The sequence below is a fragment of the Streptomyces sp. NPDC000941 genome, assembly GCF_053599555.1.
Map to the genome: position 1 here is coordinate 1 of NZ_JBSFMM010000012.1, position 57,671 is coordinate 57,671.

The following is a 57,671-nucleotide window of genomic DNA, read 5'->3' on the forward strand; positions in this document are numbered from 1 at the left end:
TAGGCCAGATATGGAAGCCGGGTGACCGGTGGAGTTGACTGGTACTAATAGGCCGAGGGCTTGTCCTCAGTTGCTCGCGTCCACTGTGTTGGTTCTGAAGTAATGACCAGCCGATCCACACCATCATGATGGTGGTGTGTGGTGTTGGTTTGTTTTCTTCATAGTGTTTCGGTGGTTATTGCGTTAGGGAAACGCCCGGTTACATTCCGAACCCGGAAGCTAAGCCTTTCAGCGCCGATGGTACTGCAGGGGGGACCCTGTGGGAGAGTAGGACACCGCCGAACAATTCTTAGAGAGAGCTCTGTTGGGAACATTGGTTCCTGACAGAGCTCTCTTTTGTTGTGCTGCGGGCCACTCGGTGTTCATGTTGCCTGGGCACGATGCCAGCCATGGGGACTCCTGCGGACGAGCTGTTGCAAGAGCTCACCCGGTCGGGCGTACGGCCGGGTGACGAGGTGGTGGTGCCGTCGTACGGCACCCCCGAGGCCGCGGAAGCGGTTCTGCTGGCCGGGGCCCGGCCGGTTTTCGTGGATATCGACGCCAATACCTACTGCATAGACCCGGTCGCGGTGGCGGATGCGCTGACGCCCCAGACCGCCGCCGTCATCGTGGTACACACCTTCGGGTACCCGGCCGACATGGTCCGCCTGGGTGAACTCGGTAAGCGGCACGGCCTGCTCGTCATCGAGTACGGGGCGCGGCCCGTGCCGGATGCCGAGATGCTGCGGCGGCAGGCTAACGCGGCGTATCTGAACGGCAAGCTGCGCGGTGTGATCACCCCCTGCGTGGCGACCGGGGTTCAGCACACCTATCAGCAGTACGTGGTGCGCGTTCCGGGGAATGGCAGGCCGGACCGTGACGCCTTCGCCCGTACGCTGCGTTCCCGCGGTGTTATGTGCCACGTTCCCGTACAGACGCCGGCTCACCGAACCGCGCGATTCCGGCGGGATTTGTGGCTCGCGGAGACCGAGCGGGCCGCCGATGAATGTCTGGCTTTGCCGATCGACGCGGCGATGACACGGCGGGAGCTGCAGCGTGTGGTGTCCGCGTGCAATGCCCTCGGCGGGGTACTTCAGGCGGCAGCTTAACGGCGGCTTGCCGACCGCCGTTGGGACAGTGTCACGGAGCACCCTGATCTTCGGGGTATGATTTATTCCGTCGACGCGCCCCAATAGCTCAGTCGGCAGAGCGTCTCCATGGTAAGGAGAAGGTCTACGGTTCGATTCCGTATTGGGGCTCTCATTTCGCGATACAAGGCCCTCGCCAATTGGCGGGGGCCTTCGTCATGTTCGCCGAATTTCCCGAGGTGTCTCAGACGTCATGCGGCTCGGGGACGCGCATGGCCAGGATGGCCATGTCGTCGGACGGCGGCTGGGCCGCGAACCGCTCCACCGCGCGCAGTACCCGGGAGGCCACCGCGCCGGCCGTCAGACCGGTGCAGGCCGTCAGTACGTCGACGAGGCCGTCGTCGCCGAGCATCCGCGTGCCCTCGCGGCGCTCGGTCACGCCGTCGGTGACGCACAGCAGGACGTCGCCCGGGTCGAGGGTGACGGTCTGCTCGTACAGTTCGAGGTCTTCCATCACGCCGAGCAGCGGCTGGGGTTCGGCCGCGGGCTCCACGGAGCCGTCCTGGCGCAGCCGCAGGGGCAGCGGGTGGCCCGCGCAGACGACCTTCAGCTCGGCGCTGCCGTCCTCCTGCGGCCACAGCTCCCCGTAAAGGAGCGTCAGAAAGCGGCTGCGGGCGCCCTCGTCGAGGATGGCGGTGTTGAGACGTTCGAGCACGGCCGGGCCGCCGAAGCCCTCGCGGGCGAGCAGCCGTAGCGCATGGCGTGCCAGGCCGGTGACCGCGGCGGCCTCGGGGCCGGTGCCGCAGACGTCGCCGATGGCGAAGCCGTACGCGCCGTCGCGGATCGGGAAGAGGTCGTAGAAGTCGCCGCCGACCTCGTTGCCCTCGCCCGCCGCGCGGTAGATGACTTCGACCTCCACGCCGGTGACGTCGGGCAGTTCGGGCGGCAGCAGGCTGCGCTGGAGGGACTGGCTGATGGCCGTGCGCTCCGAGTACAGCCGGGCGTTGTCGAGGGCGAGGGCCGCCCTGCGGGAGAGGTCTTCGGCGAGTTCCAGGTTCTCCTGGCGGAAGTGCCCGTCGGTGGACTTGCCGAGGGTGAGCATACCGATGACGCGATTGCGGGCGACCAGTGGCAGCACCACGGTCTCGCCGCCGACGGCCGAGGCGGTGGCGAGCGAGGCGCTGGGGCCGGAGGAGGGGCGGGCGGCGTCGCCGAGGCTCAGACCGCGCAGCGAGGTGCGCAGCGCCGCGGCGTGGGCGGCCTGGGAGGGGGCGGTCCACAGGCGGGCGCCGCCGGTACGCACCTGCTCGGGCGGCTCGATCTTCGTCAGCAGGGCCTTGAGGCCGTCGATGCGCTCCTCGTCCTCGTGCAGCACATAGGACAGCTCGGGGTCGGAGGCGGGGTCGGCCACGGTGTAGACGGCGCACCAGTTGGCCAGCGTGGGCACGGTCATCTGGGCCATGAGGGCGAGCGTCTGGTCGCGGTCGAGCGTTCCGGCGAGCAGATCGGAGGCCTCGACGAGGAAGGAGAGGGAGTTTCGGCGCAGCCGCTCGAGTTCGGTGAGCCGTGCGCGTTCGACAGCGAGGGCGATGCGGTCCGCGGCGAACTGCAGCCGTAGCGCTTCCTCGTTGCTGTACCGGCCGGCGGACTCGGAGGCGACGCCGAGGGAGCCGGTGAGCCGGCCCTCGACCTTCAGCGGGACGGTGACGACCGAGCGCAGACCGGTGTTGGCGAGGAGTGGGACGGCGCCCGGCACGATGGAGAGGTCTTCGTGGACGGCGGGCATCCGGGCCGAGCCGTAGCGGCCGGTGCCGGCCTCGACGGGGACGCGGGCGAAGCGCTGGCGGGCGGAGGTGAGCCCGGTGGAGGCGCGGACCTCCAGTTCCGTCTCGTCGTCGGTGGCGAGCAGCAGGTAGGCGGCGTCGCCGTCGAGCATGTCGCGGGCGCGCTCGACGGTGCGCTGGAGCAGCCCGTCGAGGTCGTCGGGGGCGGGGGAGCCGATGGAGACCTCGAAGGCGTCGGCTGTCGGCCCGCGCTCGGCGCTGTCCACGGAGTCGGCCCCGGGGGCGCGCTGCGGGCTCTGGAGCACCGCGCGCTCGCGCTCGCGCACCAGCAGGCAGACGGTGGACGGATCGCCGTCGGCGTCGCGGACGCGGAGGTGGGAGGCGTATACGGGGATGACGCGGCCGTCGGCGCCCCGGATGCCGTACGAGCCCTCCCAGCGGGAGAGCTGCAGGGCCTCGGCGACTCCGGTGCCGGTGCCGGGGGTGTGCGGCCAGGCCGCGAGGTCGGTGAGGGGTTTGCCGACGATCTGGTCCGCCGCGTAGCCGAACAGTTCCTGTGCGTCGTCGTTCCAGGCGCTGATGAGGCCGGTGCGGTCGATCTGGGTGACCGCGACGCGGACCCGGGCGTCGGTGACGGGCAGGGCTTCGACGGGCAGGGCGGGTCCGGCCGAGCGGGTGCCGGCCAGGCGGTCCGGGAATTCGAGATGGAACCAGACCTGCTTGTGGGTGGCGGTGTACTCGACGCCCCAGCGGGAGGCGAGCGCGGCGCACAGCAGCAGACCGCGGCCGCCCTCACGGTCGGGGTTGCTGATGGGGCGGCTGGTGGTCTGCAGCGGGAGCTCGCGCTCCGGGTAGCGGTCGGTGACCTCGATGCGCGCGCCGGTCTCGGCGCGGACGCAGACCACGTCGGCGGCCGTCCCGGAGTGCACGACGGCGTTGGTGACCAGTTCGCTGGTCAGGACGACCGCGTCGTCGACGATGTCGGTGAGGCCCCACCCCTGGAGGGTGTCGCGGACGAAGGTGCGGGCGGAGGCGACCGAGCGTCCCACCGGTTCGAAGGTGGCGGCAGCCCGCGCGGTGATCACAGGTCTCCTCATACGTGTCTCGGCGATCTGCTCACCCATGTCGCAGCGCCCCTCCGATGCCTGGCCGGATGCCAGGTTACTTACCTCCGCCGCTTCCGCGAATGCCGGTGGGGGCTGATTCCACCCCAGAGTGTGCTGTCGGAGCCGGAGTGTGCTTCCGGGGGTGTGCGATGCTGCCGAACTGTTATGGCCTGGTTGGGCCATGGTGAAACACTGGGCAGGCTGGAAGAAGAACCCGAGGACGACGGTCAACCCTGCGGGAGGGACACGGTGGAGTCTGGCGCTGCGACGCGAGGCACGAGCACGCGCGCGAAAGGCGGACGGTCCCGGAGCAATGGGACGACAGAAGTGGACACGGCAGCCCTGAACCGGCTGCTGACGGCGATGACGGCCATGCGGGACGGGAACTTCCGCAAGCGCCTGACGGTCTCGGGCGAGGGCGTGATGTCCGAGATCGCGGCGGTCTTCAACGAGGTCGCCGACCGTAATCTGCAGCTCACAGGCGAGCTGGCGCGGGTGCGGCGGGTGGTCGGACGTGAGGGAAAACTCACGGAGCGCCTGGAGATGGGGGCGTGCGAGGGCTCGTGGGCAGCCGCCATCGATGCCTCCAATGCGCTGGTGGATGATCTCGTGCGCCCCGTCTCCGAGGTCGGCCGGGTGCTGTCGGCGGTCGCCGAGGGCGACCTGGAGCAGCGGATGGATCTGCGCTCGCAGGGGGCGGACGGCTCGGCGCATCCGCTGCGCGGGGAGTTCCTCAAGGTCGGCCGTACGGTCAACGGCCTGGTGGATCAGCTGTCGGCGTTCACCGACGAGGTGACTCGGGTGGCCAGCGAGGTGGGCACCGAGGGCAAGCTCGGCGGCCAGGCCCGGGTGCGCGGAATGGCGGGTTCTTGGAAGGACCTCACGGAGTCCGTCAACACGATGGCGTCGCGGCTCACCGCTCAGGTACGGGATATCGCCCTGGTGACCACGGCGGTGGCCAAGGGTGATCTGTCCCGTAAGGTCACGGTTCACGTCGACGGCGAAATGCTCGAACTGAAAAACACCGTCAACACGATGGTGGACCAGCTGTCGTCCTTCGCCTCGGAGGTGACGCGGGTCGCCCGCGAGGTGGGCACCGAGGGCGAGCTGGGCGGTCAGGCGAAGGTCCCCGGCGTGGCGGGGGTGTGGAAGGACCTCACGGACTCCGTCAACCTGATGGCCGGGAACCTCACCGCCCAGGTGCGCGGGATCGCCCAGGTCACCACGGCGGTCGCCAATGGCGATCTGTCGCAGAAGGTGACGGTGAGCGCGCGCGGCGAAGTCGCCCAGCTCGCCGAGACGATCAACACGATGACCGAGACGCTGCGCACCTTCGCGGACGAGGTGACGCGGGTGGCCAGCGAGGTCGGGGCCGAGGGCCTGCTGGGCGGTCAGGCGCAGGTGCCGGGTGCGGCGGGAACGTGGAAGGATCTCACCGATTCGGTGAACACCGCGTTCCGTAACCTCACCGCGCAGGTGCGGGACATCGCGCAGGTGACGACGGCGGTCGCCAACGGCGATCTGTCGCAGAAGGTCACGGTCGATGTGGCCGGCGAGATGCTGGAGCTGAAGAACACCGTCAACACGATGGTCGACCAACTGCAGTCCTTCGGCGCCGAGGTGACGCGGGTGGCGCGGGAGATCGGCGTCGAGGGCGAGCTCGGCGGCCAGGCGCAGGTGCCGGGTGCGGCGGGAACGTGGAAGGACCTCACCGATTCGGTGAACACCGCGTTCCGTAACCTCACCGGACAGGTCCGCAATATCGCGCAGGTGACGACGGCGGTCGCCAACGGTGATCTGTCGCAGAAGGTCACCGTGGACGTCTCCGGCGAGATGCTCCAGCTGAAGAACACCGTGAACACCATGGTGGACCAGCTGTCGTCCTTCGCCGACCAGGTCACGCGGATGGCCCGGGACGTGGGCACCGAGGGCCGTCTTGGCGGTCAGGCCCGGGTCGACGGCGTCAGCGGCACCTGGAAGGACCTGACCGACTCCGTCAACTCCATGGCGGGGAACCTGACATCGCAGGTGCGCGGAATCGCGCAGGTGACCACGGCGGTGGCGCGCGGCGATCTGTCGCAGAAGATCGAGGTGGACGCCCGCGGCGAGATCCTGGAGCTGAAGAACACCATCAACACGATGGTCGATCAGCTCTCCGACTTCGCCGAGCAGGTGACCCGGGTCGCCCGCGAGGTGGGCACGGAGGGCCGTCTTGGCGGGCAGGCGCGGGTGCCCGGCGTGGCGGGTGTCTGGCGCGATCTGACCGATTCGGTGAACAGCATGGCGGGCAATCTGACCGCCCAGGTCCGCAGCATCGCGCAGGTCGCCACGGCGGTGGCGCGCGGTGACCTGTCGCAGAAGATCGAGGTGGACGCCCGCGGCGAGATCCTGGAGCTCAAGAACACCCTGAACACCATGGTCGACCAGCTGTCCTCGTTCGCCGAGGAGGTCACCAGGGTGGCCCGCGAGGTGGGTACGGAGGGCCAACTGGGCGGGCAGGCCGAGGTGCAGGGGGTCTCCGGCACCTGGAAGGACCTCACCCAGTCGGTGAACGGCATGGCCGACAACCTGACTTCCCAGGTGCGCTCCATCGCCGAGGTGACCACGGCGGTCGCCAAGGGCAATCTGTCGAAGAAGATCACGGTCGACGCCAAGGGCGAGATCCTGGAGCTCGTCACGACCGTGAACACGATGGTGGACCAGCTGTCGTCGTTCGCGGAGCAGGTCACGCGGGTGGCCCGTGAGGTGGGTACGGAGGGCCAGCTGGGTGGTCAGGCGCGGGTGCCGGGTGTGACCGGCATCTGGAAGGACCTGAGCAACAACGTCAACCTGATGGCCAACAACCTCACCATTCAGGTGCGCAACATCTCCCAGGTCTCGGCCGCGGTCGCCAACGGGGATCTGACGAAGAAGGTGACGGTCGAGGCGCGGGGCGAGGTCGCACAGCTCGCCGACACCGTCAACACGATGGTGACGACGCTGTCGTCGTTCGCGGACGAGGTCACCCGGGTGGCGCGCGAGGTGGGCACCGACGGCATCCTCGGCGGCCAGGCGCGGGTGCCCGGTGTCTCGGGGACCTGGAAGGACCTCACCGAGTCCGTGAACTCGATGGCGTCCAACCTGACCGGGCAGGTCCGCAACATCGCGATGGTCACCACGGCGATCGCCCAGGGTGACCTGACGAAGAAGATCGACATCGAGGCCCGGGGCGAGATCCTGGAGCTCAAGACGACGATCAACACGATGGTCGACCAGCTGTCCTTGTTCGGCGACCAGGTCACCCGGGTGGCCCGTGAGGTGGGCACCGAGGGGCAGCTGGGCGGGCAGGCGCGGGTGCGGGACGTGGCCGGCACCTGGAAGGACCTGACCGAGTCGGTGAACGAGATGGCGGGCAATCTGACCCGTCAGGTGCGCGCCATCGCCGAGGTCGCCACCGCGGTGACCCGCGGCGACCTCAACCTCAAGATCGATGTGGATGCCGCGGGCGAGATCCAGGTCCTCCAGGACAACATCAACACCATGATCGCCAACCTCCGGGAGACGACGCTCGCCAACGAGGAGCAGGACTGGCTCAAGGGCAACCTGGCCCGTATCTCCGGTCTGATGCAGGGGCGGCGCGATCTGGCGGACGTCGCCCGGCTGATCATGAGTGAGCTGACCCCGGTGGTCTCCGCGCAGCATGGCGCGTTCTTCCTGGCGATGCCGACCGACGAGGCCGGCGCCGAGAGTGAGGAGGACGCGTACGAGCTGCGCCTGATCGGCAGTTACGGCTACTCCAAGGGCACCATGCCGACCACCTTCCGGCCGGGCGACTCGCTCATCGGCACGGTCGCGGTGGAGAAGCGCAGCATCCTGATCGAGCGGGTGCCGCCGAACTACCTGAAGATCTCCTCGGGCCTAGGCGAGGCCGCCCCCGCCAATGTGATCGTGCTGCCGGTGCTGTTCGAGAGCCAGCTCCTCGGCGTGGTCGAGCTGGCCTCCTTCCAGCCCTTCACCCAGATCCAGCGGGACTTCCTCAACCAGATCGCCGAGATGATCGGCACCAGCGTCAACACCATCAGCGTCAACACCAAGACGGAGGTGCTGCTCAAGCAGTCGCAGGAGCTCACCGAGCAGCTGCGCGAGCGGTCCGCCGAGCTGGAGAACCGGCAGAAGGCGCTGCAGGCCTCCAACGCGGAGCTGGAGGAGAAGGCGGCGCTGCTGGCGCGGCAGAACCGCGATATCGAGGTCAAGAACACCGAGATCGAAGAGGCCCGGCAGGTGCTGGAGGAGCGCGCCGAGCAACTCGCCGTCTCGATGCGCTACAAGAGCGAGTTCCTGGCGAACATGTCGCATGAGCTGCGCACCCCGCTCAACTCCCTGCTGATCCTCGCCAAGCTGCTGGCCGACAACGCCGACGGCAATCTCTCGCCCAAGCAGGTGGAGTTCGCCGAGACCATCCACGGCGCGGGCTCGGACCTGCTCCAGCTGATCAACGACATCCTGGACCTGTCGAAGGTCGAGGCGGGCAAGATGGACGTCAGCCCGACCCGTATCGCCCTGATCCAGCTCGTCGACTACGTGGAGGCGACGTTCAGGCCGCTGACCGCGGAGAAGGGCCTGGACTTCTCCGTACGGGTCTCCACGGAGCTCCCGGCGACGCTGCACACCGACGAGCAGCGGCTGCTGCAGGTGCTGCGCAACCTGCTCTCCAACGCGGTGAAGTTCACCGACACCGGCGCCGTGGAGCTGGTCATCAGGCCCGCGGGCGCGGATGTGCCTAACGGGATCCGGGAGCAGCTGCTGGAGCACGGCGCGCTGCGCGACCCGGACGCCGAGATGATCGCGTTCTCGGTCACCGACACCGGCATCGGCATCGCGAGCAGCAAGATGCGGGTGATCTTCGAGGCGTTCAAGCAGGCCGACGGCACCACCAGCCGCAAGTACGGCGGCACCGGCCTCGGCCTGTCCATCAGCCGGGAGATCGCCCGGCTGCTCGGCGGTGAGATCCACGCCGCCAGTGAGCCGGGCCGCGGCTCGACCTTCACGCTGTACCTGCCGCTCCACCCCAGCCAGCTGCCGCCCCAGGGCTACCCGCAGCTCGGCCCCGTCGGAGAGCCCGCGCTGGCCCTGGAGGCCGTGCTGGACAGTGGCGCCGAGGCCGCGGGCGAGGAGGGCGTCGCGGAGCCGCAGGAGGCCGTGCGGGAGCCTTCGGTGCCCGTGGCGGTGCGCCATCAGCGGGCGCGCGGTGGCGCGGGGGGGTACCGGAGCGGTCGGCGGGTCGCGCCGCAGGAGGAGATCGGCGGGGCGGCCCTGGCCCGGTCGGGCCGCCGCCCGGCCCCGCGGCGTACGGAGGCGCCCGAGCCCTGGCTGTTGGGTGGTCAGGACCTGGTCGCGCCGGAGCCGGTGGGTGGGTTCCACGGTGAGAAGGTGCTGATCGTCGACGACGACATCCGCAATGTGTTCGCGCTCACCAGCGTGCTGGAACAGTACGGGCTGCAGGTGCTCTACGCCGAGAACGGCCGGGAGGGCATCGAGGTGCTGGAGCAGCATGACGACGTCGTACTCGTCCTGATGGACATCATGATGCCGGAGATGGACGGTTACGCCACGACGGCGGCGATCCGCCGGATGCCGCAGTTCGCCGGGCTGCCGATCATCGCCCTCACCGCGAAGGCGATGAAGGGCGACCGGGAGAAGAGCATCCAGGCCGGTGCGTCGGATTATGTGACCAAGCCCGTGGACACGGATCATCTCCTCGCGGTCATGGAACAGTGGATGGGCGCGGAGTGACCGGCGGGAACGCGGTGGCCGCAAGGCTGTTGACTGAGTGTCGCCGAACACGTGTGGGAACACCGTGTTCGGGGAACCTTCTGGTCTCTTACCGCGTTTCTGCTACGTGCACAGTGACATCGCGGTGACAGGGTGTGGCGAACAGCGGGGTGCGGCTACCATGACCGGCACAAGGACGGGCGGCGCAAGGGAGTCGTCCCCCGGGGCGGCGCCCGGCGCTTCCCCGAGCTCTTCGAGCAGGGGAGGCCCCATGCCGGGGCGAGGAGGACGGGCCATGGTTCAGAAGGCCAAGATCCTCCTGGTCGATGACCGGCCGGAGAATCTGCTGGCGCTGGAGGCCATTCTCTCCGCGCTCGATCAGACACTGGTACGGGCATCGTCAGGGGAGGAAGCGCTCAAGGCGCTGCTGACGGACGACTTCGCGGTCATCCTGCTGGACGTCCAGATGCCGGGGATGGACGGTTTCGAGACCGCCGCGCATATCAAGCGGCGGGAGCGGACCCGTGACATTCCGATCATCTTTCTCACCGCGATCAACCATGGTCCGCATCACACCTTCCGCGGGTATGCGGCGGGCGCGGTCGACTACATCTCCAAGCCGTTCGACCCATGGGTGCTGCGCGCGAAGGTCTCGGTGTTCGTCGATCTGTATATGAAGAACTGCCAGCTGAGGGAGCAGGCCTCGCTGCTGCGGCTGCAGTTGGAGGGCGGCCAGTCCGCCGGGGAGGACGCCAGGGAGGCGGCGGGGCTGCTGGCCGAGCTGTCCGCGCGGCTGGCCGCGGTGGAGGAGCAGGCCGAGGCGCTGTCGAAGCAGCTGGACGAGTCCGCGGACGCGGCCGCCGTGGCGACCGCCGCCCATCTGGAGCGGAAACTGACCGGACTGCGGCGGGCGCTGGACGCGTTGGAGCCCGGCGCCGGCGGTGGAGCGAGCCCGATGCCCTCGCAGACCTGAGTGGCGCGCGGTCACGCTCCTTGCGGCACCCTGGCCGTGACGTCCCGTCGCCTTGATGTCCTGTCACCCCGCGCCCTTCCGTCCGCCAGGGCTGCCGGGACCGTCACGGGTGTGACGTGAGTGGCGTGACGTGAGTGTCGCCTGCCACCGCCGTATGCGTGCTCCGTACGGCGGACGCGGGTAATCTCGCCCTCATGGCCTCTCGTACGTCCGGCAAGGGTTCCCAGAGCACGGCGGGCACCTCGAAGAAGCGCGCCGGGCAGTCCGGGGGCGCCGCCAAGAAGGCACCCGCGAAGAAAGCGGCTGTCAAGAAGGCGCCTGCCAAGAAATCCGCCGCGCCCGCGAAGAAGGCCGCGCCGAAGAAGGCCGCCGCCAAGGCCGCGCCGCCCAAGCCCGCGCCCAACCCCACCAGCGGGGTGTTGCGCGTGGCGCGCGCCGTATGGATGGGCCTGGCCCGCGGCGTCGCGGCGCTGTTCCGCGGCATAGGGCGCGGCGCGAAGGGACTGGACCCGGCCCACCGCAAGGACGGCAGCGCGCTGCTGCTGCTCGCCCTGGCCCTGATCGTCGCGGTCGGCACCTGGTCCAACCTCCAGGGTCCGGTCGGCGATCTGGTCGAGGTGCTGGTCACCGGCGCCTTCGGCCGGCTCGACCTGGTCGTGCCGATACTGCTGGGCGCCATCGCGGTCCGGCTGATCCTCCACCCCGAGAAGCCGGAGGCGAACGGACGGATCGTCATCGGCCTGTCCGCCCTGGTGATCGGCGTGCTCGGGCAGGTCCACATCGCCTGCGGGGCACCGGGGCGCGGCCAGGGCAGCCAGGCGATCCAGGACGCGGGCGGCCTCGTCGGCTGGGCGGCGTCCCGGCCGCTGATCCTCGCGATGGGCGAGGTGCTGGCCGTACCGCTGCTGGTGCTGCTCACCGTCTTCGGGCTGCTGGTCGTCACCGCGACGCCGGTCGCCGCCATCCCGCAGCGGCTGCGCCGGCTCGGCGTCAGGCTCGGCCTCGTACGGGAGCGCCCCGCCGAGTACCAGGCCGACGACGAGGGCTACGGGGCCTACGACGACTACGACCCCTACGGTGCCGGGGAGTACGCCGAGGAATGGCGCGAGACGCCCGCCAGACGGCCTCGACGGGGCTCGGCGGACCAGGGGGGCCCGCAGGGCGCCGGCGACCCGGAGCGGGCCGAGGAGGATGCGCTGCGCAAGCGCCGGCGGACGCGCCGCGCGCCGTCCGCGCAGCCGCCGCTCGACCGCCCGATGGACGCCGTGGACGTGGCGGCCGCCGCTGCCGCGGCCCTGGACGGGGCGGTGCTGCACGGCGTCCAGCCCTCACCGCTGGTCGCCGGGCTCAGCAGCGGGATCTCCACAGACCGGGGCACCGGGTCCGACACGGGCGCGGTGCCGGGTGCGCGCGACGCCGAGCAGAGCGGCAAGACGGGCGCCACGGCGGGCAAGCGGAAGCGGCCCGATCTGCCAGAGGGGGCCGGCGAGGGGGAGCAGGCGGCCGTCGTCCCCGACCTGACCCGGCCCGCGCCCGAGCCCTCCGAGCCGCTGCCGCCGCGCGCCGAGCAGCTGCAGCTCTCCGGCGACATCACCTATGCCCTGCCCTCGCTCGAGCTGCTGGAGCGCGGCGGGCCCGGCAAGAGCCGCAGCCCGGCCAACGACGCCGTCGTCGCCTCGCTGTCGAACGTCTTCACCGAGTTCAAGGTGGACGCGTCCGTCACCGGCTTCACCCGCGGGCCGACGGTCACCCGTTACGAGGTGGAGCTGGGCCCCGCGGTGAAGGTCGAGCGGATCACGGCGCTGACCAAGAACATCGCCTACGCCGTCGCCAGCCCCGATGTGCGCATCATCAGCCCGATCCCCGGCAAGTCCGCCGTGGGCATCGAGATCCCCAACAGCGACCGCGAGATGGTCCGGCTGGGGGACGTGCTGCGCTCGGCCGACTCCGTCGGCGACAACCACCCGATGATCGTCGCGCTCGGCAAGGACGTCGAGGGCGGCTATGTCGCGCACAACCTGGCGGCCATGCCCCATGTGCTGGTGGCCGGCGCCACCGGCTCCGGAAAGTCGTCGTGCATCAACTGCCTGATCACCTCCGTCATGGTGCGCGCCACCCCGGACGATGTGCGGATGGTGCTGGTCGACCCCAAGCGCGTGGAGCTGACCGCGTACGAGGGCATCCCGCATCTGGTCACGCCGATCATCACCAACCCCAAGCGCGCCGCCGAGGCCCTGCAGTGGGTCGTACGGGAGATGGACCTGCGCTACGACGACCTCGCGGCGTTCGGCTTCCGGCATGTGGACGACTTCAACGCGGCGGTCCGCGCCGGCAAGGTGAAACAGCCGGACGGCAGCGAGCGTGAGCTCAAGCCCTATCCGTATCTGCTGGTGATCGTCGACGAGCTCGCCGACCTGATGATGGTCGCGCCCCGGGACGTCGAGGACTCGATCGTCCGCATCACCCAGCTGGCCCGCGCGGCGGGCATCCATCTGGTGCTGGCCACCCAGCGGCCGTCCGTGGACGTCGTCACCGGCCTGATCAAGGCGAACGTGCCCTCACGGCTCGCCTTCGCCACCTCCTCGCTGGCCGACAGCCGGGTGATCCTGGACCAGGCAGGCGCCGAGAAGCTGATCGGCAAGGGCGACAGCCTGTTCCTGCCGATGGGCGCGAGCAAGCCGGTCCGGATGCAGGGTGCCTTCGTCACGGAGCAGGAGGTCGCCGCCATTGTCGAGCACTGCAAGGCACAGATGGCGCCCGTCTTCCGCGACGACGTCACCGTCGGGTCGGCGAAGAAGAAGGAGATCGACGAGGACATCGGCGACGATCTGGATCTGCTGTGCCAGGCCGCTGAGCTGGTCGTTTCCACACAGTTCGGGTCGACATCGATGCTCCAGCGGAAGCTGCGGGTCGGCTTCGCCAAGGCGGGCCGGCTGATGGACCTCATGGAGTCGCGGGGGATCGTCGGCCCGAGCGAGGGCTCCAAGGCGCGCGATGTAATGGTCAAACCGGATGAATTGGATGGAGTGCTCGCGGTGATCCGCGGGGAGGCTCACCCATAAGGAATCGGCGGGCAACCGTTTCCCCTGCCGATACGTCAAGTTGAGGGAGGTGGCGAAGGGATGTCCCACGATGGTGGTCATACGGCAATCCTGATGGCGGACAAACTCCGTCCTCCCGCTTGCCCGACCCTTTCGCCCCACCCCTAAACTGAACCTCCAGCAGGTGGCTACACGCTCGAAAGGCGCCCCCGTGTCCATCGGCAACTCCCCCGGCAACTCGCCAGAAGACGACCGGCCTTCGGTCGGTCGCGCCCTCCAGCAGGCCCGCATCGCCGCGGGGCTGACCGTCGACGAGGTCAGTACGACCACCCGGGTGCGCGTTCCCCTGCTGCAAGGCATCGAGCAGGACGACTACGCGCGGTGCGGCGGCGACGTGTACGCCAGAGGGCATATCCGCGTGCTCGCCCGTGCCGTCGGCCTCGATCCGGACGCCGTGGTCGCCCAGTACGACGCCGAGCACGGAGGCCGCCCGGAGCCGACCCTGGCGGCGCCGGTGTTCGAGGCCGAGCGGATCCGCCCCGAGCCCCGCCGCCCCAATTGGACGGCCGCCATGGTCGCGGCGATCGTCGCGGTGGTCGGATTCGTCGGCTTCACGCTCTTCAGCGGCGAGAACGGCGGAAAGGGGGACGGCCGCTCCACGGTCGCCGAGGAGAGCACGACGGCCAAGCCGCCGACGACCAAGCCCACCGCCAAGCCGACCCCCACCAAGCCGGCCGACCAGAAGCCCGAGCCTTCCGACAGCGCCATCGCGGGTGTTCCGGCGGACAAGGTCACGGTCAGGCTGACCGCGGAGAACGGACAGAGCTGGATCTCCGCCCAGGACCACAACGGACGGCTGATCCACGAGGGCCTGCTGCGCCAGGGCGACTCCAAGACCTTCAGCGACAGCAAGCGAATCGATCTGGTGCTCGGCAACGCCCAGGCCATCAAGCTGTTCGTGAACGGCAAGGAGGTCAAGGATCTGGCGGCCAACGGGCAGGTCCAGCGGCTGAGCTACACCAAGGGAGATCCCGAGGCGGGCTGAGCCGAAAGCCGGACGGGAGCCCTGGCAGCGGGAGGTGTCGGCGCGACGAAGTAGTCTGAGCGCATGTCCGAACGCCGCACCGTCGCCCTTGTCACTCTTGGCTGCGCCCGTAACGAGGTGGACTCGGAGGAGCTCGCAGGCCGCTTGGCGGCGGACGGCTGGGAGCTCGTCGAGGAAGCCGCCGATGCTGATGTCGCCGTCGTCAACACGTGTGGATTCGTAGAAGCGGCCAAGAAGGACTCGGTCGACGCCCTGCTGGAGGCCAACGACCTGAAGGACCACGGCCGCACCCAGGCCGTGGTCGCCGTCGGCTGCATGGCCGAGCGGTACGGAAAAGAGCTGGCGGAGGCGCTGCCCGAGGCCGACGGCGTGCTCGGCTTCGACGACTACGCCCATATCTCGGACCGGCTGCAGACCATCCTGTCGGGTGGGATCCACGCCTCGCACACGCCGCGCGACCGGCGCAAGCTGCTGCCCGTCAGCCCGGCCGAGCGGCAGGGGGCCGCCGAGGTCGCCCTGCCGGGCCATGCGCAGGCCGAGGCCGCCCCCTCGCCCGAGGACCTGCCCGCGCCCGAGGATCTGCCCGCGGGCGTGGCCCCGGCTTCCGGGCCCCGGGCCCCGCTGCGCCGCAGACTGGGCAGCAGCCCGGTGGCCTCGGTCAAGCTGGCCTCCGGCTGCGACCGGCGGTGCTCCTTCTGCGCCATCCCGTCCTTCCGCGGGTCCTTCATCTCCCGCAGACCCTCCGATGTACTGGGCGAGACACGCTGGCTGGCCGAGCAGGGCGTGAAGGAGATCATGCTGGTCTCCGAGAACAACACCTCATACGGCAAGGACCTCGGCGACATCCGGCTGCTGGAGACGCTGCTGCCCGAGCTGGCCGCGGTGGACGGCATCGAGCGGATCCGGGTCAGCTATCTCCAGCCCGCCGAGATGCGGCCCGGGCTGATCGACGTGCTCACCTCGACCGAGAAGGTCGCGCCGTACTTCGATCTGTCCTTCCAGCACTCCGCCCCCTCGGTGCTGCGGGCGATGCGCCGCTTCGGGGACACCGACCGCTTCCTGGAGCTGCTGGACCGGATCCGGGCCAAGGCGCCGCAGGCGGGTGTCCGGTCCAACTTCATCGTCGGCTTCCCCGGCGAGACCGAGGACGACCTGGCCGAGCTGGAGCGGTTCCTCGGCGCGGCCCGGCTGGACGCCATCGGCGTCTTCGGGTATTCGGACGAGGAAGGCACCGAGGCCGCGACATACGAGGACAAGGTCGATCCGGACGAGGTCGCCGAGCGGCTGGCGCATATCTCGCGGCTGGCCGAGGAGCTCACCGCGCAGCGGGCGGAGGAGCGTCTTGGCGATGTGGTCGAGGTGCTGGTCGAGGAGTCCGGTGACGCGTACGCCGCCGAGGACACCGACGGCGCCGAGGGCACTTATGAGGGGGTGGGATCCCTGGTGGGCCGCGCCGCCCACCAGGCGCCCGAGACCGACGGCCAGACCCTGCTGACCATGTCCGGGAGCGGTCCGGTGCCGGCCGTGGGGCAGCTGGTCACGGCGAAGGTGGTGGCGACGGAAGGCGTGGACCTGGTCGCCGAGGTGCTGGAGCAGGGGGAGCTGCCGACGGGCGGCGCGTGTTCCGAGGAGGCCGGCAGATGAGCGGAGTCCCGGCCTCCGCCGCGGGGGGCCACCACCGGCCGGCCGCGGCCGCCCGGCCCGTCGGGCTGTGGAACATCGCCAACATCCTCACCATGGTCCGGCTGCTGCTGGTGCCCGGATTCGTGTTGTTGATGCTGCACAACGGCGGATACGACCCGGCCTGGCGCTCCTTCGCCTGGGCCGCGTTCGCCATCGCCATGATCACCGACCTCTTCGACGGGCATCTGGCCCGCCGGTACAACCTGGTCACCAACTTCGGCAAGATCGCCGACCCGATCGCCGACAAGGCGATCATGGGCGCCGCGCTGATCTGTCTCTCGGCGCTGTCCGACCTTCCGTGGTGGGTCACCGGAGTGATCCTCTTCCGTGAGATCGGGATCACACTGATGCGCTTCTGGGTGATCAAGCACGGGGTGATTCCGGCCAGCCGCGGCGGGAAGATGAAGACGCTCGCGCAGGGCATCGCGGTCGGCATGTACATTCTGGCGCTCACCGGACCGCTGGCCACCCTGCGCTTCTGGGTGATGGCCGTGGCCGTGGCGCTCACCGTGCTCACCGGCCTCGACTACGTCCGGCAGGCGATCGTGCTGCGCAGGGCCGGCCTGGCCGCAGAGCGGGAGTCCGTGGGATGACCGGGGAACACGGGGACCACGGGGGCAATGGGGGAATCGGGGGAGTGGCGGCCGAGGCGCTGGGGCTGCTTGAGGGGCGCGGGGAGACCGTCGCCGTGGCCGAGTCGCTGACCGGCGGGCTGCTGGCCGCCGAGCTGACCGCCGTACCGGGCGCGTCCCGCTCCTTCCGCGGCTCGGTGACCGCGTACGCCACCGGACTCAAGCGGGATCTGCTGGGCGTGGACGGTGCCCTGCTCGACGCCCGGGGGGCCGTGGACGCGGAGGTCGCCCGGCAGATGGCGCAGGGTGTGCGGCGGGTGCTGGGCGCGGACTGGGGTGTGGCGACCACGGGTGTGGCCGGGCCCACACCGCAGGACGGACAGCCTGTGGGCACGGTCCATGTGGCCGTGGCGGGGCCGTCGGGGGCGGCCACCGGGGTGGCGCTGAGGCTGGCCGGAGACCGTGCCGGAATCCGTGGACAGACCGTGGAGGCGGCGGTCAAGCTGCTGTTGAGGGAATTGATCGCGACTGCGAGGGCACAGGATACGGAACAACACGGGGGGATTTGATGTTTGCAGCCCTGAGTGAACACGACATCGCTCCCCGCACGGGCGCAGCAAGAGGCGGTACGGTGGGGCGTGAAGGATCCGGATCCGAGGTCCGAGGAGGGAGCCAGCGATGATTCTGCTCCGTCGCCTGCTGGGTGACGTGCTGCGTCGGCAGCGCCAGCGCCAGGGCCGTACCCTGCGCGAGGTGTCCTCCTCCGCCCGGGTGTCCCTCGGCTATCTCTCAGAGGTGGAGCGCGGCCAGAAGGAGGCGTCCTCCGAGCTGCTGTCCGCGATCTGCGACGCACTGGACGTCAGGATGTCCCAGGTCATGCGAGAGGTGAGCGACGAGTTGTCGCTCGCGGAGCTGGCGGAGTCGGCGGCGGCGAGCGAGAAGGTGCCCGCACCGATGCGGCCCATGCTCAATTCGGTTTCCGTGACGTCCGTGACGGGTGTCCCGGAGGAGCGGGTGACCATCAAGGCGCCTGCGGAGGCTGTGGACGTGGTCGCGGCCTGATCGCCGTGGCGCCCTGGCGCGCCGCACCCTGACAGCGAAGAGCTTTTGAGCCCCGGTCGGTAGTACACCGACCGGGGCTCGACGTTTGCCCGGTCGCGCGCGGGTGACTCTGTGGGAAGGTGGAGAGGGCCCAAAAGCCCTCAAATCACTCAAAAGGTATTCAAAAAACAGTCAACAGGTCGAAAAGGAGGAGATGGATGTCTGTGGTGAAGAGCCCGCTCTCGGAAGAGAACCTCAAGGTCGTCGGCGACGCGCTGCAGGGTGCCCTCGTTGACCTCGTCGATCTGGCGCTCGTGAGCAAGCAGGTCCATTGGACCATCGTCGGCCCGCGTTTCCGTTCGGTGCATCTGCAACTGGACGACGTTGTCAGCACCGCCAGGACGCACGCCGACACCGTCGCGGAGCGGGCCTCGGCGCTCGGGGTGCCCCCGGACGGCCGTGCCGCCACCGTGGCAGCGACCAGTGGCATCGAGACGGCCAGGACCGGCTGGACCGAGGACGGGGCTGCGGTGCGGGCCCTGGTGGCCGGCCTGGGATCCGTGATCACCCGTATGCGGGACCGCATCGAGGCCACGGCCGAACCCGATCCCGTGACGCAGGACATCCTCATCGGGCTCACGCGTGATCTGGAGAAGCACCACTGGATGTTCCAGGCGGAGAACGTCAACGGCCGCTAGCCCGGTCGCCCGGGGCGGCGGTGGTCCCCCGGTGCTGGGTACGGGGTCGGAGAGGCTGGGCAGACTTCAGGGGCGCGGGACGTCTGACACGCGCCCATGAGCCTTCCATGCGCCCTCCCGTCGTCCGTGAGCGGGCGTCTAGCGTCGGCCGAAGGAGGCAGTCGATGGCAGCCGTGGGAGGGGCCGACAACCAGCGCCGCGGACCGGTCCGGTGGGCGGTCGCGCTCGCTCTCGGCGGGGTGTGGTGGTGGGCGGTGCTGCGGCTGGCCGCGGCGCCGCAGCAGACCGGGCCGGTCGAGGGGGCGTTCACGGCGGGCGGCTGGGGGCTGAGTCTGCTGCCGGTGCACTGCGGTCCCTCCCGGGGGCGGTCGGTGCGCCGGATCGTGTCGGGGTCGCGGTCGCGGCCGGGGTCACCAGGGTCGGGGTCACCAGGGCATGGCGACGCCGCCGTTCGGGCGCAGGATCTGGCCGGTCATGAAGGATGAGGCGTCGGACGCCAGATGGAGCACGGCGTGTGCGACGTCCGTCGGTTCGCCCACCCGCCCCAGCGGAGTGCGCCGCACCATCGGCTCCTCCGCGAGACGCTGCTCCTCGTCGCTGTGGCGGTCGGTCATGGGTGTGCGAATCCACCCGGGGGCGACGGCGTTGACGCGGATGCCATGGCGGCCCACCTCGGTGGCGAGGGTCTTGGTGAGCTGGACGACGGCGGCCTTCGTGACGCCGTAGCAGAGCAGGCCGGGCGCGCCGGTGTCGATGGCGCCGGAGGCCATCGTGACGATGGTGCCGCCGGTACCCTGCTCGATCATGGCGCGGGCGGCCTCCTGGCAGCCGTACAGCACCCCCTTGAAGTTGACGGCCAGGACGCGGTCGAGGTCGGCGTCGTCCGTCTCCAGAACGGTGCTGCTGTGCATGATCCCGGCGATGTTGGCCATGATGTCGAGGGCTGTGCCGGTGCGTATGGCGGCCACCGTGGCGGCGATCTGCGCGCGGTCGGCGACATCGAGGGTGTGGGCGTGGGCGCTGCCCCCGGATGCGGTGATGTCGTCGGTTGTCCGTTGCGCGCCCTTGCCGTCCAGGTCGGCGCAGTGGACGGTCGCGCCGGCCTCGGCTAGCAGGGCGGCGCTGGCCCGGCCGATTCCGCTGGCCGCGCCGGTGACCAGTGCGGTGCGGCCGGTGAGGTCGTACGCGGTGAGGGTCATGGCGTGACCGTACGACTGGATCTGACGGGTCGTCAATTAGGTGGTCGGTCGGGCAGTTGGTCCGTCGGCCGGGACGGTCAGCCGTCGACGGTCGGGCCTGGCTGGCAGGCCGGGCACCAGTACGTGCTGCGCTCCTTGTCGGCGCGGGCCTGCTCCATGCGTACGGGCGTCCCGCAGCGCAGACAGGGCTTGCCCGCCCGGCCGTAGACCCACAGCCGGCGGTCGGCGCGCGACTCGGCCGTGGTGATGCGGGCCGGCCGGGCCTTGTTGGCCTCCAGGAGCCTTTTGGCGAGGGCCACCAGGCGCTCCGGGGACGGCACTTGGCCGATGGGCAGCCACGGGGAGACGCGCACCAGGAAACACAGCTCCGACTTGTACACATTGCCGATCCCCGCGAGGTTGCGCTGGTCGAGCAGCGCCTCGCCGAGGGGGCGGGCGGGGTCGGCGAGGAGCCGGCGCAGGGCCTCGTGCGGGTCCCAGTCGGGGCCGAGGAGATCGGGGCCGAGGTGTCCGACGGCCCGGTCCTCGTCCGTGGTGCGGAGCAGTTCGAGGACGGGGAGGCGGTAGCCGACGGCCGTGCGCTCGGTGGTGCTGAGGATGGCGCGGACCTGGTGGAGCGGGCCGCCGCGCCACCGCTCGCCGGGGTCGTAGAGATGCCAGGCGCCGTCCATCCGCAGATGGGAGTGGAGCGTCAGGCCGCCCTCCAGGCGGGTGAGCAGATGCTTTCCGCGCGCGGTGACGTCCATCACCTGGCGCCCGGCGAGGTCGACCGTGGCCAGCCGGGGGACGCGCAGGTCGCAGCCGGTGAGCGGCCGGCCCGCCAGGGCCTGGTTCAGGCGCTTGGCCGTCCGCCAGACGGTGTCTCCTTCAGGCATGGGTGCCTCCTTTCTGGCTCGGTTTTCCTCCGGGGCGCCTGAGCCCCTGTCGACGGTCGACCACGCGGCGGTAGCCGGCTGTATCGCCACGCGGCCTGCGCGCTCTCCCTTTCACGGTGTACATCAGCGCCCTCCGGCGCGGGCGGCGCGCCCCTTCGAGAGGTGCCTCCAGCATGCCGGGGTGCGGCCTGCTGGTCAGGGGCGCAGGCGCAGGCCGCGGGGGGTGGGGTGGAAGCCCGCGGCCTCCAGGGCGCGCCCCGTCGGGGAGGACAGCGCGGCCGCACCGTTGACCCGCTCCACGGTCACCGTGCCCAGGGAGCCCGCCCGCGCGGCCTGGGCCAGCGCCTCGACCGCCGCGTCGAGCCGGGTGTCGTCATACCAGGCGAGCAGCGTCTTGCCGCCTCGCTCCATGTACAGGCTCAGCTCTCCGTCGACGAGGACCACCAGGGAGCCCGCCTTCCGGCCCGGCCGGTGGGTCGCGTCCGCGGGCGGATCGGGCCAGGGGAGGGCTGCCCCGTACGCGTTGGCGGGGTCGGCCGCGGCGAGGAGGACGGCGCGGCGGGCGGGGTCGGCGGTGTCACGGGCCGTACTGACCGCGCGGAGCCGGTCGACCGCTCCGTCCATGGCGAACTGGGCGGCGCCGAGCCCTTCGACCACATAGCCGCGGCGGGCCTGGCCGCTGTCCTCGAAGGCGGACAGCACGCGATAGGCGGCGGAGAACCCGCCCTCGACACCCTCGGCGGCGACCGCGCCGCGGGTCACCACGCCGTGGCGGTCGAGGAGCGTGCGGGCCAGGGCGTGGGCGCGGTGGGTGGGCTCGGGCTCGCGCTCGGGCAGCAGCGACCAGCGGCCGGCCACGGTGGGCGGTCCGTTCCGGGAGGCGGCGGGGCGGGCGGTGAGGCTTCCGTAGCGGCCTCTGGGGACCGCGCGCCTGGCCCGGTGGGCGGTGGAGCCGGCCGTGCGGCCCGAGCCCATCAGGGCGCGCAGCGGGGCGAGGGTGTCGCCGGTGAGCCGGCCCGACCAGGCCAGGTCCCAGACGGCCTCGGCGAGCTGGGGGTCCTGGACGTCGTGTCCGGCGGCCCGGACCTGCTCGGCGATCTGCCGGAAGAACAGGCCGTAGCCCCCGGCCAGCGCGTCGAGCACGGTCTGGTGGAGGGGGCCGATCTCCAGGGGGTGCGGAGCGTGCAGCAGCAGCGGGGCGGCCTCGGCGAGGTGGAGGGTGACCCAACCGTCCTTGCCGGGCAGCGCGCCCGCCCCGGCCCATACGACCTCGCCGCTCGCGGTGAGCTCGTCCAGCATGGTGGGGGTGTAGTCGCTGACCCGGGACGGCAGGACCAGCTTCTCCAGGGCGGAGGCGGGCACCGGGGCGCCCTGCAGCTGCTCGATGGCGCGCACCAGCCCGTCGATCCCGCGCAGGCTGTGGGTGCCCAGGTGCTGCCACCGGGGGAGGAACGCGGCGAGCGCGGCCGGCGGGACGGGCTCCAGCTCATGGCGCAGCGCGGCCAGCGAGCGGCGCCGCAGCCGGCGCAGCACGGCGGCGTCGCACCACTCCTGGCTGACGCCGGCCGGGGCGAACTCGCCCTGGACGATGCGGCCGCCCGCCGCGAGGCCGTGCAGCGCCCCGTCGGTGACGGCGGTGCCCAGGCCGAAGCGGGCCGCCGCCTGGGCGGAGGTGAACGGGCCGTGGGTGCGGGCGAAACGCGCCAGGAGATCCCCGAGCGGGTCCTTGACCGGCTCGGTGAACGCCTCGGGGACCCCGACGGGCAGCGCCGTGCCCAGCGCGTCCCGCAGCCGTCCCGCGTCCTCGACGGCCGCCCAGTGGTCCTGCCCGGCGACCCGGACGCGGATGGCCCGGCGGGCGCCCGACAGATCGCGCGCCCACTGGGGATCGGCGCCGCGCTCGGCCAGCTCGGTGTCGGTCAGCGGTCCGAGGAGGCGCAGCAGGTCGGCCACGCCCTCGGCGTCCTTGACCCGGCGGTCGTCCGTGAGCCACTGCAGCTCGCGCTCCAGCTCGGCCAGGACGTCGGCGTCCAGCAGCTCGCGCAGCTCCGCCTGGCCCAGGAGCTCGGCCAGCAGCCGGGAGTCGAGGGAGAGCGCGGCGGCCCGGCGCTCGGCCAGCGGGGAGTCGCCCTCGTACAGGAACTGCGCCACATAGCCGAAGAGCAGCGAGCGGGCGAATGGGGACGGCTCCGGGGTGGTCACCTCCACCAGCCGGACCCGGCGGGACTCGAGGTCGCCCATGAGCTCGGTGAGACCGGGGACGTCGAACACGTCCTGGAGGCATTCGCGGACGGCCTCGAGCACGATCGGGAACGACCCGAACTCGCTCGCCACCTGGAGCAGATGGGCGGCCCGCTGGCGCTGCTGCCACAGCGGGGTGCGCTTGCCGGGGTTGCGGCGGGGCAGCAGCAGGGCGCGGGCGGCACATTCGCGGAACCGGGACGCGAACAGCGCCGAGCCGCCCACCTGATCCGTGACGATCTGGCCGACCTCGTCCTTGTCGAAGGCGACATCGGCCGCTCCGACGGGGGACTGCTCGAAGTCGTACTCCCTGCCCTGGGCCAGCGGATCGCCGTCCAGCAGGTCCAGGCCCATCAGGTCCGCGTCGGGCAGCCGCAGCACGATGCCGTCGTCCGCGTGCATCGCCTGCGCGTCCAGCCCGAACCGCTCGGCCAGCCGCGCGCCCAGCGCCAGCGCCCAGGGGGCGTGGACCTGCGCGCCGAAGGGGGAGTGGATGACGACGCGCCAGTCGCCCAGCTCGTCCCGGAAGCGCTCCACGACGATCGTGCGGTCGTCCGGCACATGGCCGCAGGCGCGGCGCTGCTCGTCCAGATACGCCAGGACGTTGTCCGCGGCCCAGGTGTCGAGCCCGGCGGCCAGCAGCCGCTCCCGGGCCGCCTCGGGGGTCATGCCGCCGATCTCCCGGAGGAAGGCGCCCAGCGCGCGGCCCAGCTCCAGCGGGCGGCCCAGCTGGTCGCCCTTCCAGAACGGGAGGCGGCCGGGGACCCCGGGGGCGGGGGTGACCACGACCCGGTCGCGGGTGATGTCCTCGATCCGCCACGAGGTGGTGCCGAGGGTGAACACATCGCCCACCCGCGACTCGTAGACCATCTCCTCGTCGAGCTCGCCGACCCTGCCCCCGCCCTTCTTCGGGTCCGAGCCCGCCAGGAAGACCCCGAACAGCCCGCGGTCGGGGATCGTGCCGCCCGAGGTGACGGCCAGCCGCTGCGCCCCCGGGCGGCCGGTGACCGTGCCCGCCACGCGGTCCCACACCAGACGCGGCCGCAACTCCGCGAAGGCGTCGGACGGATAGCGGCCCGCCAGCATGTCCAGGACCGAGATGTAGGCGGACTCGGGGAGCGCGGCGAACGGGGCGGCGCGGCGGACCAGGGCCAGCAGCTCGTCCACGTCCCAGGTGTCCACGGCCGTCATGGCGACGAGCTGCTGGGCCAGCACGTCCAGCGGGTTGGCGGGCACGCGCAGCGACTCGATGGCCCCCTCGCGCATCCGCTCGGTGACCACCGCCGCCTGCACCAGGTCGCCGCGGTACTTGGGGAAGACCACGCCGGTGGAGACCGCGCCCACTTGGTGGCCGGCGCGGCCCACGCGCTGCAGCCCGGAGGCCACCGAGGGCGGCGACTCGACCTGGACGACGAGGTCCACCGCGCCCATGTCGATGCCCAGCTCCAGGCTGGAGGTGGCCACCACGGCGGGCAGCCGGCCTGCTTTCAGGTCCTCCTCCACCAGCGCCCGCTGCTCCTTGGACACCGAGCCGTGGTGCGCGCGGGCCAGCAGCGCGGGTGCTCCCCTGGCCGCCCCCGACTCGGCCATCAGCTCGGCCGGTGAGTGGTCCTCGGGAAGTGCCTCGCCCGTGGCCCGCTCGTACGCGATCTCGTTGAGCCGGTTGCACAGCCGCTCGGCGAGGCGGCGGGAGTTGGCGAAGACGATCGTCGAGCGGTGGGCCTGCACCAGATCGGCGATCCGCTCCTCCACATGGGGCCAGATCGACGGCTTCTCGCCCGTACTTCCGTCACTCCCGTCCTGTACGGGGGAGCCGCCCAGCTCGCCCAGGTCCTCGACCGGGACCACCACCGACAGGTCGAACTCCTTGCCCGAGGGCGGCTGGACGATCTCCACCCTGCGCCGCGGCGACAGAAAGCGCGCCACCTCGTCCACCGGCCGCACGGTCGCCGAGAGGCCGATCCTCCGGGCCGGGCGGTTCAGCAGCTCGTCGAGCCGCTCCAGGGAGAGCGCGAGATGCGCGCCCCGCTTGGTCCCGGCGACGGCGTGCACCTCGTCCAGGATCACCGTCTCCACACCGCGCAGCGCCTCCCGCGCGGAGGAGGTGAGCATCAGGAACAGCGACTCGGGGGTGGTGATGAGGATGTCCGGCGGGCGGCTGACCAGGGCGCGGCGCTCGGCGGCCGGGGTGTCGCCGGAGCGGACGCCCACCCGGATCTCCGGCTCGGGCAGCCCGAGCCGCACGGACTCCTGGCGGATGCCGGTGAGCGGGCTGCGGAGGTTGCGCTCGACGTCCACCGCCAGGGCCTTGAGCGGCGAGATGTACAGCACCCGGCAGCGCCGCCGGGCCTCGGCCGGCGGGGGCGCGCTGGCCAGCCGGTCGAGCGCGGCGAGAAACGCGGCCAGGGTCTTGCCCGAGCCGGTGGGGGCCACGACCAGCACGTCCGATCCCTCACCGATCGCCCGCCAGGCGCCCTCCTGCGCGGGCGTGGGCGCGATGAAGGCACCCGCGAACCAACCGCGGGTGGCGGGGGAGAAACCGTCGAGTGCTGGGCCTGCCATGTCCTCCATCGTGCACCGGGCCACTGACAACGGGCGGACCCGCAGGTCATGGCCCTGGGCGGCGTCGCACAATGGCTCCATGGACACCAGTCGGGCGGGGGAGCGGACAGGGGAGTGGGCACGGCACTGGCGCTGGACCGCGCTGCCGGGGCTCGACCTGCTGCGGGCCCGCTATGTGCGCCACACCTTTCCCCTGCACTCCCACGACGGGTATGTGTTCGGGGCGGTCACCCGCGGGGTAGAGGAGGTCGGGCTGCCGGGCGGCACCGAGCGGGCCGGCCCCGGAACGGTCGTCATGATCAACCCGGAGGTGCCGCACACCGCGCGCGCCGGGGTGCCGGAGGGCTGGGCCTACGCCACGCTCTATCCGTCCGCGTCGGTGATCGCCGAGATCGCGGCCGAGACCACCACGGTCCGCGGCACCGTCGGGTTCGCCGAGCCCATGGTCGAGACCCCGCACGCCGCGCACCTCATCAGCGAGGTGCACCGGGCGGCCGAGGAGGGCGACGCGCTCGCCGCCGACAGCCTGCTGCGCGTCGTCGTCGCCCACCTGCTGCGCCACCACGGCGGCCCGCTCCCCGCGTGTACGGCGCGCAGCGCGGGAGCGCGAACGGCGGCGCGCGCCCGCGAGCTCCTCGAGGAGCGGATGGCGGATCCGCCGACCCTAGAGCAACTGGCGGCCGAGCTCGGCACGGGCCCCTTCGCCCTGCTGCGCGCCTTTCGCGCCGCCTACGGCATGCCGCCGCACACCTGGCTGACCGACACCCGGGTGCGCCGGGCCCGCCGCCTCCTGGAGGGCGGTGCCGCGCCCGCCGAGGCCGCCGCGGCCGTCGGCTTCACCGACCAGCCCCATTTGAACCGTCACTTCACCCGGATCGTCGGAGTGCCGCCCGGCGCCTACCGGCGCGAGCGCGCCGCCGACCGGCTGAGGAGCGCGGCCGGGCCGTAGGCGAAGCGCTCGTCGAAGGACCCGGCGTCGAGGTGGTCGCGGAGGTGAACCGGGCACTCGCCCATGCGTGTGGGGTGCAAGAACGTACAAGACCGGGCGCCGTCCGGTCTCCTACTGTGCGGGGTGTGCCAGAACAGATCGAGATACGTACCGGCTCCGAGGCCCGCTCCGGGCCCGGCAGCGGCGCTGAACCCAAGGCGAGCGCGGCCGTGGTCCGCGACGCGCTGGGGGTGGGGGTCGCGGTCGGGCTCTCCGGATTCGCCTTCGGTGTGACATCGGCGGGCGCCGGCCTCAGCGTCCTGCAGACCTGTGCGCTCAGCCTCCTCGTCTTCACCGGCGCCTCGCAGTTCGCCCTCGTCGGCGCGCTGGCGGCGGGCGGCAATCCGTTCACCGCGGCCGCGGGCGCGTTCTTCCTGGGGGTGCGTAACTCGTTCTACGGGCTGCGGCTGTCCGGCCTCCTCGGTCTGCCCCGGTCGGTACGCCCCCTGGCCGCCCACTGGGTCATCGACGAGACCTCCGCCGTCGCCCTCGCGCAGCCCGACCGGCGCACCGCGCGGCTCGGCTTCACCGTCACCGGCCTGAGCCTGTACACCCTGTGGAACCTGACCACGCTGGTCGGCGCCCTCGGGGCATCCGCGCTCGGCGACACCGCGGCGTGGGGCCTGGACGCCGCTGGCCCGGCCGTCTTCCTCGCTCTGCTGGCCCCCATGCTCCGCGGCACGGTCGAGCGGGCCGCGGCCGGTCTCGGGGTGCTGCTCGTCCTCGGCTGTCTGCCGCTGCTGCCCGCCGGTGTGCCGGTTCTGGTGGCGGCGCTCGCCGCGCCCGCAGTCCTCGCCGTACACGGCCTGCGCGCCCGGGGCTCCACCGGGGAGGGCGGGGTCCGTTGAGCACCTGGATCGCCATCGGCGTCACCGCGGCCGGGTGCTACCTGGCCAAACTGCTGGGCCTGTCGGTGCCCGCCGGGGCCCTGGAACGCCCCGCCGTCCGCCGCCTCGCCGCGCTGCTCCCCGTCGCGCTGCTGGCCGCCCTCACGGCCCAGCAGACCTTCGGCGACGGGCAGCACCTGGTCCTCGACGCGCGGGCCGCGGGGCTCGCCGCGGCGGCGGTCGCCCTGGTGCTGCGCGCTCCCTTTCTGGTGGTGGTCGCCGTCGCTGTGGTCGTCACCGCGGGCGTACGGGCCCTTTAGCCGAGCGCGCGGCCGTACGCGCGCAGCGTCAGCAGGGCCTCGATGGTCACGATCGGCCGCCCTTCCAGGGCCGCCCCGGGCGCCCACGGGCGCCGGCGCAGCGGCCAGCCGCCGTCCTCGCCCTGGGAGTCCGCGAGGAAGTCCAGCGACCGCTCGACCTCGGCGTCGGTGAACCACGGGCGGGCCGCGGAGTCGGGGGTGCGCGCCACCTCGTATACGAGGACCCGCTCGCCGCCCGGTGCGAGGACCCGCTCGCCGCCCCGTACGGGGGCCCGCTCGCCCCGGGCGCGGCCCTCCGGCAGCGGGTGGTCCTCGGCGCGGTCGGGGTCCAGCACCACCAGCCCCTGTTTGCGCACCCGCCGGCCGAGCCGTTCCGCCGCCGCCAGCGCGCGGGGGCGGTCGGGCGCGCTGTCGAGGAAGGCGACGGCCGCCAGCACCTCGTGCGGCCGGGGCGCCACGCCCTCCTCCAGCGCCGCGACCGCCGCCCAGCAGAAATCCGTCGCCCGGAACAGCCACGCGTGCCACACGTCGTTGCGGTGCAGCAGCCCCACTACCGGACCGGTCGCGAGCAGATCGCCGGCCGAGCCGTCCGCCATGGGGTTCCAGGAGGCCACCGCGGCGCCGGGCGGCGCGGGGCGGTGCGCCGGGAGCGCGCCGTCAGGGGTGGTGATCTCCGTCAGATAGCGGCACAGCAGTTCCATGCGCCGTCCCCCGCAGCGCCCGATCCCGTCCAGGACGCGCAGCGCGTGCGCGGCGTGCTGCGGGCGGCTGTGCGGGCCGCGCAGCTCCGGCTCCAGAGCGTGGCCGTAGCCCCCGTCGTCACCCAGGTACGCGGCCAGCGCGGTCTCGACCGGGTCGGCGCCGCCGCCCAGGAAGTGGTAAGCGAATCTGCGCTGCTCGAGCACCCGGGCGGTCAGCCACACGAACTGCTCGGCGCGGGCCAGTGGGGAGGAGGGGACTGCTGCGGATCGGTCCATGGGCCGACCGTAGGCCGGAAAGAGCTGTCGCACGGCGGCTCGCGTCCGACTGCACTCCCAGGAGCGCGATACTGTTCGCATGCGGTTGACGGACTTCTGGCAGCGGATGGCGGACTACTTCGGTGAGGGGTATGCGGACTCCTTCGCGCGCGATCATGTGATGTCCGAGCTCGGCGGCCGGACCGTGCACCAGGCGCTGGACGCCGGCTGGGAGACCAAGGACGTCTGGCGCGGGGTGTGCGCCGCCCTGGCGATTCCGGCCGACAGGCGCTGAGTGGCCGCCGGGCCCGTGAGCCCGGAGTTCGCGGGGTGGCCGGATATCTTTCACCGATGTACGCCACACTTGCTCAGTGGCCCCAGCAGAAGAGACCCTCCCGCCCGACGCCGACGGCGTCCCCGCCGGCCCCCAGGCTGACGCCGCCCGCGAGGCGCGGCCCGGCGCGGCCATGCCGCGCTGGCTGCCGCGCGCCATGGTGCTCGCGCTCGCCCTGGTGGCTTGTTATCGCCTGGCCACCTGGGCCTTCGACCAGCTGACCGGACTGCTCCTCAACATCCTGATCGCGTTCTTCCTCGCGCTCGCCATCGAACCGGCCGTGGACCGGATGGCCTCGCGCGGAGTGCGCCGGGGGGTGGCCACCGGGCTGGTCTTCCTCGGCATCCTGATCGGCGTCGCTGGGTTCTTCACCCTGCTCGGCTCGATGCTCGCCGACCAGATCATGACCATGGTCGAGGACTTCCCGAAGTATCTGGACCAGTTGGTCGTCTGGGTCAACGAGACCTTCCACACCGAGCTGTCGCGGGTCGAGATACAGGACAGCGTGCTCCACTCGGACTGGCTGCAGAGCTACGTCAGGAACAGCGCGAACAATGTGCTGGACGTCTCCGCGCAGGTCCTCGGGGGGCTCTTCAGGGTCCTGACGGTGACCCTCTTCGCCTTCTACTTCGCCGCCGACGGCCCCCGGCTGCGCCGCGCGCTGTGCTCGGTCCTGCCGCCGACCCGGCAGGCCGAGGTGTTGCGCGCCTGGGAGATCGCGGTCGCCAAGACCGGCGGCTACATCTACTCGCGCGGCCTGATGGCGCTGATCTCCGGCGTGGCGCACTACGTCCTGCTGGAGTGGCTGGGCGTGCCCTACGCCCCGGCGCTGGCCGTCTGGGTGGGGCTGATCTCCCAGTTCATCCCGACCATCGGCACCTATCTGGCGGGCGCCCTGCCGATGCTGATCGCGTTCACCGTCGAGCCCTGGTACGCGCTGTGGGTGCTGATCTTCGTCGTGGTCTACCAGCAGTTCGAGAACTACCTGCTGCAGCCGCGCATCACCGCCAGGACCGTGGACATCCACCCGGCCGTCTCGTTCGGCTCGGTGATCGCGGGCACCGCGCTGCTCGGCGCGGTGGGCGCGCTGATCGCGATCCCGGCGACCGCGACGCTGCAGGCGTTCCTCGGCGCGTACATCAAGCGGTACGACGTGGCGGACGACCTGCGGGTCCAGGGCCGGACGCGGCGGCGGGGCGGCATGTCGGCCCTCGCGCGGGTGCGGGACTCGCTGAAGCGGCGTAGTTGACACAAAAATCGAACATCCATTCTCATGGTGGATCTCGCCTGAGTTATCCACAGGTGGAGGACGTCCGGGCCGCTTGTCAGTGGCAGGGGTTAGCGTCGTGGACGTGAAGCGATCGACTCAAGCAAACCGGGTGGAACCCATGGCAGGAACCGACCGCGAGAAGGCGCTCGACGCCGCGCTCGCACAGATTGAACGGCAATTCGGCAAAGGCGCAGTGATGCGCATGGGCGAGCGGCCGAACGAGCCGATCGAGGTGATTCCCACCGGATCGACCGCGCTCGACGTCGCCCTCGGCGTCGGCGGCCTGCCGCGCGGCCGTGTGGTGGAGGTCTTCGGGCCCGAGTCCTCCGGTAAGACCACCCTGACCCTCCACGCGGTGGCGAACGCGCAGCGGGCCGGCGGCGCGGTCGCGTTCGTGGACGCGGAGCACGCCCTCGACCCGGACTACGCGCAGAAGCTGGGCGTGGACACCGACTCCCTCATCCTGTCCCAGCCGGACAACGGCGAGCAGGCGCTCGAGATTGTCGACATGCTGGTCCGCTCCGGCGCGCTCGACCTCATCGTCATCGACTCCGTCGCCGCCCTGGTGCCGCGGGCGGAGATCGAGGGCGAGATGGGCGACTCCCACGTCGGTCTGCAGGCCCGGCTGATGAGCCAGGCGCTCCGTAAGATCACCAGCGCGCTCAACCAGTCCAAGACCACCGCGATCTTCATCAACCAGCTTCGCGAGAAGATCGGCGTCATGTTCGGCTCCCCCGAGACGACGACCGGTGGCCGGGCGCTGAAGTTCTACGCCTCGGTGCGCCTGGACATCCGCCGCATCGAAACCCTCAAGGACGGCACTGACGCGGTCGGCAACCGCACCCGCGTCAAGGTCGTCAAGAACAAGGTCGCGCCGCCCTTCAAGCAGGCCGAGTTCGACATCCTCTACGGCCAGGGCATCAGCCGCGAGGGCGGCCTGCTCGACATGGGCGTCGAGCACGGCTTCGTCCGCAAGTCCGGCGCTTGGTACACCTACGAGGGCGACCAACTCGGCCAGGGCAAGGAGAACTCCCGGAACTTCCTGAAGGACAACCCCGACCTCGCCAACGAGATCGAGCGGAAGATCAAGGAAAAGCTGGGCATCGGCGTCAAGAAAGAGGAGCCGACCGCTGAGCCCGGCGCCGACGCGGCCGCCCCGGCAGCGGCCACCGCTGCGCCGGTGAAGGCGGCGCCCGCCACGGCGGCCAAGGCCGGGACGAAGGCGGCCAAGACCGCCGCGGCCAAGAGCTGACCGTGACGCGGCGGACCGACTGGCCTGACGGCCAAGGCCGTCCGGTCGGCACGGACAGCGGCGGCCCCTCCTCGTCGAGGGCCGAGCAGGGGCCGCCGCGCAGCCCGGAGGAGCAGGCGCGGGCAATCTGTCTGCGCCTGCTCACCGGGACCCCGCGCACCCGAAGACAGCTCGCGGACGCGCTGCGGACCCGTGGCATCCCCGACGAGGTGGCGCAGGAGGTGCTGTCCCGGTTCGAGGACGTCGGGCTGATCGACGACGCGGCGTTCGCGGACGCCTGGGTGGAGTCCCGCCACCACAGCCGGGGCCTCGCCCGCCGGGCGCTCGCGCGTGAGCTGCGCACCAAGGGCGTGGACTCGGCCCTGATCGACGAGGCCGTGGGGCAGCTCGACGCCGAGCAGGAGGAGCACACGGCCCGTGAGCTGGTCGAGCGCAAGCTGAGGGCCACCCGCGGCCTCGACCGGGAGAAGAGGCTGCGCCGCCTGGCCGGGATGCTCGCGCGCAAGGGCTATCCGGAGGGGGTGGCGCTGCGGGTGGTGCGGCGTGCGTTGGAAGAAGAGGGGGAGGACCCGGAGTTGCTGGAGCGGCATCTGCCCGATGCCTAGTGAGCCCGGCCGGCCCAGAGCCCGGTGACCAGTGCCCGGCTCACCGTCCAGTCCACCGCGGCCCCTGCGCCGATGGGCCCGGCTGTTGGCCAGCCCCCGAGCAGCTTCCGGGGGCGGGACGTTCGAGGGAGCGGGGGGTCAGGAGCAGGGGCTCAGGAGTGCGGGCTTACCGGCAGGCCCGCCGTGCGCCAGGCCTGGAACCCGCCCACCAGGTCCGTGGCGCGGGACAGCCCGAGCTGCCGCAGCGAGACCGCCGCGAGGCTTGACGCGTACCCCTCGTTGCACACCACCACGATCCGCAGATCGTGGTCCGTGGCCTCGGGCAGCCGGTGGTCGCACAGCGGGTCGAGCCGCCATTCCAGTTCGTTCCGCTCGACGATCAGCGCGCCTGGGATGATCCCATCGCGCTCCCGCAGCTCGGCGTACCGTATGTCCACCAGCAGCCCGCCCTCGGCGTGCGCCGCCGCAGCCTCCGCGGGGCCGAGGCGGTCGAGGCCGGCGCGGGCCTCGGCCAGCAGTTCGTCGATGCTCCGCTTTGTGCTCATCAGTTCACTCCCACTCGCCCGGCAGCTCGATCTGCTCCAGCCGCAGCACCTGTCCGGTGCGGCTGTAGCGGCGCATCAGGGGCAGCGGCGGGTAGTAGGCGTGCACCGATACCGCATGCCGCTCCGTGGAGGTGTTGATCACCTCGTGGACGTGGTGCGGACCGAAGGCGCGCCCCTGTCCGGCGGGCAGCCGCCGCTCACGGTCGACGTCGTCGGCCAGCTCGAGGGTCTTCCAGCCCTCGGTGGGCAGGCGCGCGGCGAGCGACAGCTCTTGCAGCTCACCGGCCGCCGCGACGAAGGCGCCGTGCGAGCCGCCGTGGTCATGCCAGCCGGTGCCGGTGCCGGGAGGCCAGCCGATCAGCCACGCCTCGCTGCCGCCGGGCCCGTCGAGCCGCAGCCAGGTGCGGCCCTCCGGGTCGAGGGGGAGCGAGTCGACGAGCGCGGTGTCGGCGGCCGTACGGCGGGCGAATGTGAGGAGTTCGGCCGGGCTTGGCGCGGTGTCGGCAGAGGTCCCGGCGGGCGCCGAGGGCCGGGTGGGGGAGGAAGTGCGTACGTCGGGCACTGAGACCGTCCTGAGTGATCGCGAAGGGGCGCGACCCGAGCCGCGCAAGGAAAAGGCTGATCAACAGGAGGGTCGACAGACGCAGCCCGCATAGCGGACGAGGTCCACATGGACCCTCCGCCAGAAGCGAGGCAGCCGAGCGTCAGTCACAGGGCGTACTCAACCACGGGCCGAAAACCAAGGTCAACTACTGCTGTCCACTCCTCGGACGCACTCGCCGCGCGCACCGTCGTACACGCCGCCGCACACCTCACCGCGCATGCCGTGCGCGCGGTCCTATCGGTGCGCCGTCGCCTCCGGCTCCGCCTCCGCCGATGACCCCTCAGCCGCGCTGCCTCGCGCTGCCTTCCCGCCCAGCGCCGCGTCCGCGCACGCGTACAGCTCGGCCGGGCGCACCCCGGACAGCGCCGCGACCAGATGCCCGTCGGGCCGCACCAGCAGCACGGTGTGGGCCGGGGCCCCGGGGTACTCCTCGGCGACCAGCAGCTCGGCCCGCACCGGCAGCGCCGCGACCGCCGCCGCCAGCCGTGGCATCAGTCCCGCGCGCAGCCAGTGGCGGCGGTCCCACACCCCCGTCCCGGGGGCGACGAGGACCACCAGCAACTCCCGCCCCAGCCGCGCCCGCAGCCGGGTGAGCGATCCGTCCGACGCGGTCACGGGCACATCTGCGGCGGGCGCGCCGATCTCGGTGTCGACCGTGACCGAGCCCTCGGGGGCCGCCGCGGGCATCAGGGGCGAGCGGCCGTAGACCGGCGGCTCGCCCAGCGGGCCACGCCCCAGGTGACCGTCGGTCAGCAGCGCGTCGTGCGTGCGCACCGCGCCGGGCAGTACGGAGCGCCGCACCGCATGCCAGCCGCCGGAGGCCCGCACCAGGGGCAGCGCCTGGTCCGCGGCGCGCAGCCGGGCGCTCACCGCGCCGCGCCGCTCGGCCTGATAGCTGTCGAGCAGCGCGTCCGTCGCCCCGTGGTGCCAGGCGAGGGCCAGCTTCCAGGAGAGGTTGGCGACGTCGCGCAGCCCCTCGTCCAGCCCCTGGGTGCCCAGTGCGCCGAGCAGATGGGCGGCGTCCCCGGCGAGGAAGGCGCGGCCGACGCGCCAGCGGCGCGCGAGCCGGTGGTGCACGGTGTGTACGCCGGTGTCCAGAAGCTCGTAGGGGGGCGCGGGGTCCCCGCACCACCCCGTGAGGGTGTCGTGCACCCGCGCGAGCAGCGCCTCCGGTGTGACCAGGTCCCGGCCCGGCGGCAGCAGCCAGTCCAGCCGCCAGACGCCGCGCGGCAGCGGGCGGGCGGTCACCTCCGTGTCGACGGTGCGCCACGGCGGTGAGCGGTGCAGTACGGCCTCGCCGGGCCAGGGGAGCTCGGCGCGCAGCGCGGCGACCGCGTGCCGCTCCACCGCGGTGCGGCCCGGGAAGCGCACGCCCAGGAGCTTGCGGACGGTGGACCGCGGCCCGTCGCAGCCGATCAGAAAGCTGCCCCGCCACCAGGTGCTCTGGGCGCCCCGGGTGTGGATGCTGACGCCCCGGGCGTCCTGTTCCAGGGTGTCGAGACGGGTGCCCGAGATGATCCGTACCAGGTTCTCCCCGGGGACGGTGGCCAGCGCGGTGCGCAGGGCGCGGGTGAGCTCGTGCTGGGGCAGATGCAGCGGCGAGGCCAACTCTGACTCGGCTGCCTCCGCCGCCTCCTCCGCCTCGTCGCCCTCCGGCCCGCTGCTGAAGCCGGCGCTGAAGCCGCCCAGGCCGCCCTCCTGGCCGCCCGGGCCGTTCTCACGGACCTGGCCGCCGTCACGGACGTAGCCGACGTCATAGCCGAGGCTGTCGGGGCCGTCGTGGCCGCCTGCCGGGCCCAGGGGGAACAGCCCGCCGGGCACCAGGATCAGCTGCCGGACCATCTGCCGCCGCCGCATCGTGCGCCAGCCGGTCCACGGCACGGCCGCCTGGCCGGCCCGGAAGCCCAGCCCCTCCAGCAGGGCGGCGGTGTCCGGGCGCAGCACGGCCGTACGGGCGCGGCGGCGCTCGTCGTCGCCCGAGCTCTCGTCGAGCAGGATGACGGGCACCTCGGCGCGCGCGAGCGCGAGGGCCAGGGCGAGGCCGACCGGGCCCGCCCCGGCGATGATCACCGGGTCCACGGCGCGGTTCCTGTGACCCTGCGGGACGTACGTGAGTTGAGGAAACTGGCAGTTGAAACCCGGTGCGCGATCACACAAAGTATGCAACCCACTGCGGGTCCCCGCGTCAAGCGACAGGGGCGGTGGCGCGTGCGCCACCGCCCCTGTCGGACCGGATATCGGACCGGGTATACGGTCAGTTCTTCTTCGACGCGTCGACCGGTCCGGCGACCTCGGCATGATCGACGACGTCCAGTGCGTCTCCCGCCGCGACCGGCTGCTCGGCCGGGGCGACCGCGATGCCGCTCTTGGCGCGCCGGCCGCGCCGCTCGATCCAGGTGGCCAGGGCGGACAGCGCCATACACAGGGCCACGTAGATGACACCGACGACGATGATCACCGGGACGTACGGGTAGTCGTCGTTGACGACCGTGTTGCCCGCCACCTGCTGGGCCTTGTACAGCAGCTCCTCGTACGTGATCACGTAGCCGAGCGAGGTGTCCTTCAAGGTGACCACCAGCTGGCTGATGATGGTCGGCAGCATCGCGCGGACACCCTGCGGGATCAGGACCGTCACCATGACCTGGGTCTTGCGCATACCCAGGGCGTAGGCGGCCTCACGCTGCCCCTTGGGCACCGAGTTGATGCCCGCTCGCAACACCTCGGCCTGCACCGAGCCGTTGTAGACGGTCAGGCCGATGACGAGTGCCCAGAATTCCGTCTGGGTGCCCTCGAATCCCAGCTCCGACTTGTAGGTGAGGAAGAGCACCCACAGGGCGTAGATGGTGATCAGCAGCGGGACGGCCCGGAACAGCTCGATGAATCCGGTCGTGAACAGGCGGACCCACTTGTGGTCCGAGAGCCGGCCGACGGCCAGCAACGCGCCGAGCGCCAGCGACAGCACCGCGGCCACCGCGAACACCTGGAGGGTGGTCAGCAGGCCGTCGACGATGTCGTTGCGGACACCCGCGTAGTTGAAGATGTCCCACATCTCCGGCGCGAACTGGCCCTTGTCGTTCAGTCGCACGATGACGAAGACGATCAGGCCGATCACGGCGAGAGTGCCGATGACCGAGTAGACGCGGTTGCGTATACGGGCCTTGGGACCGGGTGCGTCGTACAGGACGCTCGCGCTCATCGGGTCACCTCCATGCGGCGCTCCAGAATTCGGAAGATCCCGCTGATGGAGAAGGTGATGAGCAGGTAGCAGAGCGAGATCCACAGGAAGGTCCAGCCGATCGCGTACCCCTTGTCGCTCAGCAGCTTCGAGACGCTGAACAGCTCGGTGTTGCTGAAGGCGCCCGCGATGGCGGAGTTCTTGGTGAGCGCGATGAATATGCTGCTCAGCGGCGGGATCACGGTCCGGGTGGCCTGCGGAAGGACGATCATCCGCAGGGTCTGGAAGAACGTCATCCCCAGGCTCCGGGCCGCCTCGGCCTGCCCGATCGGCACGGTGCCGATGCCGGAGCGCACGGCCTCGCAGATGAACGTCGAGGTGTAGCAGCCCAGCGCCCCCACGGCGAGCTTGTACGGGCTCGTCCCGGGGAAGAGGATCTGGGGGATCACGAAGAACGCGATCAGGAACAGCAGGGTCAGCGGGGTGTTGCGCAGCAGGGTGACCCAGGCGGTACCGACGGCACGCAGCGGCGGAATGGGGGACACCCTGAAGCCGGCCATGACAATGCCGAGGATGAGGGCGATCACCGCGCTGGCCGCGGTCAGCGACAGGGTACCGAGGAACCCGTCGCGGAACTCGGGAAAGAAATCGAAGAGTAGGTTCATCTGTTCTCCGCGCTAGCGGTCAGGTCAGCGCGACGGATCGCACCGGCTTCAGGGCGTTCGGGGAGAACCGGCTCAGTAGCGCGGCAGGGGCGTCTTCGGGGCGACGTAGGCGGAGCCGGACTTGCCGAGCGTGCCCTCGTACGCCTTCTTGTAGTCGCCGTTCTTGATGTGCTTCTCGAGCGCGTCGCTGATCGCGTCGCGCAGCGCCTTGTCGTCCTTGTTCATGCCGACGCCGTAGGGCTCCTCGGTGAACGGCTTGCCGACGACCTTGAGCTTGCTCGGGCGCTGGGCCGCGTAACCCTTGAGGATCGCGTCATCGGTGGTGACCGCGTCCACCTGGCCGTCCAGCAGCTGCTTGACGCACAGCGAGTACTTGCCGAGCTCGGTGGTCTTGGCGCCGTACTTCGCCTTCTTGATCTCCTGCAGCGGAGTGGAGCCGACGATCGAACAGACCTTCTTGCCCTTGACGGCGTCCGGGCCGGTGATGTCCTTGTCGTCCTTGCGCACCAGCAGGTCCGCGCCGGCCACGTAGTACGGGCCCGCGAAGCCGACCTGCTTCTTGCGCTCGTCGTTGATGGTGTAGGTGCCGACGTAGTAGTCGACCTGGCCCTTGGAGATGGAGGTCTCGCGGACGTTGGAGTCGACCGTCTTGAACTCGATCTGGTCCTCGGAGAAGCCCAGGTCGGCGGCGACCATCTTGGCGATCTCGACGTCGAAGCCGGAGCGCTTGCCGGTGGTGTCCTCGAAGCCGAGGTAGGGCTGGTCGGCCTTGGCGCCGATGATGAGCTTGCCGCGCTTCTGGGCCGCCTTGAGGGTCGGCGAGTCCAGCTTCACGTCCTTGGCGACGGTGTACTTGCCGCTGACGACCTCGCCGCCCTTGGGCTTGTCGCCGGCGGTCCCTTCCTTGCCACCGCAGGCAGCGGTCGCCGCCAGAGCCAGAACCACCGAAGCCGCTGCGGCCGTCTTACGAATTCTCATCGTGCATCCCTCAAGTTTTGTTGTGCGTGTGTGAAGACGTGGGTGAGCCGTGCGGGGCTCAGTGGTGAAGCCAGGGGTGGGCTTGGGAACCCGGGGGTGGGCCTCAGTGGTGAAGGATCTTCGACAGGAAGTCCTTGGCCCGGTCGCTGCGGGGGTTGTTGAAGAACTCCTCCGGCTCGGCCTCTTCGACGATCCGGCCGTCGGCCATGAAGACCACCCGGTTCGCCGCGGAGCGGGCGAAGCCCATCTCGTGGGTGACGACGACCATCGTCATACCGTCCCGGGCGAGCTGCTGCATGACGTCCAGCACCTCATTGATCATCTCCGGGTCGAGCGCGGAGGTCGGCTCGTCGAACAGGATCGCCTTCGGGTCCATGGCCAGCGCCCGGGCGATGGCCACGCGCTGCTGCTGACCGCCGGACATCTGCGCGGGGTACTTGTCCGCCTGCTTGCCCACGCCCACTCGGTCGAGCAGCGTGCGGGCCTTCTCCTCGGCGGTCTTCTTGTCAGTCTTGCGCACCTTCAGCTGGCCCAGCATCACGTTCTCGAGCACGGTCTTGTGCGCGAAAAGGTTGAACGACTGGAAGACCATGCCGACGTCGGCACGCAGCCGGGCGAGCTCCTTGCCCTCTTGAGGCAGTGGCTTGCCGTCGATCGTGATGGTGCCGGAGTCGATCGTCTCCAGGCGGTTGATGGCGCGGCAGAGGGTCGACTTGCCGGACCCGGAAGGGCCGATCACAACGACCACTTCGCCCCGTGCGACGTTCAGGTTGATGTCCTGGAGCACATGCAGCGCGCCGAAGTGCTTGTTGACTCCTGACAGCGCAACCAACGCGTCCGCAACCGGAGTTGCGTCCTTGGTCACCGGTACTTCGCTCATTCGGCGTTTCGCTCCGTCCTCCTCGGTTGGGAGGACCTTAGGGGGCCGCCGAGACCAGCGTCATTACATCTGAGCGGAAATTGAGGATAACGATCCGGCAGCGGGGCGACACTCTGTGTGAACGAGGTCCGGGGCTGTCGTACCGGCTACGTAACGGAAACCTAAGTGTGACTAGATGCGTCTTGACTGGCACGTGCCGTCTGGGCGTGGATGCCCTGTGGCCATGTTCGCGAAACACATGCGCCACTCAGTGGAAAGGTGGTGGAGGGGTCGGTGAGACTGCTGCTCGTCGAGGACGACAACCATGTCGCCGCGGCTCTGTCCGCGGTGCTCGCGAGGCACGGTTTCGAAGTCACGCACGCCAGAAGCGGTGAGGAAGCGCTGAGAGCGCTGCTGCCCGACTCGGGGCCGCCGTTCGGCGTCGTGCTCCTCGACCTCGGGCTGCCGGACCAGGACGGCTTCCAGGTGTGTGGCCGTATCCGCAAGCGGACCACCACTCCCGTGATCATGGTGACCGCGCGGGCGGATGTAAGATCCCGCATCCATGGTCTCCACCTCGGTGCCGACGACTATGTGGTCAAACCCTACGACACCATGGAGCTGCTCGCCCGGATCCACGCTGTGAGTCGGCGCACGCTTCCGGCCGACCCGGCCCCGAGCGCCGAGGAGGGTGCCGACAGCCGGAACGCCCCCCTGCGCATAGGCCCCGTCACCCTCGATCTGGCCACCAGGCAGGTCGCGGTGGACGGCGCGACCGTCTCGCTCACCCGTAAGGAGTTCGACTTGCTCGCGCTGCTCGCCCAGCGCCCCGGCGTGGTGTTCCGCCGCGAACAGATCATCAGTGAGGTGTGGCGCACCAGTTGGGAAGGGACCGGGCGCACCCTTGAGGTGCATATCGCCTCGCTCCGTTCCAAACTGCGCATGCCCGCGCTGATCGAGACGGTCCGGGGCGTCGGGTACCGCCTGGTGTCACCGGCGAACTGAGGAACCGCGAGACTTCTCCCCGTGCGCACCCGACTTCTCCCGCTCCTCATCGTCCTCATGGCCGGCGTGCTGCTCGCGCTCGGCTTCCCGCTCGCGGGCAGCGTGGCCGCCCGCGAGCAGCAGCGCGTGGTCGTCGACCGGATCGACGACACCGCGCGGTTCGCCGCGCTCGCCCAGTTCGTCACGGCCGGGCCGGCCGCCGCCACCACCGCGGAGGACGACGAACGGCTGAGCACCCTGAGGGCCGAACTCCGGCGCTACCACGACCTGTACGGCATCCGGGCCGGTGTCTACTACCGGAACGGCAGGCCCATGGCCCAGGCGCCGGGCGACTGGCGGCTCCCCGAGACCGGCGACGGGGCCGAGGCGTTCGACGAGGCCCTTCAGGGCCGCCGCAGCCACGATCCGGACCAGGTCTGGCCCTGGCAACAGGGCCGGCTCACCGTCGCCTCCCCCGTGGTGCGCGACGGCGACGTGGTGGCCGTCGTGGTCACGGACTCGCCCACCCCACAGATGCGGTCGCGCATCCTGCACGGCTGGCTGGTGATCGCCGCGGGGGAGGCGGCCGCGATGCTCCTGGCGGTCGGGGCGGCCTTCCGGCTCACCGGTTGGGTGCTGCGCCCCGTACGCATCCTCGACACGGCCACCCACGGCATCGCCACCGGGCGCATGCAGTCCCGCGTCGCGGCTGCCTCCGGGCCACCGGAGCTGCGCCGCCTGGCCCGCTCGTTCAACGAGATGGCCGACAACGTCGAGGAAGTCCTCGAACAGCAGCGGGCCTTCGTCGCCGACGCCTCCCACCAGCTGCGCAACCCGCTGTCCGCGCTGCTGCTGCGCATCGAGCTGCTGGCCCTCGACCTGCCCGAGGGGCATGAGGAGATCGCCTCGGTGCGCACCGAGGGCAAGCGCCTCGCCCAGGTCCTGGACGACCTCCTCGACCTGGCCCTGGCCGAGCACTCCACCACCGACCTCAAGTTCACCGATATCGCCGAGCTGGCCACCGACCGGGTCGGCGCCTGGCTGCCGGTCGCTGAGCGCGAGGGCGTCCGCCTCTCCTACGAGGGCCCGGCGGCCGTGGCCGGCTGGGCCGACCCGGTGGCGCTGTCCAGCGCGCTGGACGCGGTCGTGGACAACGCCGTGAAGTTCACGCCGGCGGGTGCGGAGGTGGTCGTCTCCGCCCAGCCCGACGGGGACACGGTCGCCATCGTCGTCGCCGACGGCGGCCCCGGGCTCACCGAGGACGAGCTCGCGCGCGTAGGCGACCGCTTCTGGCGCAGCGGCCGCCACCAGAACATCAACGGTTCCGGGCTGGGGCTGTCGATCTCCCGGGCGCTGCTCGCGGCGGGCGGCGGCTCCATCGCGTATGCCCCCAACGAGCCGTGCGGGCTGCGTGTGACCATCACCGTGCCGCGCACGGGGCCGCATTAGGGGGCGTATCAAGGGTGCCGGGTGCGGGCGGTGGGCCCTGTGGCCGGCCCTACAGCTTGGGGCCCTACGGCTTGACCGAGCGGTAGTAGCGCTCCGCGCCCGTGTGGAGTTCCAGCGGGTCGGTGAAGATCGCGGTGCGCAGGTCCACCTTCTGCGCCGCGTGCACCTTGGAGCCGATGCGGTCCCGGTTCTTGATCACGGTCCGGGTGACGGCCTCCGCGAGCGCGGGGTCCACCCGGTCCGTGGTGACCAGGAGGTTGGGCACCGCGATCGTCTTGATGGCGTCCCGCTGGTGCATGTCCTCGTACGCGTCGGCGGGCACCGACGCCGCCCGGTAGTAGCGGGTCACCCCGCCCTGGTTGTGCAGCGGGCCGATGAGGTCGCCGAGCTGGACCAGCCGGATCGGATAGTCGTGGACCAGGGTGCGCACGGCGGTCGTCGGCAGCCCGCCGGACCAGAAGAACGCGTCCAGCTTCTTGGCCTTCAGCAGGCCCGGCATCCGGTCGATGCCCTCCCGCACGGCCTTGACGTCCTTGCCCATGTCGAGCCCGGCGGCCTTGAGCAACGACTTGGCGATCAGCTGTACGCCCGAGTCGTCCTCGCCGACGCCGACCCGCAGCCCCTTGAGGTCCCGGGCGGACTGCACCCGGGAGCCCTTGGGCACCACCAGTTGCATGTAGTCGTCGTACAGCCGAGCGCAGGCGCGCAGCCGATCGGCGCCCTTCCCGCCCTGTTCGCGGTAGGCGGCGACCGCGTCGGTGGCGGCGATGGCGAATGTGGCGCGGCCCTCGGCGAGCCGCCGGACGTTGTCCGGGGACCCCTTGGTGCGCTGCAGCGTCACATCCAGGTCGGGGAGGTCCCGGGAGAGGTCGCGGCGCAGCATCTTGCCGTAGGTTTCGTACACGCCGGTGGGTACGCCGGTCGCGAAGGTCACCCGACCCTGGGGCGATTCGTCGCCCCCGAACGGCAGCAGCCACCACAGGAGCAGAGCGAGCGCGACGGCTCCGGCGGCGGCGGACTGCAGCGCGCGGCGCCGGCCGAGGCGCGGAAGACGGACGGCCATGAGCAGGATCATGACAGTCCTCGCGGCCTGTTGGGGAGTCGGGGGCCGTCGGGGCCGTACGGGCGGCCTTCGTCATTCGGCACAGTGGCCTGATCGCGGCCCCTTACCCTGGATGGGTGAGCAGCAGTGAGGTAGCCGGTTTGAAGACCTACGAGGTGCGCACCTACGGGTGCCAGATGAACGTCCACGACTCCGAGCGGCTCTCCGGCCTCTTGGAGGACGCCGGCTATGTCCGTGCGCCCGAGGGCGTGGGCGGGGCCGAGGGCGACGAGGCCTTCGCCGACGTCGTCGTGTTCAACACCTGCGCGGTGCGGGAGAACGCCGACAACAGGCTGTACGGCAACCTCGGCCGGCTCGCGCCGATCAAGGCCAGGCGCCCCGGTATGCAGATCGCGGTCGGCGGATGCCTGGCCCAGAAGGACCGCGACACGATCGTCAAGAAGGCCCCCTGGGTCGACGTGGTCTTCGGCACCCACAACATCGGCAGCCTGCCGGTGCTGCTCGAGCGCGCCCGGATCCAGGAAGAGGCCCAGGTCGAGATCGCCGAATCCCTGGAAGCCTTCCCGTCCACCCTGCCGACGCGGCGCGAGTCGGCGTACGCGGCGTGGGTCTCCATCTCCGTCGGCTGCAACAACACCTGCACCTTCTGCATCGTCCCGGCGCTGCGCGGCAAGGAGAAGGACCGCCGTCCGGGCGACATCCTCGCCGAGGTGGAGGCGCTGGTCGCCGAGGGCGTCAGCGAGATCACCCTGCTGGGCCAGAACGTGAACGCGTACGGGTCCGACATCGGCGACCGCGAGGCGTTCAGCAAGCTGCTGCGGGCCTGTGGGAATGTGTGCGGCCTGGAGCGCGTCCGCTTCACCTCGCCGCACCCCCGCGACTTCACGGACGACGTCATCGCCGCCATGGCCGAGACCGAGAACGTGATGCCCCAGCTGCACATGCCGCTCCAGTCCGGCTCCGACACCGTGCTGAAGGCGATGCGCCGCTCCTACCGGCAGGAGCGCTACCTCGGGATCATCGAGAAGGTGCGCGCCGCCATGCCGGACGCCGCGATCTCGACCGACATCATCGTCGGCTTCCCCGGCGAGACCGACGCCGACTTCGAGCAGACGCTGCACGTGGTGCGCGAGGCGCGCTTCACACAGGCGTTCACCTTCCAGTACTCCAAGCGGCCCGGCACGCCCGCCGCCGAGATGGACGGGCAGGTGCCGAAGGCCGTCGTGCAGGAGCGCTACGAGCGGCTGGTCGCCCTCCAGGAGGAGATCTCCTGGGAGGAGAACAAGAAGCAGGTCGGCCGGACCGTGGAGGTGCTGGTCGCCGAGGGCGAGGGCCGCAAGGACGGCGCCACCCACCGGCTGTCCGGCCGCGCCCCCGACAACCGCCTCGTCCATTTCGCGCGGCCCGAGGAGAGCGTCCGTCCGGGCGACGTCGTGACGGTGGACATCACCTACGCCGCACCTCACCACCTGCTCGCCGAGGGCCCGGCCAGGGGCGTGCGGCGCACCCGCTCGGGTGACGCGTGGGAGCGGCGCACCGCGGCCGAGGAGAAGAAGCCCGCGGGTGTGATGCTGGGCCTGCCGACCGTCGGCGCCCCGCCGCCGGTGGCCGCGCCCGCCGCGGGCTGCGGCTGCGACTGAGCGCGTGACCGGGGACGGTGCGGCGACGTGGTGGGGCCTGCTCGTGGAGGACTACCTCCAGATCATGGGCCCGGGCGCCAGGAACCACTCGATCACCCCGCTGGCGCACGTCAGAGGGACCCGGGAAGAGGCCCTGCAGACGCTGCGCGAGCGCGCGCTGCGCTATGAGCCACGGCACCCGGCCAACCCGTACCGGAAGCTGGTGTACCGCGACGGGGACGTCTTCCTGATGGTCCTGGAGGCCGCGACGGGCAACTACTGCTACCGGTTCCGGGCGGCCGAGCTGCTGTGGGACTCGGCGCCCCGGCCCGAGCCCGCCGGATAGGCTGGCGATCATGCTGATCGCCGCCGCTGTCTGTCCCTGCCCGCCGCTCCTGGTGCCCGAGGTCGCAGCCGGGGCGGCCGGTGAGCTGGACGAGCTGCGCGCGGCGTGCCTGGACGCGGTCGGTGTGCTGGCCGCGGCCCGGCCCGAGCGGCTGATCGTCGTCGGGCCCGCGGAGCGCGACGGGCGGGGCCCGCACCCCCGGGGCACGCCCGGGTCCTTCCGGGGCTTCGGGGTGGATCTCGACGTACGGCTCGGGGGCTGGGGCGAGGCCGCGGCCGAGGCCTCGGAGCGGACGCTGCCGCCTTCGCTGGCCGTGGCCGCGTGGCTGCTGGAGCGCGCGAGGTGGCAGGCGGCGCCGGTCGAAGGGCTGGGCGTGGGGGAACCTCTGGCGTCGGAGCGGTGTAGAGAAGTCGGAAGGGAATTGGCGGCGCAGGCCGAGCGGGTCGCGCTGCTGGTGATGGGCGACGGCAGCGCGTGCCGCTCGCTGAAGGCTCCGGGCTATCTCGACGAGCGCGCGGCCGGCTTCGACGCGGATGTGGCGCGGGCGCTGGGCGCGGCGGACGTCGGCGCGCTCGCCGCGCTGGACGAGGAGTTGGCGGCGGAGCTGAAGGCGGCGGGCCGGGCGCCGTTGCAGGTGCTCGCGGGCGCGGGCGAGGGGGCCGCGCTGAAGGGGGAGTTGCGGTATGAGGGAGCGCCGTACGGCGTGGGGTATTTCGTCGCGATGTGGTCCTAGCGCCTCGAGATCGCGACGTGGTCGCGGCGCGTCGGGATCGCGGCGTGGTCGCAGCGCATCGGGATCACGATCTGGTCGTAGCGCTTTGAGACGCGACCCCGGCGGCCGCGGGGGCGGGCGCGCGTCCGGGCCCGGGAGGGGCGGCCGGCGGCGGGCCGGGAGTGAAAACGGTTGCGGCCGCGGAGCGGCGGCTCCGCGGCCGTTCACCGGCGGGGCTCAGGTGCTGGGCCGACGGTGGCCTTTGGCCTTGTCCTGGCCCTCCTGTGGGTGGGAGAAGCGGCCGAGAGCGTTCTTGGCCTTGTCCGCACCGGTCTCGAGCTTGTTTCGGTACTTGCCCTTCGTCTTGCTGTCGACCGTCTTGACGGCCTTGTCCAGGCCTCGCTCGATCTTCTCTTCGTGCTGTTGTGTGAAGCCGACGGCCTTGTCCTTCATGACTCCGGCCTTGGCCTTGAGGTTGTCCAGCACGCTCATGGGCCACCTTCCCTCGGTCAATGGCTATGTGCGGGCGCTCTCGCCGGTTTCGCTGTCCGCGCCGCCGGAAGGCTTCCGCACGGTCTTCTGCGCGGCGTCCGGCGCCGTCTCCTGTTCAGGATGGCGTACGCCCTCCCGAGCGGCATCGGCTTCCTGCTTGGACTGCTGCTTCGGAATACCGATGCCGTCGCCCGGCGGGGCCTCTGCCTCACCGTGCCCCCGCGCCGTTTCGTCAGCCTGGTCGGCCGTCGCTCCGGCTGCCGGGGTGTCGGCCCGGGCCTGCTCGGTTGACGCCTCGGGCGGTCGGCTCGCCTCCTTGGAAGCTCGGCGAAACCAATCAAAAACACCCATATGCTTCTCCATACCCTACTCGTGCGGGCGATATCGCGTGCCGCTCAGGCAACGAGACCGGAAGTGCTCCGTCACGTCGCTCGTTCGAGTAGGCCGCCTGGGATTTGCGAGACTGGTCCGGTGAATACCGCAGGCCCTCCACACCGCGTCATCGCCGTCGTCGGCCCCACCGCGGCCGGAAAGTCCGACCTGGGCGTCGCCATCGCCCGCCACCTCGACGGCGAGGTGGTCAACGCGGACTCCATGCAGCTCTACCGGGGCATGGACATCGGCACCGCCAAGCTGACCGAGAAGGAGCGGCAAGGGGTGCCGCACCGGCTGCTGGACATCTGGGACGTCACCGAGACGGCCAGCGTCGCCGAGTACCAACGGCTGGCGCGTGCCGAGATCGACCGGCTGCTCGCGGAGGGCCGCACCCCCGTCCTGGTCGGCGGCTCGGGGCTGTACATCCGGGGGGCGATCGACGCCCTCGAGTTCCCCGGTACGGACCCCGTCGTCCGGGCCCGGCTGGAGGCCGAGCTGGCGGAGCTCGGCTCGGGGCTGCTGCACGCCCGGCTCGCCGCCGCCGACCCGGAGGCGGCCCGCGCGATCCTGCCCAGCAACGGCCGGCGGGTGGTCCGGGCGCTCGAGGTCATCGAGATCACCGGCCGTCCCTTCACCGCCAATCTGCCGGGCCATGAGGCCGTCTACGACACCCTGCAGATCGGCGTCGACGTCGAGCGGCCCGAGCTGGACGAGCGCATCGCCCGGCGCGTGGACCGCATGTGGGAGGCCGGGCTCGTGGACGAGGTACGGCGGCTGGAGGGCATCGGGCTGCGCGCCGGGCGCACCGCCTCCCGCGCGCTCGGCTATCAGCAGGTGCTCTCCGCGCTGGCCGGGGAGTACGGCGAGGAGCAGGCGCGCGCCGAGACCGTACGGGCCACCAAACGGTTCGCGCGCCGCCAGGACTCCTGGTTCCGCCGCGACCCGCGCGTCCACTGGCTCAGCGGCGCGGTCGCCCGCCGCGAAGCGCTTCTGCCGGACGCGCTGGCGTTGGTCGACCGGGCGGTCACAGCCTGATCACGTGATGGCATCGGGACGCTCCGTGTGCCATACCGGCCCCTACGGGCATGCCATCATCGAGCTCCGATCGTGGTGTTGTTCAGGAGTTGGGAGGGCGGGTGGCGATGGAGGCCGGCCCTCGCGACGTATCGCGTCAGTCGCCCCACAGCGATCCCGGACCGCTCACCTCTGACGGTCCGGACCTCAGCTCCGATGGTCCCGACCTCAGCTCCGACGGTCCGGACGACGACGTGGTCTCCGGCGAGCCCGGAGCCTCGGTCATCGATGACGGCGCCGAGGGCCTGCCCGCCGCAGGTGAGTCCTTCAGCGAGCTTCGCCCGCCGCGTCGGCTGCGGATCTGGCAGATCGCGCCGATCGTGGGCCTCGCCATCCTGGGCTCCCTGATGTTCGCCTTCCCGCTCGCCTTCGAATTCGGCGACGGCGGGGCGGTGGTCGCCATGCTCGGCCTGCTGCTCAGCTGCTGCGCCGCCGGGTGGGGGCTGATGGCCGCCCGCCGCGTGGGCTACACCTGGCCGGGGCTGCCGCCCCGGGGCTCCGGGCGCCGCCCCGACTGGCGGTTCGTCGTGCTGTACGTGGTGATCGTGGCGCTGCTGGCAGCCCTCACCTTCTGGCGCGTGGCCCGCCTCCGCTGAGCCCCGCAGACAGTGATCCCCGCCGGTGGCGGAGCCCGGTCCGGGCGGTTGTCCTGGGCGCCCCGTACGATCGAGGGATGAGCGACGCGCCCCGCCTGGCCTTTCTCAAGGGCCACGGCACCGAGAACGACTTCGTCATCGTCCCCGACCCGGACGGACGGTTCGAGCTGTCCCCGGCCGCCGTCGCCCGGATCTGCGACCGTCGGGCCGGCGTCGGCGGTGACGGGCTGATCCGCGTCGTACGGTCCTCGGCGCACCCCGAGGCGCGGGGCATGGCCGACGAGGCCGAGTGGTTCATGGACTACCGCAACAGCGACGGCAGCGTCGCCGAGATGTGCGGCAACGGCGTCCGCGTCTTCGCCCGCTATCTGGAGCGGGCGGGGCTCGTCGAGGCAGGCGATCTCGCGGTCGCCACCCGGGCCGGAGTGCGCCGCATCCACATCGCCAAGGACGACCTCATCGCCAAGGACGACCTCATCGCCAAGGACGACCTCGGCGGCGCGGACGCCCCCGGTGGGGCGATCACCGTCCAGATGGGCAAGGCCGCGCTGCCCGAGCCCGGCCCCGAGGGCGCGGTCACGGTCGCCGTCGGCGAGCACAGCTGGCCCGCCCGCCACGTCGACATGGGCAACCCGCACGCGGTCGCGTTCGTCGACGACCTCGACCAGGCGGGGCGCCTGTTCGACGCGCCCGCCGTCACCCCTGCTTCGGCGTATCCGCACGGCACCAACGTCGAGTTCGTGGTCGACCGAGGCCCGCGGCATGTGGCGATGCGGGTGCATGAGCGCGGCTCGGGCGAGACCCGTTCCTGCGGCACCGGCGCCTGCGCGGTGATGGTGGCCACGGCCCGGCGGGACGGCGCCGACCCCGCTGCCGACGGCCACCCCGTCACGTATACCGTGGATGTCCCCGGCGGCCGTCTGGTGATCAGTGAGCTTCCGGACGGAACGGTCGAGATGACCGGCCCGGCCGTGATCGTCGCCGAGGGCGAGCTCGACCCCGCATGGCTGGACACGGCCCTCGCCTGACAGTTCACCCCAATGGGTGATCCATTTCACTCTGGGCGAGAGCCGGTCGGCCGTGCGTGATGGGCTCGGTAGCATCAAGCACCGGCCCAGGGGGAGTGCCCACGCCGGTTGACGCTCGACGCCGCCGGAGGTGCCCATGAGCGCAGAGGCCACCGACCATGCCGTTCTCGGCCGCAGGCGCGGGCTCCCGCGCATCGACCTGCGTAATCTCCGCAGGTTCAGCCGGGCCGCCCTGTTGGGCTCGCCCGCCCGCGGCCGCCTGCCGGACGCGATCGAGCATGTGGCCAAGGTGCACCGGGCCCACCACCCCGGTGCCGATCTCGACGTACTGCGCAAGGCGTATGTGCTCGCCGAGTCCTCGCACCGCGGCCAGATGCGCAAGAGCGGCGAGCCGTACATCACCCATCCGCTCGCCGTCACCCTCATCCTCGCCGAACTGGGCGCCGAGACCACGACCTTGACGGCGTCGCTCCTCCACGACACGGTCGAGGACACGGACGTGACGCTGGATCAGGTGGGCGAGCAGTTCGGCGAGGAGGTCCGCTATCTCGTCGACGGCGTCACCAAGTTGGAGAAGGTCGACTACGGCGCGGCGGCCGAGCCGGAGACCTTCCGCAAGATGCTGGTCGCCACCGGCAACGACGTGCGCGTGATGTCCATCAAGCTCGCCGACCGCCTGCACAACATGCGCACCCTGGGCGTGATGCGCCCGGAGAAACAGGCCCGCATCGCGAAGGTCACCCGCGATGTGCTGATTCCGCTCGCCGAGCGGCTGGGCGTGCAGGCCCTCAAGACCGAGCTGGAGGACCTGGTCTTCGCCATCCTCCACCCCGCGGAGTACGCCCGCACCCGCGAGCTCCTGCTGGAGCACGCGGGCCGCCCGGACCCGCTCGCCCGCGCCGCCGAGGACGTGCGCGGCGTGCTGCACGAGGCGGGCATCGCCGCCGAAGTCCTCGTCCGGCCGAGGCACTTCGTATCCGTCCACCGGGCCGGCATCAAGCGCGGCGAGCTGACCGGCTCCGACCTCGGCCGGCTGCTCGTCCTCGTCTCGGAGGACGCCGACTGTTACGCGGTCCTCGGCGAGCTGCACACCTGCTTCACCCCGGTCATCTCGGAGTTCAAGGACTTCATCGCCGTCCCCAAGTTCAACCTGTACCAGTCGCTGCACACGGCCGTGGCCGGGCGCGACGGCGAGGTCGCCGAAGTCCTCATCCGCACCCACCAGATGCACCTGGTCGCCGAGGCCGGAGTGATCGCACTCGGCAATCCGTACGCGACCAACGCGCCGAACGCGCCGGTGGAGGCCGCCGACGCCTTCGACGGTGAGCGCGCCGACCCCACCCGCCCCGGCTGGCTGTCGCGGCTGCTGGCCTGGCAGAGCGCCACCCCCGACCCCGACACCTTCTGGTCCTCGCTGCGCGCCGAGCTCGCCCAGGACCGGGAGGTCACCGTCTTCCGGTCCGACGGCGGCACGCTGGGCCTGCCCGCGGGCGCGAGCTGCGTGGACGCCGCGTACGCCCAGTACGGCGAGGCCGCCCACGACTGCATCGGGGCCAGGGTCAACGGCCGTATCGCGACGCTGAGCACGGTGCTGCGCGACGGCGACATGCTCCAGCTGCTCATGGCACGCGACACCAGGGACGCCGCCTCCTCAGGGCCCTCGCCCGAATGGCTCGACCACGCCCGTACGCCTGCCGCGCGCATCGCCATCAGCCACTGGCTGGCCGCCAATCCGGAGCGCCGGCAGCCCCCGTCGGACCCCGCCCCGGACCCGGCCCCCGCCGAGTACCAGGCCGGAGCCGGTGCGCCCGGTGGGGCCGAGGACCGGGCGGCGGCTGCCCCGGGCGTGGCCGCGGACCTGCCCGGCGCGGCCGTACGGCTGGCGGGCTGCTGCACCCCCGTGCCCCCGGACGCCGTCATCGGCTTCGCGGTGCGCGGCAGGACCGTCACCGTCCACCGCGAGCAGTGCCCCGCGGTGTCCCGTATGACGGCGACCGGGCGCGGCACGGTCGGGGTGCGCTGGCTGGACGAGGAGGGGGGCGACGGGGGCGACTACCGCGTGACCCTCCTGGCCGAGGCGTTCAGCAGACCGCGCTTGCTGGCCGACCTCACCGAGGCCATCGCCGCCGAAGGGGTGGCCGTGGTCTCGGCCGCTGTCGAGCCGCCCCGCGAACAGCGCGTCCGCCATACGTACACGCTTCAGCTGCCCGACCCGGGCCGACTGCCGACGCTGATGCGCGCCATGCGCGATGTGCCAGGCGTCTACGACGTGACGCGGGCGGGCCGCAGCATGGCGGTGGCCCGGTCCTGAACCCCGGTCGGTGCCTCTGGGCCTCTTCGGTCCCTTCGCCCTTTGGTGCCGAATCGGGGCCAAACCCGTCGCCGCACCCCATTCGGGTGGACTTGGGCTGTGCCGTCGGCCGCTTTTGTCCGGGCGTTGATAGCCGTAGGTCATGCTGTCTTCCCCGAGGGGCCGCCCCTCGTCAGCCCGGCGCGCGGGGCGGCGCAGGACCGCCGCCGCGGCCGCCGCGATCACCGCCGCCCTCGTCGTGGCCTGCCCGTCCTCCGCCGCGGGGCGGGTGTCCGCCGCGGAGCCGCCGCCCCCGGTTCCCCGGGGCATCGGCGACCGGCTCTTCCCGGATCTCGGCAACCCCGGCTACGACGTCACGGCCTATGACATCGCCTTCCGTTACCACGGCAACGACCGGGCGCTGGACGCCGTCACCACCCTCGACGCCCGCGCCACCGCCCCGCTGCGCACCTTCAACCTCGACTTCACGCACGGCACCGTGCGCTCGGTGCGGGTCGACGGCAGGCCCGCCCGGTTCACCGGCGCGGGGGAAGACCTGGTCATCACCCCCGCCCGGCCCGTGCGCAGCGGCGCCTCCTTCCGGGTCATGCTTGAACACACCAGCGATCCGAGCGGCAACAGCGGCGGCTGGATCCGCACCCACGACGGGCTCGCGATGGCCAACCAGGCCGACGCCGCCCACCGCGTCTTCCCCTGCAACGACCACCCCTCCGACAAGGCGCGCTTCACGTTCAGCGTCACCGCCCCCAAGCACCTCACGGTCGTCGCGAACGGGAAGCCCCTGGGGCGCAGCCGCGAGGGGGACGACGTCACCTGGCGATACCGCCTCGCCCACCCCATGGCCACCGAACTGGCGCAGATCTCCATCGGCCGTTCGGCCGTGCTGCACCGCACCGGCCCCGGTGGGCTGCCGGTGCGCGATGTCGTGCCCGCGGCGGACAGCACGCGCCTGGCCAAGTGGTCGGCGCGCACACCGGGACAGCTGGAGTGGATGGAGAAGCAGGTCGGCCCGTACCCCTTCGAGACGTACGGCGTGCTGATCGCCAAGGCCACGACGGGCTTCGAGCTGGAGACCCAGACGCTCTCCCTCTTTGAGAGAGGGCTGTTCACCACCTCGGGACTGCCGTCGTGGTACATCGAGTCGATCATGGTGCATGAGCTGGCGCACCAGTGGTTCGGCGACAGCGTCAGCCCGCGCCGCTGGTCCGACCTGTGGCTCAACGAGGGCCATGCCACCTGGTACGAGGCGCTCTACGGGGACGAGCGCGGGAAGATGCCGCTCGACAAGCGGATGCGTCTTTCCTACGGGCAGTCCGACGCCTGGCGCGCGTCCGGGGGCCCGCCCGCCGCGCCCCTGCCGTCCGACCCCGACCACCAGATCGGCATCTTCCGCCCGATCGTCTACGACGGCAGCGCCCTGGTCCTGTACGCGCTGCGGCAGCGGATCGGGCGGGCGGCGTTCGAGCGGCTGGAGCGGCGGTGGGTGCACAAGTACCGCGACGGCGTGGCCTCGACCGCCGACTTCGTCCGGCTGGCGTCGGAGGTGGCGGGCCGCGATCTGACCGGTTTCCTGCGGCCGTGGCTGTACGGGAGGACGACGCCGAAGATGCCGGGGCACCCCGACTGGAGGCCCGACGTCAGATCCTCGGGGAGGGCCATGGCGAAGGCCGACGGAAAGGCGGACCGCCGGGCGTACGAATACGCCGGGAAACCCGGGTGACGGCCTGGCCGCCGCGTGCGACCATCGACAGGTCGGCGCCGCGGCCGGCGGCCGGGAATCCTCCGGGTCCGCCATGCGTTGTCGACTGTGACGGTACTCAACGACGTAAGGATCGATTTGACCCACTCCTCTTCCCTTCCGCAGGACCGGCAGCGCATCGCCTTCGCCGAGAGCCTTCGGGCCGACGCCCTGATGGAAGAGGACGTCGCCTGGAGTCACGAGATCGACCAGGAGCGTGATGGCGATCAGTACGACCGCTCCGAGCGAGCCGCGCTGCGGCGCGTCGTGGGCCTGTCCACCGAGCTGGAGGACGTCACCGAGGTCGAGTACCGGCAGCTGCGCCTGGAGCGCGTGGTGCTGGTCGGCGTCTGGACCTCCGGCACCGTGCAGGACGCGGAGAACTCACTGTCGGAGCTGGCCGCGCTCGCGGAGACCGCTGGCGCCGTCGTGCTCGACGGGGTCATCCAGCGGCGCGACAAGCCGGATCCGGCCACGTACATCGGCTCCGGCAAGGCCCAGGAGCTGCGCGACGTTGTGATCGAGTCCGGTGCCGACACCGTCGTATGCGACGGTGAGCTGAGCCCCGGCCAGCTGATCCACCTGGAGGACGTCGTCAAGGTCAAGGTGGTGGACCGCACCGCCCTGATCCTCGACATCTTCGCCCAGCACGCCAAGTCCCGCGAAGGCAAGGCGCAGGTCTCCCTGGCCCAGATGCAGTACATGCTGCCGAGGCTGCGCGGCTGGGGCCAGTCGCTGTCCCGGCAGATGGGTGGCGGTGGCTCCGGAGCGGCGGGCGGCGGCGGTATGGCCACCCGCGGTCCCGGTGAGACCAAGATCGAGACCGACCGGCGCCGCATCCGCGAGAAGATGGCGAAGATGCGCCGGGAGATCGCGGAGATGAAGACCGGCCGCGATATCAAGCGGCAGGAGCGCAAGCGCCACAAGGTGCCCTCGGTCGCCATCGCCGGATACACCAACGCGGGGAAGTCCTCGCTGCTCAACCGGCTGACCGGTGCGGGCGTCCTGGTGGAGAACGCGCTGTTCGCCACCCTGGACCCGACCGTGCGCCGGGCCGAGACGCCAAGCGGGCGGCTGTACACCCTCGCGGACACCGTCGGCTTTGTGCGGCATCTGCCGCACCATCTGGTCGAGGCGTTCCGCTCCACCATGGAGGAGGTCGGCGACGCCGATCTGATCGTCCATGTGGTGGACGGCTCGCATCCGATGCCGGAGGAGCAGTTGGCCGCCGTGCGCGAGGTGATCCGCGATGTGGGCGCGGTCGATGTGCCCGAGATCGTGGTGATCAACAAGGCGGATATGGCGGACCCGCTGGTGCTGCAGCGGCTGCTGCGCATCGAGAAGCGCGCCCTCGTGGTGTCGGCCCGTACGGGGCAGGGCATCGACGAGCTGCTGGGGCTGATTGACGACGAGCTGCCGCGGCCTCAGGTCGAGATCGAGGCGCTGGTGCCGTACACCCAGGGCAAGCTGGTCGCGCGCGCGCATGCCGAGGGCGAGGTGATCTCCGAGGAGCACACCCCGGAGGGCACGCTGCTCAAGGCACGGGTGCACGAGGAGCTTGCCGCAGAGCTGCGGCGGTATGTGCCCGCCGGCTCCGCGCAGGGCTGATCCCCCACCCCTTCCACGACGAAGGCCCGCCTCCGGGATACCGGGGGCGGGCCTTCGCCGTCTGGTCTGTAGCTGTACGAACGCGGCGGGATGAACGTGGCGGCTTCCGTAAGAGACGTGGCGGCCGGTGCCGACCGCCACGTCCCTCCGTTCGGCCTGCCGGTTCTACTGGTTGGCGAACTTCTTGCTGACCGCGTTGTAGACGGCCTTCGCCTCAGGGCCGAGGTGCGGACCCGCCAGCCAGGTGGCGGTGGTCGGGCCGATCGAGGTGTTCGACACCAGCGCCGGCTTGCCGTCCGAGCCGGTCGCGACCCAGCCACCGCCGGACGAACCCGCGGTCATCGTGCAACCGATGCGGTACATCGTCGGCTGCTTGGCGTCGAGCGAGAGCCTGCCCGGCTTGTCCGAGCACTGGTTCATCTTCTGGCCGTCGAACGGCGGCGCGGCGGGGTAGCCCGTGGCCGTGATCTTGCTGATGGACTTCACCGCGGGGGCGTTGAAGTCGACCGGCAGCGCGCCGCCGACCGTCTCCTCGAGCGACTTGCCGCCGCTGTTCTCCGGCTTCACATGCAGCACCGCGAAGTCGTACGGGGCGCCCTTGCCGCCGATGGCCGCGCCGTTGTCGATCCACTGCGAGGAGGTCTGCGCCCAGTCGGCCCACCAGACGCCCTTCGGCGCCAGCTGCTCCTTGGTGGCGTTCTCCAGCTCGTCGACCGACTTGCCGGCGTCGTTGTACGAGGGGACGAACATCAGGTTCTTGTACCAGCCGCCGCCCTTCCCCGCGTGGACGCAGTGGCCCGCCGTCCACACCAGGTTGGACTTGCCCGGGTGCGCCGGGTCCTGCACGACGGTGGCGGAGCAGACCATCGAGCCCTCGGGGCCGTCGAAGAAGACCTTGCCCGCGTCGGGGACGTTGGCGCTGTAGGGGCTCGCGACCTCCTTGGCCGCGACCGGCTGGGGGTCGGGGTCTGTGACGCCCTGGTCGCCCGAGATGTCGTTGTCGTCGACCGGGGTGTCAGGCTCCTGGGCCTCCTTCATCCGGTCGGGCTTCCAGAGGTCCTTGATGATCGGGTTGATGAAGTCGCCGGCCTCACGCAGCCAGTCGTCCTTGTCCCACTTGTTCCAGGCGCCGTTCTTCCACTTGTCCAGGTCGACCCCGAGCTCCTTCAACTTGTCGTTGAGGTTGTCGGGAAGAGTGATGTCCCCTGCGCTCTGCGACGACGCGGCACTCGGCTCGGACCCCGCGTTGTCGTCCGAGGGGCCGCACGCCGTGGCGGTCAGCGCCAGCACCGAGGCGATCGCCGCGGCGGCCAGCACGGGGGAGCTGCTGCGGGCGCGCAGCGCCCTCCACCTGGACCCTGGACGCGAGGCTGGCTGGCGATTGGATGGCATGGGCGGAACTCCCCCTGATGTTCTGGGCTGCTCTGAGTGCTGCTGTGAAATTGTCATGCACCGCCCCGATTAGGGGACGGCCCCCACTATGCCGGTGCCGCCTACGACGGCCACAGCCGGGTCCTTGGTTCCCGGCCGCACGGATCTGCCGGTTGCCCGTGATCCCGCGCCCCGCGCGTCGTTGGTACGTGCGGGGGACAGCCGAAAGGCGTTCAGCAGCAGGAGGACCGACAGCCGTGCCCGCACCCGATATGCCGCACTCCCCCCGGGAACACCACCCACACCTCCCGTCGGCACCGCAGACCGCTGCCGGGGCCCATGGCAAGGAAGCCCATGGCGAGGAGGCCCACGAGGGTGGCGCCGAGGTGGCGGCCGTCCCACGGCAGGGCCGCCGCGCCGACGGTGTTCACGAAGGTGCCCACGACACCGCCCCGGACGATGCCCTGGACCACCCCGACCCCTGGGCCGCGGCGGACGCCTGCGCCACCGAGAACCTGCTGCGCTGCTGGGTGCGCGAGAGCGGTGCGGCGCCCCCCGCCGCCGGTACTTGGCGCATCCCGCTCCCCGCCGCCGGCACCGCCCTGCTGGTGCCCGTGCGCCACTGGTCCGCCACCGGATGGCACCGCTTCGGCCCGCCCGCGCTCGACGGCGATGCCCCGGACGCGCCCGCCCTCGACGCGGTCACCCTCGCGGCCCTCCTCGGCCGGGAGGCGGCCTACGGCCCCGAGCGGATCAGCTCCCCGGCACCGGTCACCGAACTCGTCGGCCGGGTCGCGGACTCCGTGCGACACACCGCCCAATTCCTGTCCGCCCGACGGGCCATGCCCGCCGACCCCGCGACGGACACCCCCTTTCTGACCGCCGAACAGTCCCTTCTCCTGGGTCACCCCCTCCATCCCACCCCTAAGAGCCGCGAAGGGCTCTCCGAGGCCGAGTCGCCTGTCTTCTCACCGGAGTCGCGTGGCTCCTTTCCCCTGCACTGGTTCGCCGTCGATCAGTCCGTCTTGTCCCGCGACTCGGCCTGGACCGAACGCGGCCGGACCGTGCCCGCCGAACGGCTCGCCCTCTCGCTCGCGGGCCCGGACCTCGAACGGCCGCCCGGCACCGTGCCATTGCCGCTGCACCCCTGGCAGGCCCGGGAGATCCGGTACCGCCCGGAGGTCACCGCGCTCTTCGATGCGGGGCTGCTGCACGACCTGGGACCGGCCGGCGAGCACTGGCACCCCACCTCCTCCATCCGCACCGTCTACCGGACCGGCGCACCCGCGATGCTCAAGCTGTCGCTCGCCCTGCGGATCACCAACTCCCGCCGGGAGAACCTGCGCAAGGAGCTGTGGCGCGGCGTCGAGGTGCACCGACTCCTGCGCAGCGGACTCTCCGGGCAGTGGCGGGCGGCCTGCCCGGGGCGCCCCGGCTTCGACATCGTCCGCGACCCCGCCTGGCTCGCGGTCGACAGCCCCGACGGCACCCCGATCAGCGGACTCGATGTCGTCGTCCGGCACAACCCGTTCGGCCCGGGCGACGAGGCCGTATGCCTGGCCGGCCTCACCGCGCTCCGCCCCTGGTCGGACCGGCGAGCGATGTGCTCACGGCTGGCCCGGATCGTCGCCCGGATCGCCGCCCGCACCGGCCACCGCCCGGCGACCGTCAGCACCGAGTGGTTTCTGCGCTATCTGCACACCGTCGTACGGCCCGTGCTCTGGCTGGACGGCGAGGCAGGTATCGCACTGGAGGCACACCATCAGAACACCTTGGTACTGCTCGACCCCGACGGCTGGCCGGCCGGCGGCCGCTATCGCGACAACCAGGGGTACTACTTCCGTGAGTCCCGATGCGCCGAACTCCAGCGGCGACTGCCCGAGATCGGT

Annotated in this window: 46 protein-coding genes, 1 tRNA gene, 1 rRNA gene and 1 pseudogene (1 of these 49 running past the window's edge); 32 read left to right on the plus strand and 17 right to left on the minus strand. The window is 71.4% G+C overall.

Features of this window, described 5'->3' with window-relative positions:
- Positions 1–167 precede the first annotated feature (167 nt).
- From rrf to ACWDSL_RS06860, 3 genes are all read left to right on the plus strand, one after another.
- Positions 168–284 (plus strand): 5S ribosomal RNA (gene rrf, locus ACWDSL_RS06850).
- Positions 285–389: 105 nt separating this feature from the next.
- On the plus strand, positions 390–1,088 hold the full coding sequence (locus tag ACWDSL_RS06855; RefSeq protein WP_450482453.1) for a DegT/DnrJ/EryC1/StrS family aminotransferase: 699 nt from the start codon (positions 390–392) through the stop codon (positions 1,086–1,088).
- A gap of 77 nt (positions 1,089–1,165) precedes the next feature.
- A tRNA-Thr gene (locus ACWDSL_RS06860) sits at positions 1,166–1,238 on the plus strand.
- 73 nt (positions 1,239–1,311) lie between these two features.
- On the opposite strand, the gene ACWDSL_RS06865 is transcribed toward ACWDSL_RS06860, so the two are convergent.
- Complete coding sequence (locus ACWDSL_RS06865; protein ID WP_450482455.1) at positions 1,312–3,975, minus strand: SpoIIE family protein phosphatase; 2,664 nt, start codon at positions 3,973–3,975, stop codon at positions 1,312–1,314.
- A 231-nt stretch (positions 3,976–4,206) separates the two neighbouring features.
- Here ACWDSL_RS06865 and ACWDSL_RS06870 point away from each other — a divergent pair, with 231 nt between their 5' ends.
- From ACWDSL_RS06870 to ACWDSL_RS06915, 10 genes are all read left to right on the plus strand, one after another.
- Positions 4,207–9,729, plus strand: a complete 5,523-nt coding sequence (locus ACWDSL_RS06870; RefSeq protein ID WP_450482457.1) for a HAMP domain-containing protein — start codon at positions 4,207–4,209, stop codon at positions 9,727–9,729.
- A gap of 274 nt (positions 9,730–10,003) precedes the next feature.
- Positions 10,004–10,681 carry a response regulator gene (locus ACWDSL_RS06875; protein ID WP_450482459.1) on the plus strand — a complete coding sequence of 226 codons (678 nt, stop codon included), beginning with the start codon at positions 10,004–10,006 and terminating at the stop codon, positions 10,679–10,681.
- A 194-nt stretch (positions 10,682–10,875) separates the two neighbouring features.
- Positions 10,876–13,743: a DNA translocase FtsK gene (locus tag ACWDSL_RS06880; RefSeq protein WP_450482461.1), complete on the plus strand. Its 2,868-nt coding sequence runs from the start codon at positions 10,876–10,878 to the stop codon at positions 13,741–13,743.
- A 190-nt stretch (positions 13,744–13,933) separates the two neighbouring features.
- Entirely contained in the window at positions 13,934–14,767 is an 834-nt protein-coding gene (locus ACWDSL_RS06885) for a helix-turn-helix domain-containing protein (RefSeq protein WP_450482463.1), read from the plus strand.
- Between the two features lie 63 nt (positions 14,768–14,830).
- Entirely contained in the window at positions 14,831–16,411 is a 1,581-nt protein-coding gene (gene rimO, locus ACWDSL_RS06890; RefSeq protein ID WP_450482465.1) for a 30S ribosomal protein S12 methylthiotransferase RimO, read from the plus strand.
- Positions 16,408–17,043: a CDP-diacylglycerol--glycerol-3-phosphate 3-phosphatidyltransferase gene (pgsA, locus tag ACWDSL_RS06895; protein WP_385627616.1), complete on the plus strand. Its 636-nt coding sequence runs from the start codon at positions 16,408–16,410 to the stop codon at positions 17,041–17,043. The genes rimO and pgsA overlap by 4 nt, the downstream gene beginning before the upstream one ends.
- Positions 17,040–17,591: a CinA family protein gene (locus ACWDSL_RS06900; RefSeq protein ID WP_450482467.1), complete on the plus strand. Its 552-nt coding sequence runs from the start codon at positions 17,040–17,042 to the stop codon at positions 17,589–17,591. Before pgsA ends, ACWDSL_RS06900 begins: the two co-directional genes overlap by 4 nt.
- 109 nt (positions 17,592–17,700) lie before the next feature.
- A complete protein-coding gene (locus ACWDSL_RS06905; RefSeq protein ID WP_014175948.1) occupies positions 17,701–18,084 on the plus strand; it encodes a helix-turn-helix domain-containing protein in 384 nt (127 codons plus the stop codon).
- Between the two features lie 197 nt (positions 18,085–18,281).
- The gene (locus tag ACWDSL_RS06910; protein ID WP_450482469.1) at positions 18,282–18,761 is read left to right on the plus strand and encodes a Dps family protein; all 480 of its coding nucleotides are present in this window, start codon (positions 18,282–18,284) and stop codon (positions 18,759–18,761) included.
- Positions 18,762–18,925: 164 nt separating this feature from the next.
- A complete protein-coding gene (locus tag ACWDSL_RS06915) occupies positions 18,926–19,246 on the plus strand; it encodes a hypothetical protein (protein ID WP_450482471.1) in 321 nt (106 codons plus the stop codon).
- Here ACWDSL_RS06915 and ACWDSL_RS06920 read toward each other — a convergent pair.
- The 3 genes from ACWDSL_RS06920 to ACWDSL_RS06930 form a co-directional block, all read right to left on the minus strand.
- A complete protein-coding gene (locus tag ACWDSL_RS06920; RefSeq protein WP_450482473.1) occupies positions 19,187–19,960 on the minus strand; it encodes an SDR family NAD(P)-dependent oxidoreductase in 774 nt (257 codons plus the stop codon). The genes ACWDSL_RS06915 and ACWDSL_RS06920 overlap by 60 nt on opposite strands.
- Before the next feature lie 77 nt (positions 19,961–20,037).
- A complete protein-coding gene (locus ACWDSL_RS06925) occupies positions 20,038–20,835 on the minus strand; it encodes an Fpg/Nei family DNA glycosylase (RefSeq protein WP_450482475.1) in 798 nt (265 codons plus the stop codon).
- Between the two features lie 195 nt (positions 20,836–21,030).
- Positions 21,031–25,638, minus strand: a complete 4,608-nt coding sequence (locus ACWDSL_RS06930; RefSeq protein ID WP_450482477.1) for an ATP-dependent helicase — start codon at positions 25,636–25,638, stop codon at positions 21,031–21,033.
- Positions 25,639–25,717: 79 nt separating this feature from the next.
- Here ACWDSL_RS06930 and ACWDSL_RS06935 point away from each other — a divergent pair, with 79 nt between their 5' ends.
- The 3 genes from ACWDSL_RS06935 to ACWDSL_RS06945 all read left to right on the plus strand — a co-directional run bounded on the left by ACWDSL_RS06935 (position 25,718) and on the right by ACWDSL_RS06945 (position 27,773).
- Positions 25,718–26,587: an AraC family transcriptional regulator gene (locus ACWDSL_RS06935; RefSeq protein WP_450482479.1), complete on the plus strand. Its 870-nt coding sequence runs from the start codon at positions 25,718–25,720 to the stop codon at positions 26,585–26,587.
- A gap of 143 nt (positions 26,588–26,730) precedes the next feature.
- The gene (locus tag ACWDSL_RS06940; protein ID WP_450482580.1) at positions 26,731–27,474 is read left to right on the plus strand and encodes an AzlC family ABC transporter permease; all 744 of its coding nucleotides are present in this window, start codon (positions 26,731–26,733) and stop codon (positions 27,472–27,474) included.
- Positions 27,471–27,773: an AzlD domain-containing protein gene (locus ACWDSL_RS06945; RefSeq protein ID WP_450482481.1), complete on the plus strand. Its 303-nt coding sequence runs from the start codon at positions 27,471–27,473 to the stop codon at positions 27,771–27,773. Before ACWDSL_RS06940 ends, ACWDSL_RS06945 begins: the two co-directional genes overlap by 4 nt.
- Here the strand turns inward: ACWDSL_RS06945 and ACWDSL_RS06950 are convergent.
- Positions 27,770–28,750, minus strand: a complete 981-nt coding sequence (locus ACWDSL_RS06950) for a hypothetical protein (RefSeq protein WP_450482483.1) — start codon at positions 28,748–28,750, stop codon at positions 27,770–27,772. The genes ACWDSL_RS06945 and ACWDSL_RS06950 overlap by 4 nt on opposite strands.
- Before the next feature lie 79 nt (positions 28,751–28,829).
- Here ACWDSL_RS06950 and ACWDSL_RS06955 point away from each other — a divergent pair, with 79 nt between their 5' ends.
- From ACWDSL_RS06955 to recX, 4 genes and pseudogenes are all read left to right on the plus strand, one after another.
- Positions 28,830–29,024, plus strand: a complete 195-nt coding sequence (locus tag ACWDSL_RS06955; protein ID WP_450482485.1) for a DUF3046 domain-containing protein — start codon at positions 28,830–28,832, stop codon at positions 29,022–29,024.
- Positions 29,025–29,100: 76 nt separating this feature from the next.
- Positions 29,101–30,312: an AI-2E family transporter gene (locus ACWDSL_RS06960; RefSeq protein WP_450482487.1), complete on the plus strand. Its 1,212-nt coding sequence runs from the start codon at positions 29,101–29,103 to the stop codon at positions 30,310–30,312.
- A 139-nt stretch (positions 30,313–30,451) separates the two neighbouring features.
- Positions 30,452–31,585: a recombinase RecA gene (gene recA, locus ACWDSL_RS06965; protein ID WP_450482489.1), complete on the plus strand. Its 1,134-nt coding sequence runs from the start codon at positions 30,452–30,454 to the stop codon at positions 31,583–31,585.
- Positions 31,483–32,190 (plus strand): annotated as a pseudogene (gene recX / locus ACWDSL_RS06970) (recombination regulator RecX); the annotation flags it as partial. The gene recA and the pseudogene recX, both read left to right, overlap by 103 nt.
- A 152-nt stretch (positions 32,191–32,342) precedes the next feature.
- Here recX and ACWDSL_RS06975 read toward each other — a convergent pair.
- From ACWDSL_RS06975 to ACWDSL_RS07010, 8 genes are all read right to left on the minus strand, one after another.
- The gene (locus tag ACWDSL_RS06975) at positions 32,343–32,735 is read right to left on the minus strand and encodes a rhodanese-like domain-containing protein (RefSeq protein WP_450482491.1); all 393 of its coding nucleotides are present in this window, start codon (positions 32,733–32,735) and stop codon (positions 32,343–32,345) included.
- A 4-nt stretch (positions 32,736–32,739) separates the two neighbouring features.
- Entirely contained in the window at positions 32,740–33,297 is a 558-nt protein-coding gene (locus tag ACWDSL_RS06980; protein WP_450482493.1) for a cysteine dioxygenase, read from the minus strand.
- A gap of 60 nt (positions 33,298–33,357) precedes the next feature.
- Positions 33,358–33,447, minus strand: coding sequence for a putative leader peptide (locus tag ACWDSL_RS06985; protein ID WP_358644245.1), 90 nt, complete (start codon positions 33,445–33,447; stop codon positions 33,358–33,360).
- Positions 33,448–33,573: 126 nt separating this feature from the next.
- Positions 33,574–35,418 carry an FAD-dependent monooxygenase gene (locus tag ACWDSL_RS06990; protein WP_450482495.1) on the minus strand — a complete coding sequence of 615 codons (1,845 nt, stop codon included), beginning with the start codon at positions 35,416–35,418 and terminating at the stop codon, positions 33,574–33,576.
- A 175-nt stretch (positions 35,419–35,593) separates the two neighbouring features.
- Positions 35,594–36,535: an amino acid ABC transporter permease gene (locus tag ACWDSL_RS06995; protein WP_450482497.1), complete on the minus strand. Its 942-nt coding sequence runs from the start codon at positions 36,533–36,535 to the stop codon at positions 35,594–35,596.
- A complete protein-coding gene (locus ACWDSL_RS07000) occupies positions 36,532–37,179 on the minus strand; it encodes an amino acid ABC transporter permease (RefSeq protein WP_450482499.1) in 648 nt (215 codons plus the stop codon). The genes ACWDSL_RS06995 and ACWDSL_RS07000 overlap by 4 nt, the downstream gene beginning before the upstream one ends.
- A gap of 72 nt (positions 37,180–37,251) precedes the next feature.
- A complete protein-coding gene (locus ACWDSL_RS07005; RefSeq protein WP_450482501.1) occupies positions 37,252–38,157 on the minus strand; it encodes a glutamate ABC transporter substrate-binding protein in 906 nt (301 codons plus the stop codon).
- A 103-nt stretch (positions 38,158–38,260) separates the two neighbouring features.
- Complete coding sequence (locus ACWDSL_RS07010) at positions 38,261–39,037, minus strand: amino acid ABC transporter ATP-binding protein (RefSeq protein ID WP_450482503.1); 777 nt, start codon at positions 39,035–39,037, stop codon at positions 38,261–38,263.
- A gap of 273 nt (positions 39,038–39,310) precedes the next feature.
- Here ACWDSL_RS07010 and ACWDSL_RS07015 point away from each other — a divergent pair, with 273 nt between their 5' ends.
- Positions 39,311–40,021, plus strand: a complete 711-nt coding sequence (locus ACWDSL_RS07015) for a response regulator transcription factor (protein ID WP_450482505.1) — start codon at positions 39,311–39,313, stop codon at positions 40,019–40,021.
- A 21-nt stretch (positions 40,022–40,042) separates the two neighbouring features.
- A complete protein-coding gene (locus ACWDSL_RS07020) occupies positions 40,043–41,449 on the plus strand; it encodes an ATP-binding protein (protein WP_450482507.1) in 1,407 nt (468 codons plus the stop codon).
- Positions 41,450–41,513: 64 nt separating this feature from the next.
- On the opposite strand, the gene ACWDSL_RS07025 is transcribed toward ACWDSL_RS07020, so the two are convergent.
- Entirely contained in the window at positions 41,514–42,512 is a 999-nt protein-coding gene (locus ACWDSL_RS07025; RefSeq protein ID WP_450482509.1) for a TAXI family TRAP transporter solute-binding subunit, read from the minus strand.
- Positions 42,513–42,628: 116 nt separating this feature from the next.
- On the opposite strand from ACWDSL_RS07025, the gene miaB reads away from it, so the two are divergent.
- From miaB to ACWDSL_RS07040, 3 genes are read left to right on the plus strand one after another with little or no spacing between them, the layout of a single operon-like run.
- On the plus strand, positions 42,629–44,152 hold the full coding sequence (miaB, locus tag ACWDSL_RS07030; protein ID WP_450482511.1) for a tRNA (N6-isopentenyl adenosine(37)-C2)-methylthiotransferase MiaB: 1,524 nt from the start codon (positions 42,629–42,631) through the stop codon (positions 44,150–44,152).
- Between the two features lie 4 nt (positions 44,153–44,156).
- On the plus strand, positions 44,157–44,477 hold the full coding sequence (locus tag ACWDSL_RS07035; RefSeq protein ID WP_450482512.1) for a hypothetical protein: 321 nt from the start codon (positions 44,157–44,159) through the stop codon (positions 44,475–44,477).
- A 10-nt stretch (positions 44,478–44,487) separates the two neighbouring features.
- On the plus strand, positions 44,488–45,210 hold the full coding sequence (locus tag ACWDSL_RS07040; protein WP_450482514.1) for a class III extradiol dioxygenase subunit B-like domain-containing protein: 723 nt from the start codon (positions 44,488–44,490) through the stop codon (positions 45,208–45,210).
- Between the two features lie 216 nt (positions 45,211–45,426).
- On the opposite strand, the gene ACWDSL_RS07045 is transcribed toward ACWDSL_RS07040, so the two are convergent.
- Both ACWDSL_RS07045 and ACWDSL_RS07050 read right to left on the minus strand, forming a co-directional pair.
- Positions 45,427–45,681: an antitoxin gene (locus tag ACWDSL_RS07045; RefSeq protein WP_450482516.1), complete on the minus strand. Its 255-nt coding sequence runs from the start codon at positions 45,679–45,681 to the stop codon at positions 45,427–45,429.
- Between the two features lie 24 nt (positions 45,682–45,705).
- The gene (locus ACWDSL_RS07050) at positions 45,706–46,044 is read right to left on the minus strand and encodes a hypothetical protein (RefSeq protein WP_450482518.1); all 339 of its coding nucleotides are present in this window, start codon (positions 46,042–46,044) and stop codon (positions 45,706–45,708) included.
- Between the two features lie 108 nt (positions 46,045–46,152).
- Here ACWDSL_RS07050 and miaA point away from each other — a divergent pair, with 108 nt between their 5' ends.
- From miaA to hflX, 6 genes are all read left to right on the plus strand, one after another.
- Positions 46,153–47,091: a tRNA (adenosine(37)-N6)-dimethylallyltransferase MiaA gene (gene miaA / locus ACWDSL_RS07055; RefSeq protein WP_450482520.1), complete on the plus strand. Its 939-nt coding sequence runs from the start codon at positions 46,153–46,155 to the stop codon at positions 47,089–47,091.
- 107 nt (positions 47,092–47,198) lie between these two features.
- Positions 47,199–47,726, plus strand: coding sequence for a hypothetical protein (locus ACWDSL_RS07060; protein WP_450482522.1), 528 nt, complete (start codon positions 47,199–47,201; stop codon positions 47,724–47,726).
- A gap of 77 nt (positions 47,727–47,803) precedes the next feature.
- Positions 47,804–48,754: a diaminopimelate epimerase gene (dapF, locus tag ACWDSL_RS07065; protein ID WP_450482524.1), complete on the plus strand. Its 951-nt coding sequence runs from the start codon at positions 47,804–47,806 to the stop codon at positions 48,752–48,754.
- A 136-nt stretch (positions 48,755–48,890) separates the two neighbouring features.
- Positions 48,891–51,065 (plus strand): RelA/SpoT family protein, encoded by a 2,175-nt coding sequence (locus ACWDSL_RS07070; RefSeq protein ID WP_450482525.1) that lies wholly within the window; start codon positions 48,891–48,893, stop codon positions 51,063–51,065.
- A 142-nt stretch (positions 51,066–51,207) separates the two neighbouring features.
- Positions 51,208–52,785 (plus strand): M1 family metallopeptidase, encoded by a 1,578-nt coding sequence (locus tag ACWDSL_RS07075; protein ID WP_450482527.1) that lies wholly within the window; start codon positions 51,208–51,210, stop codon positions 52,783–52,785.
- Positions 52,786–52,902: 117 nt separating this feature from the next.
- Positions 52,903–54,411 carry a GTPase HflX gene (gene hflX, locus ACWDSL_RS07080; protein WP_450482529.1) on the plus strand — a complete coding sequence of 503 codons (1,509 nt, stop codon included), beginning with the start codon at positions 52,903–52,905 and terminating at the stop codon, positions 54,409–54,411.
- Positions 54,412–54,576: 165 nt separating this feature from the next.
- On the opposite strand, the gene ACWDSL_RS07085 is transcribed toward hflX, so the two are convergent.
- Entirely contained in the window at positions 54,577–55,803 is a 1,227-nt protein-coding gene (locus tag ACWDSL_RS07085; RefSeq protein WP_450482531.1) for a trypsin-like serine peptidase, read from the minus strand.
- 236 nt (positions 55,804–56,039) lie between these two features.
- On the opposite strand from ACWDSL_RS07085, the gene ACWDSL_RS07090 reads away from it, so the two are divergent.
- On the plus strand, positions 56,040–57,671 hold the 5' portion of the coding sequence (locus ACWDSL_RS07090; protein WP_450482533.1) for an IucA/IucC family protein. It continues 378 nt past the right edge of the window; the window shows 1,632 of its 2,010 coding nt (coding positions 1–1,632); it begins with the start codon at positions 56,040–56,042; the stop codon falls past the right edge of the window.

Coding starts and splice junctions, on each gene's coding strand:
- ACWDSL_RS07050 (WP_450482518.1), bottom strand. CDS start 46,044: ATGGAGAAGCATATGGGTGTTTTTGATTGGTTTCGCCGAGCTTCCAAG.
- ACWDSL_RS06900 (WP_450482467.1), top strand. CDS start 17,040: ATGACCGGGGAACACGGGGACCACGGGGGCAATGGGGGAATCGGGGGA.
- rimO (WP_450482465.1), top strand. CDS start 14,831: ATGTCCGAACGCCGCACCGTCGCCCTTGTCACTCTTGGCTGCGCCCGT.
- recA (WP_450482489.1), top strand. CDS start 30,452: ATGGCAGGAACCGACCGCGAGAAGGCGCTCGACGCCGCGCTCGCACAG.
- ACWDSL_RS06875 (WP_450482459.1), top strand. CDS start 10,004: ATGGTTCAGAAGGCCAAGATCCTCCTGGTCGATGACCGGCCGGAGAAT.
- pgsA (WP_385627616.1), top strand. CDS start 16,408: ATGAGCGGAGTCCCGGCCTCCGCCGCGGGGGGCCACCACCGGCCGGCC.
- ACWDSL_RS07075 (WP_450482527.1), top strand. CDS start 51,208: ATGCTGTCTTCCCCGAGGGGCCGCCCCTCGTCAGCCCGGCGCGCGGGG.
- ACWDSL_RS06915 (WP_450482471.1), top strand. CDS start 18,926: ATGGCAGCCGTGGGAGGGGCCGACAACCAGCGCCGCGGACCGGTCCGG.
- ACWDSL_RS07060 (WP_450482522.1), top strand. CDS start 47,199: ATGGAGGCCGGCCCTCGCGACGTATCGCGTCAGTCGCCCCACAGCGAT.
- ACWDSL_RS07000 (WP_450482499.1), bottom strand. CDS start 37,179: ATGAACCTACTCTTCGATTTCTTTCCCGAGTTCCGCGACGGGTTCCTC.
- dapF (WP_450482524.1), top strand. CDS start 47,804: ATGAGCGACGCGCCCCGCCTGGCCTTTCTCAAGGGCCACGGCACCGAG.
- ACWDSL_RS07005 (WP_450482501.1), bottom strand. CDS start 38,157: ATGAGAATTCGTAAGACGGCCGCAGCGGCTTCGGTGGTTCTGGCTCTG.
- ACWDSL_RS06925 (WP_450482475.1), bottom strand. CDS start 20,835: ATGCCTGAAGGAGACACCGTCTGGCGGACGGCCAAGCGCCTGAACCAG.
- ACWDSL_RS07025 (WP_450482509.1), bottom strand. CDS start 42,512: ATGGCCGTCCGTCTTCCGCGCCTCGGCCGGCGCCGCGCGCTGCAGTCC.
- ACWDSL_RS06955 (WP_450482485.1), top strand. CDS start 28,830: ATGCGGTTGACGGACTTCTGGCAGCGGATGGCGGACTACTTCGGTGAG.
- ACWDSL_RS06910 (WP_450482469.1), top strand. CDS start 18,282: ATGTCTGTGGTGAAGAGCCCGCTCTCGGAAGAGAACCTCAAGGTCGTC.
- ACWDSL_RS06920 (WP_450482473.1), bottom strand. CDS start 19,960: ATGACCCTCACCGCGTACGACCTCACCGGCCGCACCGCACTGGTCACC.
- ACWDSL_RS07070 (WP_450482525.1), top strand. CDS start 48,891: ATGAGCGCAGAGGCCACCGACCATGCCGTTCTCGGCCGCAGGCGCGGG.
- ACWDSL_RS06930 (WP_450482477.1), bottom strand. CDS start 25,638: ATGGCAGGCCCAGCACTCGACGGTTTCTCCCCCGCCACCCGCGGTTGG.
- ACWDSL_RS06935 (WP_450482479.1), top strand. CDS start 25,718: ATGGACACCAGTCGGGCGGGGGAGCGGACAGGGGAGTGGGCACGGCAC.
- ACWDSL_RS06995 (WP_450482497.1), bottom strand. CDS start 36,535: ATGAGCGCGAGCGTCCTGTACGACGCACCCGGTCCCAAGGCCCGTATA.
- ACWDSL_RS06865 (WP_450482455.1), bottom strand. CDS start 3,975: ATGGGTGAGCAGATCGCCGAGACACGTATGAGGAGACCTGTGATCACC.
- ACWDSL_RS06950 (WP_450482483.1), bottom strand. CDS start 28,750: ATGGACCGATCCGCAGCAGTCCCCTCCTCCCCACTGGCCCGCGCCGAG.
- ACWDSL_RS07040 (WP_450482514.1), top strand. CDS start 44,488: ATGCTGATCGCCGCCGCTGTCTGTCCCTGCCCGCCGCTCCTGGTGCCC.
- ACWDSL_RS06975 (WP_450482491.1), bottom strand. CDS start 32,735: ATGAGCACAAAGCGGAGCATCGACGAACTGCTGGCCGAGGCCCGCGCC.
- ACWDSL_RS07085 (WP_450482531.1), bottom strand. CDS start 55,803: ATGCCATCCAATCGCCAGCCAGCCTCGCGTCCAGGGTCCAGGTGGAGG.
- ACWDSL_RS07010 (WP_450482503.1), bottom strand. CDS start 39,037: ATGAGCGAAGTACCGGTGACCAAGGACGCAACTCCGGTTGCGGACGCG.
- ACWDSL_RS06855 (WP_450482453.1), top strand. CDS start 390: ATGGGGACTCCTGCGGACGAGCTGTTGCAAGAGCTCACCCGGTCGGGC.
- ACWDSL_RS06905 (WP_014175948.1), top strand. CDS start 17,701: ATGATTCTGCTCCGTCGCCTGCTGGGTGACGTGCTGCGTCGGCAGCGC.
- ACWDSL_RS07045 (WP_450482516.1), bottom strand. CDS start 45,681: ATGAGCGTGCTGGACAACCTCAAGGCCAAGGCCGGAGTCATGAAGGAC.
- ACWDSL_RS06880 (WP_450482461.1), top strand. CDS start 10,876: ATGGCCTCTCGTACGTCCGGCAAGGGTTCCCAGAGCACGGCGGGCACC.